General features: G+C 57.5%; 52 protein-coding genes and 1 tRNA gene (2 of these 53 running past the window's edge). 12 read left to right on the forward strand and 41 right to left on the reverse strand.

What is annotated here, in order from left to right; translation table 11 throughout:
• Positions 1-778, forward strand: the 3' portion of a protein-coding gene (gene gluQRS / locus DW913_RS03015) for a tRNA glutamyl-Q(34) synthetase GluQRS (RefSeq protein ID WP_255415051.1). 233 nt of this gene lie to the left of the window's left edge; the window shows 778 of its 1,011 coding nt (coding positions 234-1,011); its start codon lies beyond the left edge, outside the window; it ends in the stop codon at positions 776-778.
• A 15-nt stretch (positions 779-793) separates the two neighbouring features.
• Here gluQRS and DW913_RS03020 read toward each other — a convergent pair whose 3' ends face one another.
• The 11 genes from DW913_RS03020 to DW913_RS03065 all read right to left on the reverse strand — a co-directional run bounded on the left by DW913_RS03020 (position 794) and on the right by DW913_RS03065 (position 16,122).
• The gene (locus DW913_RS03020) at positions 794-1,519 is read right to left on the reverse strand and encodes a metallophosphoesterase (protein WP_117797530.1); all 726 of its coding nucleotides are present in this window, start codon (positions 1,517-1,519) and stop codon (positions 794-796) included.
• Complete coding sequence (locus DW913_RS03025) at positions 1,516-2,154, reverse strand: hypothetical protein (RefSeq protein WP_117635617.1); 639 nt, start codon at positions 2,152-2,154, stop codon at positions 1,516-1,518. The genes DW913_RS03020 and DW913_RS03025 overlap by 4 nt, the downstream gene beginning before the upstream one ends.
• A 48-nt stretch (positions 2,155-2,202) precedes the next feature.
• On the reverse strand, positions 2,203-2,919 hold the full coding sequence (locus tag DW913_RS03030; protein WP_117797531.1) for a metallophosphoesterase: 717 nt from the start codon (positions 2,917-2,919) through the stop codon (positions 2,203-2,205).
• Positions 2,920-3,048: 129 nt separating this feature from the next.
• The gene (locus DW913_RS09990) at positions 3,049-3,414 is read right to left on the reverse strand and encodes a hypothetical protein (RefSeq protein ID WP_147348638.1); all 366 of its coding nucleotides are present in this window, start codon (positions 3,412-3,414) and stop codon (positions 3,049-3,051) included.
• A gap of 98 nt (positions 3,415-3,512) precedes the next feature.
• Positions 3,513-6,863 carry a CAP domain-containing protein gene (locus DW913_RS03035; protein ID WP_117797532.1) on the reverse strand — a complete coding sequence of 1,117 codons (3,351 nt, stop codon included), beginning with the start codon at positions 6,861-6,863 and terminating at the stop codon, positions 3,513-3,515.
• Between the two features lie 87 nt (positions 6,864-6,950).
• A complete protein-coding gene (locus DW913_RS03040) occupies positions 6,951-7,181 on the reverse strand; it encodes a hypothetical protein (RefSeq protein WP_117797533.1) in 231 nt (76 codons plus the stop codon).
• Positions 7,182-7,339: 158 nt separating this feature from the next.
• Positions 7,340-9,235 (reverse strand): hypothetical protein, encoded by a 1,896-nt coding sequence (locus DW913_RS03045; protein ID WP_117778999.1) that lies wholly within the window; start codon positions 9,233-9,235, stop codon positions 7,340-7,342.
• Entirely contained in the window at positions 9,219-13,169 is a 3,951-nt protein-coding gene (locus tag DW913_RS03050) for a hypothetical protein (RefSeq protein WP_117797534.1), read from the reverse strand. Before DW913_RS03050 ends, DW913_RS03045 begins: the two co-directional genes overlap by 17 nt.
• A 134-nt stretch (positions 13,170-13,303) precedes the next feature.
• Positions 13,304-15,073: an AAA family ATPase gene (locus DW913_RS03055; protein WP_158566180.1), complete on the reverse strand. Its 1,770-nt coding sequence runs from the start codon at positions 15,071-15,073 to the stop codon at positions 13,304-13,306.
• 60 nt (positions 15,074-15,133) lie between these two features.
• Positions 15,134-15,340 carry a hypothetical protein gene (locus DW913_RS03060; RefSeq protein WP_117635625.1) on the reverse strand — a complete coding sequence of 69 codons (207 nt, stop codon included), beginning with the start codon at positions 15,338-15,340 and terminating at the stop codon, positions 15,134-15,136.
• 44 nt (positions 15,341-15,384) lie between these two features.
• Positions 15,385-16,122 carry a hypothetical protein gene (locus DW913_RS03065; protein WP_117797536.1) on the reverse strand — a complete coding sequence of 246 codons (738 nt, stop codon included), beginning with the start codon at positions 16,120-16,122 and terminating at the stop codon, positions 15,385-15,387.
• A 362-nt stretch (positions 16,123-16,484) separates the two neighbouring features.
• On the opposite strand from DW913_RS03065, the gene DW913_RS03070 reads away from it, so the two are divergent.
• Positions 16,485-18,035, forward strand: coding sequence for a hypothetical protein (locus DW913_RS03070; RefSeq protein ID WP_147349622.1), 1,551 nt, complete (start codon positions 16,485-16,487; stop codon positions 18,033-18,035).
• A gap of 71 nt (positions 18,036-18,106) precedes the next feature.
• On the opposite strand, the gene DW913_RS03075 is transcribed toward DW913_RS03070, so the two are convergent.
• The 5 genes from DW913_RS03075 to DW913_RS03095 form a co-directional block, all read right to left on the reverse strand.
• On the reverse strand, positions 18,107-18,724 hold the full coding sequence (locus DW913_RS03075; RefSeq protein WP_117797537.1) for a hypothetical protein: 618 nt from the start codon (positions 18,722-18,724) through the stop codon (positions 18,107-18,109).
• A 171-nt stretch (positions 18,725-18,895) separates the two neighbouring features.
• Positions 18,896-19,720 (reverse strand): hypothetical protein, encoded by an 825-nt coding sequence (locus DW913_RS03080; protein ID WP_117797538.1) that lies wholly within the window; start codon positions 19,718-19,720, stop codon positions 18,896-18,898.
• A gap of 102 nt (positions 19,721-19,822) precedes the next feature.
• Positions 19,823-20,128, reverse strand: coding sequence for a hypothetical protein (locus tag DW913_RS03085; RefSeq protein WP_117635630.1), 306 nt, complete (start codon positions 20,126-20,128; stop codon positions 19,823-19,825).
• A gap of 130 nt (positions 20,129-20,258) precedes the next feature.
• Entirely contained in the window at positions 20,259-24,884 is a 4,626-nt protein-coding gene (locus DW913_RS03090; protein ID WP_117797539.1) for an ATP-binding protein, read from the reverse strand.
• The gene (locus DW913_RS03095) at positions 24,871-26,055 is read right to left on the reverse strand and encodes a WYL domain-containing protein (RefSeq protein ID WP_117637095.1); all 1,185 of its coding nucleotides are present in this window, start codon (positions 26,053-26,055) and stop codon (positions 24,871-24,873) included. The genes DW913_RS03090 and DW913_RS03095 overlap by 14 nt, the downstream gene beginning before the upstream one ends.
• 316 nt (positions 26,056-26,371) lie before the next feature.
• Here DW913_RS03095 and DW913_RS03100 point away from each other — a divergent pair, with 316 nt between their 5' ends.
• Complete coding sequence (locus tag DW913_RS03100) at positions 26,372-27,205, forward strand: type II restriction endonuclease (protein ID WP_117797540.1); 834 nt, start codon at positions 26,372-26,374, stop codon at positions 27,203-27,205.
• Positions 27,206-27,329: 124 nt separating this feature from the next.
• Here DW913_RS03100 and DW913_RS03105 read toward each other — a convergent pair whose 3' ends face one another.
• From DW913_RS03105 to DW913_RS03130, 6 genes are all read right to left on the reverse strand, one after another.
• Positions 27,330-28,163 carry a Dam family site-specific DNA-(adenine-N6)-methyltransferase gene (locus DW913_RS03105; protein ID WP_117635635.1) on the reverse strand — a complete coding sequence of 278 codons (834 nt, stop codon included), beginning with the start codon at positions 28,161-28,163 and terminating at the stop codon, positions 27,330-27,332.
• Positions 28,164-28,458: 295 nt separating this feature from the next.
• The gene (locus DW913_RS03110; protein WP_117635636.1) at positions 28,459-29,235 is read right to left on the reverse strand and encodes an HNH endonuclease; all 777 of its coding nucleotides are present in this window, start codon (positions 29,233-29,235) and stop codon (positions 28,459-28,461) included.
• A 78-nt stretch (positions 29,236-29,313) separates the two neighbouring features.
• Positions 29,314-30,141 (reverse strand): hypothetical protein, encoded by an 828-nt coding sequence (locus DW913_RS03115; protein WP_117635637.1) that lies wholly within the window; start codon positions 30,139-30,141, stop codon positions 29,314-29,316.
• Between the two features lie 74 nt (positions 30,142-30,215).
• Entirely contained in the window at positions 30,216-30,818 is a 603-nt protein-coding gene (locus tag DW913_RS03120; RefSeq protein ID WP_117797541.1) for a ClpP family protease, read from the reverse strand.
• A gap of 114 nt (positions 30,819-30,932) precedes the next feature.
• On the reverse strand, positions 30,933-32,417 hold the full coding sequence (locus DW913_RS03125; RefSeq protein ID WP_117797542.1) for a VirD4-like conjugal transfer protein, CD1115 family: 1,485 nt from the start codon (positions 32,415-32,417) through the stop codon (positions 30,933-30,935).
• Between the two features lie 38 nt (positions 32,418-32,455).
• Entirely contained in the window at positions 32,456-33,373 is a 918-nt protein-coding gene (locus tag DW913_RS03130) for a hypothetical protein (RefSeq protein ID WP_117797543.1), read from the reverse strand.
• A 290-nt stretch (positions 33,374-33,663) separates the two neighbouring features.
• Here DW913_RS03130 and DW913_RS03135 point away from each other — a divergent pair, with 290 nt between their 5' ends.
• The gene (locus DW913_RS03135) at positions 33,664-35,100 is read left to right on the forward strand and encodes a hypothetical protein (RefSeq protein WP_117635641.1); all 1,437 of its coding nucleotides are present in this window, start codon (positions 33,664-33,666) and stop codon (positions 35,098-35,100) included.
• Between the two features lie 69 nt (positions 35,101-35,169).
• On the opposite strand, the gene DW913_RS03140 is transcribed toward DW913_RS03135, so the two are convergent.
• Positions 35,170-36,057, reverse strand: a complete 888-nt coding sequence (locus DW913_RS03140; protein ID WP_117797570.1) for a nucleotidyl transferase AbiEii/AbiGii toxin family protein — start codon at positions 36,055-36,057, stop codon at positions 35,170-35,172.
• Between the two features lie 18 nt (positions 36,058-36,075).
• On the reverse strand, positions 36,076-36,699 hold the full coding sequence (locus DW913_RS03145; RefSeq protein ID WP_158566181.1) for a type IV toxin-antitoxin system AbiEi family antitoxin domain-containing protein: 624 nt from the start codon (positions 36,697-36,699) through the stop codon (positions 36,076-36,078).
• A gap of 510 nt (positions 36,700-37,209) precedes the next feature.
• Between DW913_RS03145 and DW913_RS03150 the strand changes: the two genes are divergently transcribed.
• The 3 genes from DW913_RS03150 to DW913_RS03160 are packed head-to-tail and all read left to right on the forward strand — an operon-like array spanning position 37,210 to position 39,835.
• Positions 37,210-37,752 (forward strand): DUF4342 domain-containing protein, encoded by a 543-nt coding sequence (locus DW913_RS03150; RefSeq protein ID WP_117797545.1) that lies wholly within the window; start codon positions 37,210-37,212, stop codon positions 37,750-37,752.
• 18 nt (positions 37,753-37,770) lie between these two features.
• Positions 37,771-38,556, forward strand: a complete 786-nt coding sequence (locus DW913_RS03155; RefSeq protein WP_117797546.1) for a response regulator transcription factor — start codon at positions 37,771-37,773, stop codon at positions 38,554-38,556.
• On the forward strand, positions 38,540-39,835 hold the full coding sequence (locus DW913_RS03160; protein WP_117797547.1) for a cell wall metabolism sensor histidine kinase WalK: 1,296 nt from the start codon (positions 38,540-38,542) through the stop codon (positions 39,833-39,835). Before DW913_RS03155 ends, DW913_RS03160 begins: the two co-directional genes overlap by 17 nt.
• A gap of 74 nt (positions 39,836-39,909) precedes the next feature.
• Here DW913_RS03160 and DW913_RS03165 read toward each other — a convergent pair whose 3' ends face one another.
• Both DW913_RS03165 and DW913_RS03170 read right to left on the reverse strand, forming a co-directional pair.
• Entirely contained in the window at positions 39,910-40,284 is a 375-nt protein-coding gene (locus DW913_RS03165) for a VOC family protein (protein WP_117757630.1), read from the reverse strand.
• 11 nt (positions 40,285-40,295) lie between these two features.
• Positions 40,296-40,583: a PTS sugar transporter subunit IIB gene (locus tag DW913_RS03170; protein ID WP_117654890.1), complete on the reverse strand. Its 288-nt coding sequence runs from the start codon at positions 40,581-40,583 to the stop codon at positions 40,296-40,298.
• A gap of 163 nt (positions 40,584-40,746) precedes the next feature.
• On the opposite strand from DW913_RS03170, the gene DW913_RS03175 reads away from it, so the two are divergent.
• The 3 genes from DW913_RS03175 (at position 40,747) to DW913_RS03185 (ending at position 43,262) form a co-directional block, all read left to right on the forward strand.
• Complete coding sequence (locus DW913_RS03175; protein WP_117797548.1) at positions 40,747-41,370, forward strand: hypothetical protein; 624 nt, start codon at positions 40,747-40,749, stop codon at positions 41,368-41,370.
• Between the two features lie 31 nt (positions 41,371-41,401).
• A tRNA-Leu gene (locus DW913_RS03180) sits at positions 41,402-41,486 on the forward strand.
• 474 nt (positions 41,487-41,960) lie between these two features.
• A complete protein-coding gene (locus DW913_RS03185; protein WP_117790872.1) occupies positions 41,961-43,262 on the forward strand; it encodes an ATP-binding protein in 1,302 nt (433 codons plus the stop codon).
• A gap of 141 nt (positions 43,263-43,403) precedes the next feature.
• Here the strand turns inward: DW913_RS03185 and DW913_RS03190 are convergent, their stop codons facing one another.
• The 3 genes from DW913_RS03190 to eno form a co-directional block, all read right to left on the reverse strand.
• Positions 43,404-44,408: a hypothetical protein gene (locus tag DW913_RS03190; protein ID WP_117797549.1), complete on the reverse strand. Its 1,005-nt coding sequence runs from the start codon at positions 44,406-44,408 to the stop codon at positions 43,404-43,406.
• A gap of 20 nt (positions 44,409-44,428) precedes the next feature.
• Positions 44,429-45,190 (reverse strand): septum formation initiator family protein, encoded by a 762-nt coding sequence (locus DW913_RS10150; protein ID WP_233541981.1) that lies wholly within the window; start codon positions 45,188-45,190, stop codon positions 44,429-44,431.
• A 195-nt stretch (positions 45,191-45,385) separates the two neighbouring features.
• Positions 45,386-46,675 carry a phosphopyruvate hydratase gene (gene eno, locus DW913_RS03200; protein WP_117646214.1) on the reverse strand — a complete coding sequence of 430 codons (1,290 nt, stop codon included), beginning with the start codon at positions 46,673-46,675 and terminating at the stop codon, positions 45,386-45,388.
• Positions 46,676-47,000: 325 nt separating this feature from the next.
• Between eno and DW913_RS03205 the strand changes: the two genes are divergently transcribed.
• Positions 47,001-48,416: an ATP-binding protein gene (locus tag DW913_RS03205; RefSeq protein WP_233541982.1), complete on the forward strand. Its 1,416-nt coding sequence runs from the start codon at positions 47,001-47,003 to the stop codon at positions 48,414-48,416.
• Between the two features lie 39 nt (positions 48,417-48,455).
• On the opposite strand, the gene mazG is transcribed toward DW913_RS03205, so the two are convergent.
• The 3 genes from mazG to larC form a co-directional block, all read right to left on the reverse strand.
• Positions 48,456-49,316, reverse strand: coding sequence for a nucleoside triphosphate pyrophosphohydrolase (mazG, locus tag DW913_RS03210; RefSeq protein WP_117797551.1), 861 nt, complete (start codon positions 49,314-49,316; stop codon positions 48,456-48,458).
• Between the two features lie 2 nt (positions 49,317-49,318).
• Positions 49,319-49,867 carry a phosphodiesterase gene (gene yfcE / locus DW913_RS03215; RefSeq protein ID WP_117797552.1) on the reverse strand — a complete coding sequence of 183 codons (549 nt, stop codon included), beginning with the start codon at positions 49,865-49,867 and terminating at the stop codon, positions 49,319-49,321.
• Between the two features lie 73 nt (positions 49,868-49,940).
• Positions 49,941-50,426, reverse strand: coding sequence for a nickel insertion protein (gene larC, locus DW913_RS03220; RefSeq protein WP_117797553.1), 486 nt, complete (start codon positions 50,424-50,426; stop codon positions 49,941-49,943).
• Positions 50,427-50,765: 339 nt separating this feature from the next.
• Here larC and DW913_RS03225 point away from each other — a divergent pair, with 339 nt between their 5' ends.
• Positions 50,766-51,677, forward strand: coding sequence for a PHP domain-containing protein (locus DW913_RS03225; RefSeq protein ID WP_117797554.1), 912 nt, complete (start codon positions 50,766-50,768; stop codon positions 51,675-51,677).
• Between the two features lie 27 nt (positions 51,678-51,704).
• Here the strand turns inward: DW913_RS03225 and hisE are convergent, their stop codons facing one another.
• From hisE to hisD, 9 genes are all read right to left on the reverse strand, one after another.
• Positions 51,705-52,022 carry a phosphoribosyl-ATP diphosphatase gene (gene hisE / locus DW913_RS03230; RefSeq protein ID WP_117797555.1) on the reverse strand — a complete coding sequence of 106 codons (318 nt, stop codon included), beginning with the start codon at positions 52,020-52,022 and terminating at the stop codon, positions 51,705-51,707.
• 15 nt (positions 52,023-52,037) lie between these two features.
• Entirely contained in the window at positions 52,038-52,265 is a 228-nt protein-coding gene (locus DW913_RS03235) for a hypothetical protein (RefSeq protein ID WP_099432266.1), read from the reverse strand.
• Positions 52,262-52,603, reverse strand: coding sequence for a phosphoribosyl-AMP cyclohydrolase (hisI, locus tag DW913_RS03240; RefSeq protein WP_117797556.1), 342 nt, complete (start codon positions 52,601-52,603; stop codon positions 52,262-52,264). The genes DW913_RS03235 and hisI overlap by 4 nt, the downstream gene beginning before the upstream one ends.
• Before the next feature lie 143 nt (positions 52,604-52,746).
• A complete protein-coding gene (hisF, locus tag DW913_RS03245; protein ID WP_117797557.1) occupies positions 52,747-53,529 on the reverse strand; it encodes an imidazole glycerol phosphate synthase subunit HisF in 783 nt (260 codons plus the stop codon).
• Between the two features lie 3 nt (positions 53,530-53,532).
• Complete coding sequence (locus DW913_RS03250) at positions 53,533-54,276, reverse strand: HisA/HisF-related TIM barrel protein (RefSeq protein ID WP_117797558.1); 744 nt, start codon at positions 54,274-54,276, stop codon at positions 53,533-53,535.
• Positions 54,273-54,974: an imidazole glycerol phosphate synthase subunit HisH gene (locus tag DW913_RS03255; RefSeq protein ID WP_117797559.1), complete on the reverse strand. Its 702-nt coding sequence runs from the start codon at positions 54,972-54,974 to the stop codon at positions 54,273-54,275. The genes DW913_RS03250 and DW913_RS03255 overlap by 4 nt, the downstream gene beginning before the upstream one ends.
• A gap of 45 nt (positions 54,975-55,019) precedes the next feature.
• The gene (gene hisB / locus DW913_RS03260) at positions 55,020-55,607 is read right to left on the reverse strand and encodes an imidazoleglycerol-phosphate dehydratase HisB (protein WP_117797560.1); all 588 of its coding nucleotides are present in this window, start codon (positions 55,605-55,607) and stop codon (positions 55,020-55,022) included.
• Positions 55,608-56,723 carry a histidinol-phosphate transaminase gene (gene hisC, locus DW913_RS03265; RefSeq protein WP_117797561.1) on the reverse strand — a complete coding sequence of 372 codons (1,116 nt, stop codon included), beginning with the start codon at positions 56,721-56,723 and terminating at the stop codon, positions 55,608-55,610.
• Position 56,724: 1 nt separating this feature from the next.
• Positions 56,725-57,436, reverse strand: partial view of a histidinol dehydrogenase gene (gene hisD / locus DW913_RS03270; RefSeq protein WP_117797562.1) — the 3' portion only. 725 nt of this gene lie beyond the right edge of the window; the window shows 712 of its 1,437 coding nt (coding positions 726-1,437); its start codon lies beyond the right edge, outside the window; it ends in the stop codon at positions 56,725-56,727.

Below are 57,436 nucleotides of genomic sequence, written 5' to 3' on the forward strand. Positions count from 1 at the left end.
CGCTCAACTGATTGACGACCTGGCCTGGCTGGGACTCGAGTGGGACGAAGGCCCCTACTACCAGCACGACCGCCTCGACCTGTACGAGGACGCCCTGCATCGGCTGCAAGACGCCGGTCTCACCTATCCCTGCTTTTGCACGCGCGCCGAGCTCCACGCCGCGAGCGCGCCGCACGCCAGCGACGGCACGCCCATCTACCGCGGCGCCTGCCGAAACCTTTCTGCCAAAGAAATCGCCCGCCGCAGCGCTCTGCGCGCCCCAGCCACGCGTCTGCGCGTGCCCACCGTCGATGACCTCGCAAACGACGTGATCGAATTCGTGGACCGCACGTACGGCGCCCAATGCGAGGCACTCGCTACCGAGTGCGGCGACTTTTTGGTGCGCCGCAGCGACGGCGTGTTTGCCTATCAGCTAGCCGTGGTGGTCGACGACGCCGCCATGGGTGTTACCGAGGTCGTGCGCGGATGCGACCTGCTGGGCTCCACGCCCCGCCAAATCTACCTGCAGCATCTGCTGGGACTGCCCACGCCGCACTACGCGCACATTCCGCTGCTCATGTCGCCGGATGGCCGCCGCCTTTCCAAGCGCGACCGCGATCTGGACCTGGGCGAGCTACGCGCCCGCTTTGGCACGCCCGAGGCACTGCTGGGCTGGCTCGCCGGGCAAACAGCCATCGCGCCGGACACCACACCGCGCTCTGCCGAGCAGCTGGCCGAGCACTTTAGCTGGGACGTCATCCGCGCGCATCGAGAAAACATCACTGTAACGACCGAGTAGTCAGCCGTCCCACCCCTACGCAACATCCCAAGGCATAAGCTCGTCGCCCAGGCGAACGATGCAGTCGTAGAGCACGGTGTGGCGCTCGGCCGGGTTGGCATCCCGATGAAAATGCCCGTAGTACCAGCGCTTGTAGTCCAAGCGATCTTCCAGCTCGTCGAAAAATGCCGTAAGCCGATCGACAGCTGGATAATTCCAGCCAGGTGCCGGATAGAGCGTGGGCGAGAGCATGCGCGTGGAGCAGGTGTGGGTGATCACGTAGTCGACCTTCCAGCCCACGCTATCGAGCTTTGCCCGCGCCTCCTCAAAGTTGCGCTCGCCCGGCAGCTCCTGCGGCCACCAGCTGGAATACGGGATGCGGTATTCCTTGTCCACACTCGTGGCGCCGCCCATGGTAAAGATCGTCGACCCACCGAGCTCAAAAACCTCGCCGCGCGTCAGGCGCCGTATAGGCGAGGTGTCCGGCAGGCGTTGCGTCAGTCCACCGTGCCACAACTCCAGGGGGCGCTCCGCCCAATGGTCGTAGCGTTCGTGGTTGCCGTCGACGAACAGCACGGTATAGGGGCGCGACTCCAGCCAGGCGATATCGGCGCATTCCTCGGCAGAAAAATCCCACGGAAAGCCAAAGTCTCCCGCGATAATCAGATAGTCGTCGCTCGTCAGACTATCCCCAAGCTCCCAGTCGCGGAGCTTTTGCATGTCGATGCCACCGTGGACATCACCCGTCACATAAACCGTCATCGGATCACCACTTCCCTCTTATAGGCTTCGAGATCGTGCTCGATCTGCTCGTCGCCCGTGGCGTTGACCCACCACGGCCATTTAACGCAACACGCCGGCTCGTCGACCTGCGCAAACCACGACTTGAGCTCCTCCAGGCTCACCGGGGCGTAGCCGTTGGCGTCCACGCCCACGTCATAGCGCAGCAGCCCCTGCCTAAGGTTGAACGTGTTGTACGCGCCGCCGCAGCTGTGGATATGTCCGTGAAGATGCCAGCCGCCGTGCGACATGCCTTGCCAGTCGACCATGGGATAGTGGCTCAGCACGATTTTTTGGCGGTCGATCTTGAGCACACAAATGGGCGGCTCGACGATAAAAGCATCCGCCACCGCAGGCTGCGTCCAGTCTTTGTCGTGGTTGCCAGGCAGCAGATGGACGTGCTTGCATGCAATGCTCTTACGCAGCTCGTAGGCGTCTTGCACCGTCATCTTAAAGCTGAAGTCGCCCAGAATATAAAGCTCGTCGTCCAAAGCGACCTTGCTATTAATGTTGGCGACCATGGCGTCGTTCATCTGCGCACCAGTCGACCAAGGCCTGTCGGCGAGCCGCAGCATGTTCTCGTGTCCAAAGTGGGTATCGCTGGTAAACCAGATCATGGGAACCTCCTAACGCTGTTGCCCAGAATTTCCACTCGCCGCCCCACCCTACTCATCGGTGCATCGCGCCTCAATCGGCACGATATCTTGGTAGATCAGGCGATGCTTGTCGTCGCGCCATTCATCGTCATGGTAATGGCCAAAGAACCAGGTGCGGTAGTCGAGTCGCCCGTCGAGCTCGCCCAAAAAGGCCTGCAGCGAATCGTCGTAGAACTCGCGATTGCACTCCATGCACAGCTCGTCTGCCAAATCGACCGGCGCCTCGTGAGTCACAACATAGTCGACCTTCCAGCCCACACGATCGAGCGAGGCGCGACAGTATTCCATCTCGCTCTCACTCGGCATTTCCTCGGGCCACCACGTCTTTCCCTCCCGGCGCCACTGTTTGTCATGGCTCGCGGCGCCACCCATGGCGAGCACCGTGTTCCCCGCGATGTCGAACACCTCTCCGCGCATCAGGTGCAGCACATGCGGGCGAGCCTCGTGAACGAGGCCCCCGTTCCACTCTCGGATCGGCAGCCCCGCCAGCAGATGATAGTTCTCGTGATTGCCGTCGACAAAACACGTAGTCCAGGGCTTGGACTCAAACCAGTCGAGCCAGTATTTGTCGGTGTTTGAGCCACTCCATATAAAGCCAAAGTCGCCGGCAACGATCATCACGTCATCGCGCGTCAGCGTACGGCCCAATGGCCAAACGCGCGACGAGAAGCGGCTCGCCCCGTACTCGGCAACACCGTGAACGTCTCCGGTAACGAAAATGGACATTAAGCGGCACCTCCGTGCTGTGCGACTCTAGACAAATCGATGGCAGAAATTGCGGATCAGCCCCGGCATCCGCACCCCTTAGGGCTTACCCCTCGTTCTTCCATCCAAACGGATCAAACACCCAAAAAACTAGATCGAGCACACTGTTGGCGGGCAGCATGTTGGGCAGGGCGTCTTGCCTCGCTTGAGTGCGGTTGCCAATGGCACGCTCGTTTTAATGGCGTTTCGGGACAAGTTTTTGCATCCCGCAGAACGGTGGTAAATCTTGCCGTTCTTGGTGACGGTTACCTTGATTTTTGAGGTATCCACACTGCGGGGCTCGATGGGCGCGGCCACCTCTTGACGAGCTGGCGCTGTTTTCCAAGGCTTGCCTCTCGAAAAACCAAAATCGCAGAATCGATTGATATAGCTGTCGAAACATCCATCGAACAGCAACCCCGTTGCCAGGCCCGCCATGAACCCACAGGCAATCGCAGCTTCTCCTCTGATTTGCATATGTCCCTCCATAATCAATCTCGAAGATTAAAAACGGCGCGCGCCGCAGGGCCTATCCCTTGCGGCGCGCGCCGAAAATGATCCGTTTTCCTCCGTCCCTAACGGATCAGCTGGCGGCGCTTATCGGACAGGAATACGCCGGCGGCCACCAGGACCGTGCCGCCGATCACGAAGGTCTCACCCAGCAGCTCGGACGCATCGCCCGTGGCGGGCATCGCCGTCTGCCAAGTCGTGGCCTCGGTCTTTGCCTCCGCATGCTTGGCCTGGTACGTCACTTGCGTGACGGGCTGGGTCTGCTCGCCGTTTCCGCGGTCGGCGGCCTCTTGGCGAGCGATCTCGGCGTTAAGCTCGGCAATAGCCTGGTCGAGCTCGACCTTGGCGGCGGTGTAGTTGGCGAGCGCCTCCAAGTATGCCGGCGCCACGGCATCCGTCGCAGCCACGGCGTCATCGAGTTCGGCCTTGGCGGTCGCGGCACGCTCGGCGGCATCGTGGGCCGCAGCGATCTTGGCGTTAAGTACCTCGTCCGCATCGTCAGTGCTGCCGTTGACAATGGCTTCGGCAATATTGATTCTGCGCAGGCGGGCAACCGCGGCGGCAGAGGCGTCGCGCGCGACAGTCGCATCCACCACGGCATCGTCAGCCTCCACCACGTCATACTCGGCATCGCTCACGGCCATCGCCGCTGCATCGAGCGCGGCATCGGCAGTCGCTTTGTCCCCAGTGGCCTTGGCAAGTGCTGCGGCGGCATTCTTAAGCTGAGAGGCGCGGGCGGCAGCTGCATCAGATTTTGCCTGAGCCGTTGCCACGACGGCGTCGGCATCGCTTGCAGCCCGCTGCGCCATATCGAGCTCCACCTGAGTGGCAGCAACATCGATGCCTGCCTGATCGGCATCGCCTTGGGTGGCAAGAAGTTCGGCCTCCGCCTCGCGCTGATTGGCACGCGCGCTTTCGAGTGCAGACGACGCCGCATCAAACGCACGCTGAGCAGCGGCGATATCGGCTGAGTACGCCGCTAGCTCATCCTGGGCCGCGGCAAGTGCATCCCGTTTGTCGCCAACACCGGCACGAGCGGCGTCCAGTGCGCGCTTGGCAGCAGCCACCTTGCCCTTGGCAATGTCGAGCTCGCCAGACTTGGCGGCCACGGCGTCCTGCGCTGCCGCAACAGCGGCGTTGGCAGCGCTCAAATCGGCGCGGGCATCGCTGACGGCACGCGCGGCGGCGTCAGCTGCAGCCTGCTTTTGCGCCACGGCAGCCTGGGCCTCCGAGGCCTTGGTTGCCGCGACATCAACGTTAGCGGCAGCGCGCTCAACCTGGGTTTGCTTTGCTGCAACGGCCTGCGATGCTGCACTCACCTTGCTGCCGGCATCGTCGGCAACGCCCTGCGCCACAGCAAGCTCCTTGCGTGCCGCATCCACGCCCTGCTCGGGATTTGCCAACGAGTCACACCACGCATTCAACGCAGCCTCATACTCTGCAACCGTCATCGGATTGAGGTTATACGGCTTATACCATTGACCAGAATATACAAATGTTTGCGCCTGTGTACTCCCGTACAGCGTCCCTCGCGTGCAAACGCCCATGCCCGTCACGGTGTAATCGGGGTTGATCACGTTGATGTAATGTCCGACCGAAGGGTTTGGTCCACCGTGCAGTGCGGCGTAGTTATCAATCTGGGAGCTATGCGCTGCATAGAAATCGTAAGCGGCCTTTCCCGTAAGGCCCGACGCGCCCAGCGAGGCGGCGGCAGCATCAAAGATGGCCTTCTCCTGATCGACCCACTGCTTAAACGGATTGCTTCCGTAGTTCCACGCCACATTCTCGCCCACGTTAAACTGCTGAGCGTGCGCGACCTTCGTATCGGAGAAGTTCGCGTCGGCGATGGCGGTCGCCATCATGGCATATGTCACCTTGAGCTCGCCTAGGCCAACGCTTGCGCGATACTCGTTGCACGCTTTGAGCCACACAACCGCCTGCTTCATATTGGTCAGGCTCGTCGCGTCGACTTCCTCGCCCACCTTGTTGTAGCCAGCGAGTTTGCAGTTGAGGATGATATCCGCCGCATCGTCGGCACCCACACTCTTAAAGAATGCGATGGCACCCTGGCGGTAGTTCTCCGCCGATGCATTCGCCGTTGCCTGAGCGGCATCGAGCTTTGCCTGGGCCTGAGCCACAGCCTGGTCGGCCTGCTGCTTTTGGGCCTTCGCCTGATCGAGCGCCTTGTCGGCAGCGTCTTTCTCGTCCTTGGCCGCCGAAAGCTTGGCCTGGGCATCGGCCAGCTCCGTGAGCGCACTGGCATGATCGGTCTTGGCCTGGTCAAGAGCGGCGTCGGCAGCGGTCTTGGCAGCAGCGGCGGCATCCAGCTTTGACTGGTCATCGGCAGCGGCCTGCTGCTGATCGGCAACTGCCTGCTGAGCAGTCTGAACCTCGCCCTCGGCGGCGGCAACGTCCTGCTCAGCGGCAGCAAGCTCGCTCTCGCACTTCGACTGCGCGGCCTTGGCGGCCGTCAGCGCTTCGGACGCAGCAGCCACCTTTGCCTTGGCGGCCTCGTACTCCGGGCCCGCGGCGCCCTGCTCGGCTCGATCCAGATCGGCCTTGGCCGCGTCATAGCTCGTCTGCGCGGCATCCACGTCCGCATCTGCCGCGGCCTTTGCCTGCTGAGCTGCCGAAAGCTTGCCCTGCGCGTCCTGCTGCTTGGCAGCGGCGGCAGTGGCAGCGTCTTGAGCATCCGAGAGCTTGGCCTGCGCATCAACGACCTGCTGCTTCGCCTGTTCCAGGTCACTCGCAGCCTGCCCTGCGGCAGCCTGGGCGGCAGCTACAGCCTCGGGCGTAGCATCGGATGCAGCAGCCTGTGCGGCCTCAAGCGCAGACTGGGCATCACGGGATGCCCTCTGGGCAGCAGTCAGGGCTTCATCCTTGTCCGCCAGCTCCTTCTTGGCAGCATCGAGCGCAGCCTGAGCGTCCTCAAACGCCTTGACATCCTGATCGGCCTTGTCCTGCGCAGCGCCCAGCTGCTTTTCCAGCTCGGCCGAAGCAGCGGAGGCCGCGCTATCGCTCGCACCGCGGGCCGCGTCATAGGCGCCCCGCGCCTGCTGCTGGTTGACGGCGGCAGCATCGTAGGGAGCGGCAGCCGCTTCCAGATCGGCCTTGGCGGTAGCAGCTTTAGCGCGCGCCGCATCAACTGCAGCCTGCAGGTCGGCGACCTTTTGCGCTGCAGACACGGCACCCGCGCCAGTACCGGCGGCCGCAGTACTCGTCAGCGGCGACATCACCGCAGCCGTTGCACCCGTGGCGCCAACGCCATCCGCATCCTGTGCCACCGCGACCAGGGGCGACAGCATCGAGCCGCCCGTCATGGCAATCGTCGCCGCAGCAACCGTCACCACGCGTCCAGCCGCCTTGGCCTTACCCAAAGCCTTGCCGTCCATGTCCTTGTTCATATTCTTGCTCATTGTCGATTCCTTCCCACGGTGAGCCGTTGTTTGACACAGATAGTCGATCCAACTTGCCCCATTAAAAAAGAGGTGATAACGGGGTAATTAAATTGAGCGATTTGAATCGCGGCGAACCTGGCATTCGCAAAAGCCAAACTCATAGTTCCGCTCGCGCTCAATCTCATCCAAATACTCGAGATCTTCGCCACTTGGCGCCTCTTCACCTAGGCATACAGGCCAGTTCTCTGTGCGAGAACGGTCAGTACGGCCATAAATGGTCTCGAGATTAATGAAATCGATATTGCCGTTGTTAAAGGAGAAATTGCTGGTGCTCATGCTCAAGTCCCGTCCACATAAACTCAAATTGCTGTGCTTGGCCTCTTTTAGAGACCCCATCTCATACGCTATGACTGTAGTATATGCGCTCTGCTTGCATGTTGCAAGAACATTTTTATTTTTCTAGCGCTTATAGCTAATCTGTTTCCTCTGTTTCCTCACGAGCAAATACCAGGCTCCCCCGCCGCGCCCTCACGCGCGGCACATTCGTTGAGATACTTCACCGGAATCGGCCACCTGGAGGGAGCTCCGTGGCGCGAAAGCCCCACATTGACCAGCTGAACCAGCAGCTCGGACAGATCGTCGCCTTCGAGCACCTCAATCGAGCGCACATGAATCGCCGTCGCCAGGTCCTCCTTGGTGCCGTTGTTGACGCCCACAAAGTAGCAGGTCATCCCTGCACGTTCAAACGTTCCAATGCCGTAATAGGGCGAGTTGTAGCTTTCGAAAAACTCCTTCTTACGGCCCGCTTTGCCCGTAAGCTGGTAATCGCGCACCAAGGTCGCAAAGTTGTTAGAGAAGGTCGTCAAGCCCGTATCGCGCACGCGCGCGAGCATAGACTGTCCACCTGCCCGCACGTCAAAGATATAGGCATCCTTGTCGAGCTTGCCGTCGGCCGTCAACAGCTCAAGCTCTATCTCGTCCACGGGACCATCCTCGATGGAATGCGAGGTGTAGTCCATGGCCCCGTCAGCACCAATCGTTAGCGTTGCAAGGCGCGCATCCAGCTCAATCTTGTCTTCCTCTTTACGCGGAACATTGACCACGCCGCAGACCGTCACCGACTCAACGCCAAAAGAGCCAAGGTCAAACGCCTGCATCCGTCCGTCGACGACGTTCTGCTTTACCAGCAGCTCTTTGAGCATGGCTCCCAGGATTCCCTCCTGTGCGCCCCGTACCTTTGTATTCGGCATCGCCTTAACCAGCGGCTCGCACACATCCGGCGTCACATGCTGCTCCACCACGCCAGCGTGCAGAGCATAGCCATCGTCCTCGGCGACCTCGTTGGCTACCACAACGATATTCCACGCCAGCGGATCAACAGCCCTGCCGCCATACGACGCGCGCACGCCCCACGAGGAATCGTTGAGCCGATCGGCCAACTGGCGCGCTACCCTATCAAGCCCGTCACCCGCGAACGAAACCACAACCCGCCGCCCCAACGAACGCTCCGCAACCACATGGGCGTATCGGTCGCTTTTCAGAACCTCGTAGAAGCTCTTGCGCGGATACTCCCTGAGCGATATCTGGGCAAAATCGCTGTACCGACGCTCAAGAATCTGCAGCTCTCGGTACAGGATTCCCTTCTTGGTATAGGCGACCTTTTCCGCCTGGGCAGAAAACGTAAGGTCACGGCGTTTGGACGGCTTATCGCCCTTGGCACGGCGCAGGATATACTCATCGCTTTGTCCGTGAGCCAGCACCACCGTAGCCACAGGCGACAGCCTGTAACCCACCTGGCTGTTGATCTTCTCGAGTTCCAGCTTGTCGCCTGCCGCACGACCGATGAGCACCCGCCGCTTGGCAAACGTTCGGATCTTAAGTTCAAAGGTGCAGTCCTCGTTGATAACAGTCTCGACCGTCTCAATCTTGGCAGGGCCCGTTCCTGCTTCCTCAATGGCGTCGCGGCGGTCGCCCTTGGCACTAATGACATACAGGTGTCCCGTGTCATTGGGAATCTCGTCCTCGACCCCCTCAAACTGCGAGCAAGAGTTGAATAGCAGGCGCAACACGACGCAATCTTCCAGCTCGTCCCAATGAGTTTTAATCGGAACCATTTGCTCATGGGCGAGCGGGGCGTTAAGGTCGCCCGTCTGCGCGCCCGCCTTGACCATCAGAAAGACGCGGTTGTCCTCGAGCTGGGTGAGCGCCACGACCTTGCCCGTCTGGCACACATCGGCCATAAAGTCCGCCACGGCATGCTTGCCTGCATCGCCAACGTTGCACCAAAAGACCGAGTAGCGCTTCTCGGCAGCCGCGGCATCGAGCTGCAACACAAGCTCGGACACAGCGATGTCTCCCAGGCCACACGGCTGGTTATGCTTCGATTGCACGGCCGATCGCCTCCATCATCTCCAGACTGATTGCTCCATCAGCTGCCATATAGGGGAAGGAGTAGACCATTCCCACGTCATCGATTGGCTTTTGACGAAGCTCCAGCGCCGCCTCATCGGCCAAAACATTCACGATCAGCAGGCGCTTTGCCCCAACCTTTTGAGCCTTTGCCTTAAAGCACTCGGCATCCGTAGTCTCGCCGCCGCTGCGCCTGTAGGCCTCGTAGGTGCCGATGCGATAGTGCTTAAAATCGATCCACACCCCGGTCTTGTTGCCAGCGGCATCGAGCACCTCAAAATCGCCGCCCGTCTCGGCATGGGCCGCATCGCCACGAGCAAGCGAATAGCGGCCGTCATAATACGCCTCGAAGACGGCCCTACCAGCAGACTCTCCCAGTCCCCCCAGGTACACCGCCTGGAACATATAGGGCGTCATGTGCGCCGTCGCCGCCGGCTGCAGCGCCGCAGGCACCCCGTCGTGCGACCAACGCTCGCGCACCTCCCGAATCGACAGCAACTCGGGCACGCGGGCCGCCGCCTGGCTTACCTGGCGAACCTTCGCGCCCTCAAGGCCCTCGTTATAGCGGCAGCGCTCCTCCAGGCGGGCAGCAATCTGCTCGACAGGTTCACCCTCATAGCTGGGAAACTCAAAATGCGGCACCTTACACGCTCCGCCCTGCGCATACGCATAGCCACTCGCGGCAAACGGCATGTGCAGTGCGGTGCTTTTGCGCGCAGGATAGCTTGCGAGGTCCTCCCACGGCAGGCAAAAATGATGCAGATAAAAGTCGCGCTCGCCATCGAAGGCGGCCAGATCTTCCTCGCGCGCATCGAGGGAGGTAACCTTCCATGCCAGCTTTTCGTGCTTCTCTTTCGCCAGGTTGTTCCTAAAGGCAGCAAGGTTCTGCTGTTTGTTAGCAGCGTGCTGCTTCTTGTCCGCCATGTGATTGTTGACGGCCGCGCAGGCGCCAACCACCTGCTCCAGCTCGTAGCCCATCGGCAAATCGTGCAGGAACGAAAAGTCGCAATCGCCGGCGATTTTGCGATCGAGCATCACCTGCACGTGCGGCATCTTTACGCTCGTACGCATCAAGCGACCCACCGCCTGCGCCACAATGCGGGCACCTTCGACCTGATACGAGAGGGTGTCGCGAACTGGCAGACTCTGCTTGGCTCCGGACAGCAACAGTCGTACGTTGCGGCGCTTTTGAGTAAACGGGACCTCTCCGCGCGCCACCAGCTCCTCTTGCTCGATCACACCGAGCAGCGCCTGCTGGACAAACTTCGTTGAGTCAACCTCAACACCCCAGGTCAAGCGACTTGTGGGCGACTCAATGTACAGAAAGTCAAGATCCATCTTGGGACGGCAGTCGATGCTCTCAAAGCCGCAATCAACCTGTCGCACCATACGGCACAGGCTCTCCGGAACCTTGTATTTGAGATTTTTTGAAAAACCGCCCACCGACAAATTGATGAACATCAGGGTTGGTTGGCCCATCTCGAGGCGCTTTTGAGTATCGTCCCAGCCGGTATCCCATTCTGCAGCGTTAAAGCACGGCACCATATCCTTGGCCTCCGCGAGCGACTCCTCGTACGACGCCTCGGGACGCTTAACGTTCCGAATCACCAGTTCGGCAACGATTTCTCGGCCAAGATCCAGCGCCAAACTATTAAAGTCGCCATGGTTTCCCATGTGACGGGTGGTAAAAACGGCACCCGCCTGCTGTTCGTTGCGCGCGACGCCGCGCGCCCAGGCGCTCACGGCAACGAGCGCTTTACTCAGGCGTTCCAGCTCAAACTCGATGCTTTTGGCATCGCTCGTGCCCACCCTATCGGCAACCTTTCGGCGCAGACGCACCGCAAGACCTTCACTCACGCCAATTCCGCCAAAGAACTCCATCGCGCGCCCGTACGTCTCGTCGGGCGATACGATTGCGCCGCCAAAAGCGCCGCCGGCCAACGCAGCCATACCGGCAAGATTCTTGTCCTCGTCAACCCAAGCAACGTCAATGTCGTACGTCTTTGCCGCCCGTTTGTTAAACAGCTTGGTCTGTCGTACGATCTCTTGGTTGAGCTCGCCGATCCACATATCCTTGCGAACCACGCCGTGAACCTCATCGAGGTAATCCAGGTTAAAGTTCTTTACGGTCGGCGCGCTCCATGTTGCGCTCATGCACACACAGGGCGCTTTGGCAGCAATGGAGGCCAAGTATGCCTCGGGCATGCGCTCAATGCCATGACTGGTTAGGTACGTGGTTAACATATGGTCTAGTGTGGTTTCCATTACTAGGTAGTCAACGCCATGCGCATACATCGAGTCATCGGCTGCATCAATATCGTCGTTCTTACGGTTCTTAAAGAACAGCGCCATCATCAACGCATTCCAAAAGCATTTCTCACTGGTTTGGTCGTTCCTAATGCCCAGCGCATCGATGATGTTCTTGCGCGAAAGATCGTCCTTGTACGAAATGCTGCCGTAATACAGGCTATCCATAAGGCTGGCGCAGATGGCAAGGTGACCTACTACCATCCTAACGACGCCGCGCGCACGACGAACCGCCTTGTTAACGGTTTGCTGTCCATTCGCCCCATGAGCCGTAATCATATTGCGGGTACCGTCCTCATTGAGCTTGTAGCACAACGGGTTTACCGAGTTATCGCCCACCGAGACATCATCACTGCCAAACAGACGACGACCGGCAAGCTGCTCGTCTTTTGCCTCGTCAGACAGCGCAAAAGGCGGGCGCAGTTTCATTTCCTTAATGCAGGAGGCGAGTGCCTTTTGAATATTCTCGGCATCCTTGGCGATTCCTTCGGCAGCTTCCTCTACGCTCGCTCGCGAAACCCTGTTCCTCTCGGCATTCGACCCCTTGTGATCGCCCGACGTAGAAGCGTGTGTGTAGACCGCCATCCATTGATCTCGATTTCCCAACAGCAAGGGGTCCACCACGCCGCCGTTAAAATGACGATCAAGGATGCGCAGCGCCTCATCCGGCTGAAACGTCACGGGGTCGTCCGTCAGCGTCGACAGCATGTCAGCCTTCATGTGGTCGATTTCGTCAAAGATGAATAGGCACTTCTCTGCAGCCGCCGCGTTAAAGAGCACAACGCCCGGACCGGTCACCGTATCGATTCTGTTGACGAGCTTTTGGGGTGTAAGGGCAATCACATGTGGCATGCTCTCGTCGTTGAGCAGCGCAGATGGCCAAATCTGAGGGATTACCTCCATGCCTCGCGTAATGTTCTTGAGTTCACAACTCACTGCCCAACGCAGGCTCGCATCGGCTAACGACAGCTTGTCCCACAGGCTGGGGGTCAGACAATCGACAACGTTTCCCAGACTTTTCTTTGTATCAAGAATGTGCAGAAGGTTATCGGCAACCTCCATAGTGTTACGCCATGCTCGCTTAATGACGCGATGAGAGCTCTCGTCATCTGCTTCGATGGGACACGAGATTTCGCGCACGCCCACGGCACCCTTGCCGCGGGTGGCCTCAATCCAATTCAGAATGTTCTCGCCCGCGCGCGGAAGATCGAACACCATGCGTGCCGCTTCATCACAACTCATGCCCTGGCCAGCCAACAATTCACGCACGCTTGCAACATAGTTGTCGCGATTGTCTTTACCCGGAACAACAAACACCAAGGTACGGCGGCCGGGACACTTGTTAAAACAGCCCGACTCATCCCAGCCGCCGGCAATCAGGTCGGCCGTGACCTGCTCGGCCGTGTAGTTTTTGCCCGAGCCCGTCGTGGCGCCCAAAAAGTACAGGCCGTTGTTGTCCTGGTCCTTAGCGCCGTCCTGATCCTGGGGAACAAACAGCGCACGCTCAAAAAACTCGCGCATCGCCTTTTGACGTGCAAGATAGGGAGCAAGCTCCTTGTCGCCCGCAGACGACAGCATCGATTGACAGTTGAGTTCCCACGTAGCCATGGTCAAACCTCCGATTTAGTTGTTGCATGTGTTGAATACCATCCCGTGCGGACAAAAACTCACGCGAGGTGGTTGAGGTGGCGGCGTCTATGCCGCCGAGAAAGGGAAAGAAAAGAAAGAGAAACAGTCGGCGATTACTCGCACGAAGCGAGCAGCTTCTTAAGATCGCACTCCAATGCCTCACGCTCCTCAACGTCCATCACTGCAAGGGCGACACGCATCAGGGACACCTTGGCGGCAAGCTCCTTAACCTGGTCGGGGCGCTTGCTAAAGTGGTCGTAAATCCGCAGGGCCTCCCCGGCCGCCAGGTACTGCCACTTTTCCAACGAAGGCTTTTCGGACCTGCTCATGGCATCGACCCACTCGCCAAGACCCTGAAAACCGTTGCCCGTAGTCGTGCCGTTCATAACCACATCGAGCGGGCTCAGCAAGCAATCGGGCGATTTTTTGTACACCAATTTGGTGAGCATAAGCACCTGGGCAAGGTTGCGATACTTGTCCTGATCGGCATAGAGCACGTCGTTGTAGCAGGCGCACGCCTTAAGCAGCTCGTGGGCGGCAATGCGCTCCGGCCCATCAAACGGAACGCCGCGCAACAAGACCCCAGCAAGATCGAATGCTTTGCCGCCCTGCACGATCTTGTCGAGCGCCGAGCCGTCCATCAAATCCGCCAGCCAAGCAAGCTCGGGCTGATACGGCCTATGCTCGTCCTTGTCCTCATGCTCCATCCAGCTGTTCACCAGCGCCAGGGCTTCAATCTCCCTCCCGTTCAGAAAGGGCGAATTCTCCCCCATCTCTTCCTGCAAAAAACCCCGCGGCTCATGAGAGCGCTCGTACGCAACCGCAAGTTCCCCGTCGCTCACGACCAAGGTCGCACGGGAAATATAGGTATCTTCCCGCATGTCCCTCCAGGCGTACATCATAAGGGGACGCAGCTGACGGAGCATGCCGCGCGCGCCGGCACCTTCCTTAACCGCGCGCTTCGCCGCAAGGCGAGCAGCATCTGCCGTCAGCTCCATCTTGGCGCCATTTCCCATCATATTGTTGTGCTTGGGTAGGTACTGTTCATACGCAATCTGGACCAGATCGTCCACGCTCAAGGCGTTAAAGTTAATCACCGAGCCAATGCGCCCGCACAGCTCGGACATAATACCCCAAGTCTCAACATCCTCGATGGTCGCACTGTCTCGCAGCTCGTTTGCCGATTTTGCGGCGGTGCACACGGCGGCATACGAGGATCCGAAGCCGACCGTGGTGCCAGACTTGTCACTCAGGCGCTTGCGCACCAGAGCATCCAAGCCCATAAAGGCGCCGCCCAAAATGCAAACAACCTGATCGAGGTTGAGCGTCTTAATGGCCGCACTCTTGGAGGTATCGCATTCAAACGGCATCTCCCCGCCTTCCAAGAGCTTAAGGAACGACTGCGATGGACTAAAGCTTGATGCAACTTCGCCCCCATCGGGCTCGGCACGAACTGCCTTGTCAAACTCGTCAAAGAGCACCAAACAGATATCGCCGGGATTGGCAGCCTGATAGTCCGCGACCTGCGACAGGCAGTTGCTCATGCTGGCACCGCGCCAGCCCTCGCCCGTCATGGTGGAGACATCGAACACAAACAGCTTGAGCCCCGCGGCATCCGCCACGGCCTTGATGGTGTGGGTCTTTCCCGTGCCAGTGGAGCCCATCACCAAAATGGCAGCGGGCGAAAGAACGTCGCGCGGGTCGGCGCCGCGTGCCAACATCACGCAGCGGTTGACCTCAAAGCTCAGCGCCGTCACAAAGGCCTCCAAGCTTCCTTCGTGGCCAATAACACTCTGACGCGTCTGCTCCACCAGACGCGTAGGCGCAATTCGATTGAGCAAGTCCTGGTAGCGATCGATGTTTCGATACTGCTTCTGAGTCATGGGCGCCTTCCTTTCCATATTGGTTTTCTTTCCTTCGATGTGGGCCGAGCCCTTAAACCACTACAGTGCCAGCGATGTCGCCGACTCCAGATAGATCACGTTGCCCGGCTGGGTAAAGACCGGAATGTGGTAGAGCAGCTGCAAAATGCCCTGCTTGAGCAGCGGAAACAGTGTGGGATGCAACACTTCGTACATCAGGGCACCAGCCATAAGAGCGGTAAGTATGGCAAGCAGCAGAAGCTTTTGAGCGTTAGAGAATACCGACATGGTCGTTCCTTTCTTCATGCGAGATATTTGGATTGCGTTGTGGGTTAGCGACTCATAGCGATGGCAATGCCAATAACCGTGATAACCACGGGGATCGCAAGCGATGCAAACAGAATCCCGGCAAAAAGGCCCACCACCAGCGCGCACACGATGATGACCAGCGTGGTGGGTACAAGCGCAAGCAGAGGAGTAACCACGCAGGCGGATGCAAAGCGAAGCCCGTGGAACTTGTGCTCATCGGGAAATAGAGCGTTAAGGACCCCTTCGACAATTCGCCACTCGACAATCGTTCCGATGGTTAAGACAACCGCCCAAAGCAGGTAATCATTTGCACGAGAATCCGAAGCCATCTTTCCGGTGACGCCAGCCCAACAATCAAATGCCGCGGTATAGCCCAGCAAACAGACGATCGCGCAGACGACGGATACAAATGCGCCCGCGCTCTCGATTGCACCGAGCAGCTCGCACATGTCGGATTCGCGCCCTCCCGTTAACAGCACGATCCATTTGTGGGCAAGCGCCGCAACAAACGCCGCGCCCAGCACAACCCAGTACACCCTAAACGCCACCAGGCGCCATGAATGGAGCGGGATCACCGTGTTGCTCTCACTAATCTCGAACATAAACCCGCCGAGCCACGTCGTCAGCAAGCACATCATGTCGATGGCGACCACGTAGAGTACAACCGCAAAGACGGTTTGCAGAATCATGCCGAAAATATTCATCGCCGTTGGCTTCTTGGGGGCGTCCGGCTCGATTCTGTACATGTCGTATCCGTTCATTAGCTGTCCTTTCGTTGCTGAAACAACTAGTTGGTTTATCCACTGTAGCTTGATACAACTAGGAGATATGCAAATCTCTTAGTGTTAGTATCTAGCGAAATATTACCCAATGCGTACGGCCTCATACGCACCATTCGATTTTTTTCTTTTTCATTTGAGTGCCCCGTCTGAAAAACGCCGCAACTGCTCTTCTTGTAGACTGAAGGCAATTGAGCCGCGACGGGCCAGTCAGCGAACCGCGCAATATAGGGAATATGCAGGAGGTGCGCATGCTCAAAACTAAAGCAGAATTTGCAACTCTTCGCTTAAACGAAGATCTCAAGCCATATATGAGCCGATATCTATCGGATCTTGTGTCTCATATGGTCGAGAAATATCAGCCTTCGTCGAGAACGAAAAGGCTCATTGAACTGTGCTGTCGCGATTTTGAGTTTTCGAGCGAGCACGTCGATGGCCCCTCGTGGTCTGTTTTGGGGATTGACCTCAAGCGACCTTCGGCCGCCTCGTTTGAGTTTGAGGACCGCGTTTACAACGAAGCAACCGACGAATGGGATTATGTGCCCGCTTGCGTTTGCAAAAACCGAGTCAAAGTCCCGACGTCGACGTTTACTGCCATCGAGGAGAATATCTTTTTATACGACTACGAGCAGGACGCAGCCTCTCACACGTACGAATCAGCACTCATTTACTGCAGGCCCCCCGAGCTACGACCGCTATCCCAATTCCCGGCATCTATCGATGCGGCGAATGCGCGAGTCCTGGATTTCCTCAGAACGCGCTCGAAGCAGCTGCAACGCAGCGCAGGCATCCCCGATCTGCTTTCGGTCACTGAGTGGTACTACATCTTTCTTGCGGCATCCATTGCCTGCTCTCAGTCCCATGCCACGGCCGTCATTCAGATTTCGGACCGTCTGTTCAATCTGGCGCGAGCCGTAGATGGACGTCGCCTTCTTTGTGACCTCGGCCTGCTAAAGAGCATTGTGCTTCTTCCCAACACCATTGCCAAAAAGGCCGAGGGTCGCGCGCTGCTCTTTATTGGCGACGGCGAGCCCAATGATCCGTATTTCCTTTTTGACGGCAGGAGCTTTGACGACAAGCAAATGACCGATGAGATTCTGCACCAGCTCCTCGATTCCGTCGACCGAGCCTACGGCGATCAAAAGAATCCAGTCTATTGGCATCGGCTCGAGGATCAGGGCAACGGCATATATCCCCTATTACCCAATACAAAGAGCGGATCGTTCGACGAGAGAATGTTCATCCCCCTTGGGTCGCTAGCGCCAATCTACCGCGGCACCGCCCGCAGCGTTGTAACCAAACTGCCCGAATCAGATCCGACAGACAGTTACCAACAGCACGACTGCTACTACCTGTCGCTAAAGCATCTTCATGATGGCGCAATCATTGCCGCAGAAGATGTACTTGAGCGTGTCCCCGATACAGATATCTACGATGTAAGCCGTGTAGACTACGAAGATTTTCGGAAGGCCAAACCGATCGACGCCCGCGAGGCGAGCCTTCTCATATCACGCGTCGGGCCTCCATTCAAGCTTGCCCTCATCACGCCAGGCCACTTTTCTGTCGGTTCTGAGCGCCCCGTGGAGCGCGGTCTTTTGTTTGAGAGCATTGTCCCCTGCGACGCCATGTTCTGCGCTACCTTTGAGGACGAGCTGCTTGCCCAGTTTGTCCTGGCATACCTGTCGTCCGATGAGGGGCAGAAGAAACTGGCGGACACCTCGCACGGAGACGCGCTTGTGCAACTTGCCCCAATGGACCTGCGAAGCATGACCGTGCCTGTTCCCGGGCGAGCGGAGCAGGAGCGCTACGCGCTAGAGTACGAAGCAAAGCAGCGCGCCTACGAGGACGCCCTTAAGCAGGCGGAACATTACGCTGCGAGCAAGGGAACGATGTAGCGACCGAGATTGGCAGACTGTCCGGACTTTTCCGACGGCCTGTCAATCAGGCGCGCCATTCAGCGCGGCGGCTAGAAATTGTCATCGGACTTTGCGCTGACTTTGGCTGCCTCTTCGCCCGCGATCAGGTCCCTAACCGTTATATGCGCACCGTACGTAGCATCCTCAATCTTTTCCATAACATCAGGGTCGCAAGTTCCCCAAATATCTTTAAGGACTCGAGCCAATCCCCAAGCGGCGCTGAGCAGGACGTCAACATCCTTTAGATCTAAGTGGCTGACCGCAAAGGGACAGTACTCGCGCTCCAGCAGATAGGTGTCAACGGCGCCAATTGCCTCAGCCACGTACCGCTCAAGATCGGGATGGGGATGGAAGGCGCACAGCGCCTTGTGCGGATCGGTCGGCTCAATCCAATACAGCGTTGTCGCATCCTCGCATTTCTCGAGCGGATAACGCTCAACCGCCTTCTCCCAACTTTCATACCAAGGATCGGCATCGCCGTCCGTCATTGACTTGCAAAGATCAATCGCCGCAGAAACAGTCGCACACGAATATCTATAGCTGGCGTCTTTCTTAAACTCATCATTGAGCTCGACATCGCCAGACAGCTCCGCCTCCATGATCAGGAACGGACCATCCTCATCCGTAACGCTCATGGGGTAGTTGTTGCACTCATAGTCCGGATACATTTTGTCTCCAATCAATCGTTCGGACACATTAATGACCAATATCGAAACCGCGCTCGCGCGGAGGGACGTCGTCCTCGCGCCAATCTGCAAGTTTTTCTCATCGCGTGAAAAGAACTTGCGATTTCTGCAAGTTCTTCTCACGCTGCGATAAGAACTCGCATGATCGCCCCGCTACCTGCGCCACGAGGCAGCAAGGATAATGGGAATCCCGGCAAGGCACACCACCAAGGCTACGGCCGCGAACGCAAGCGCGATGGCCACGCTCGCGACGACATAGGCCACGGCAATGAAGGCCAGCGCCAGCAGGCAGGCAAGCAGCTCGGCCACGTAGCACAACACCAGGTTCGAGCTCGCGCGCTTCAGCAGGACGTCGGCAAGGCGGACAAGCTCGACGGCAAAGCCGCTGCCGAAATTACGGCCAGGGCCCTTGGCAAGGAACCACTTGAACAGGCACATCAGGGCGCAGCCCAGCATGATCATGATGGAAACGGTCCATACATTGTGCCCCGACTCAACAAGGTTCTGGTCACCCATCGCGCTGCCGTTGATGAGCCAACTCGTTCCATAGCCCATGAACAGCATCGCCAGCAGCAGGCAGGCGCTTACCGCGGCAAGAGAGCGCGACACGCGCCTGCTGAACACCGGAGCTTTGCAGCTGAGCCCAAACCCCTCGCGAACGCGCCAGACGGCATGGTAGGCAGGGTAGACCGCGATGAGCACGGCCACGAGCAGCGACGCCCAATCGGACCCGGGTGCCGCTGACGCGTACTCCGCGATCGCAGAAACTGAGCAGTTGGTGTGGAACGACTCGTTCAGAAACAGCGCGACCTCGCCCTTCCAAACACAAAACGGAGCGGCGACGGAGGCGATGCCGGCAACGGCAACCGCAGCAACGACAATAAGCGGTGCGCCCTGCACGAGCTTGACGACCTCGCCCTTGGCGGTGCGGGGTGAAGCTTCAACGGTGCTGGCCGAAATTTGGATAGAAGTGTTCATGATCTTCCTTTCAAAGAAGGCTACGTTCGCAAGCTAATGTAAGAAAACACTGTCTTCGAGGGATTGAACAAGACTGTTGCCCTCAGAGACAAACAAACGTTGCTATCGGCATATTGGCCGCTCGGGTACTTCATCATTACGCATCTGTAATTCATCAAATCGCAGGATCTCATTACGCTCAAGCAGAACAGATTGAATAAGCTCATGGACAGCGGCATTGCGGTAGCACAACGACTCCCACGTGGCCAACAAGCCGTCAACAACTCCCTTGTAAGCAACAGAGGAGTCCTCGAGCTCATAGGCAAGATCAATTGCCTCGTCAACTATCTGCCTCATCTGCAAAAGCGTGCACGTGAGATCCGCCTCACTCGACTCGTCGCAAATATAAATACAATCGGACTCAAGCATCTTTGAATCTCCCTTCGAACAACTGACACCTGCAGAATAGTGAAAAGAGATAAAAAGCAACCCGCAATCTACCGCTATATAGCGGTAGATTGCGGGTTAAACCATAAAGCGCACTTAGCCTTGGGCCAAATTACGACTTAGATTCAAATAGGTCGCATATCTCTTTGGCTTTCGCCAGGGGATACTGCGCGTAGTAGAATACGTCGCCGTTCTTTTCTCCGCACACAAAGACTGCGCCCAGCCCCAAGCCTTTAGCGGACGGAACTTTGCATTGTTGTACGCTCTCTTCGCCTTCATCGAAAAGTCGCAGATACCCTTGTTCCATCAGAATAGTGTTGGCATCTTCAGCCCTAATCCCTGAGCCACCCTCTCTCAGTATTTTCGAAATCGAGGCATAGCCCTTAGCGCTTGCCTGATCCATTGAGTAACAGACCGGCAAACGCTCGGCCCCCGCAAAAGCCGCTTCGTAAGCAATACCCTCTCGCATGATTTCCACACTCTTATGACCAGATTCATCAAGCTGAAAAGCAACGAAAAGGCATCGAAGCGCCAGCCAGACCTCGCCCGCGCTAACCATCTCTTTTCGGTCGGTGTGACAGGCGCTATTACGAAATTCAGTAAATCGACCCAGTGTTTCGCCGAGTGTCCTCCACCAGTCCCCCTTTGACGCCTGCGTCAATTCAGCATTTTCAACTCGAACAGAGGATGCCAGTAGCTCACTCTTTTTTTCAATTAACCTTTTGTATTGACCGAGGTTAAGGCCCTCAAGCTCCTTGAGTGGCTTTCTTGCAACAACATAATCGGGAGCAATGGCCTTCAAGGTCGGCAGCAATTTCAAACGCAAGTATCTCTCCGCCGCACGGCAGAACATTAGCAGGCAAAATGCGCAATCTGAATCGCTATCGGTGCCAACACTGCCAATGCCAAATATCTTGCACAGAAGAAGCCCCTGCTCGATATTCTCAAGCACCCTATTTTTGCCATTTTGGTCGCACTCGCAATCAGCGAATGCGCTTTGAAGAGCTTCGCGCGAAGAAAAGCCTATGATTCGACAGTCTTCTGCATCCAGATTAAAGCTTTTGAACGCTTCGCCCACGTTGTCCAAATAGGAATCGGTGTTTACATCAGGGCACCAAACATCTTTATTGTCATCTTTCTTGTCGTCTTCATTGATATGTTCCTCGTCCGCGCCAGCTGTCTCCCTTGGAAGAGATTCTCCTCGCGGCAGCATATCCTTGGCTGCATTGAGTTCCTCAATAGCGCCGGTTTTCTGGTAATTTTCCCAATGCACAACCCATGCCGTATCGAGAATGCGCTTCATCGTTGCAACGTTCTCGTTAATCTTCCACGCTGCATAGTCGGCAATTACGTAGAGGCGATACTTGGCTCGGCTTGCCGCAACATTCACGATATTTGGGTTTACAAACTTGATTGCGCCCTCACAACTGCGCCTTGTATCACACCCCAAGACAAATACCACTTGATGGGCTTCTTTACCTTGGAACGTATGAACCGTACCAATATTATGCTTTGCGAAATATTGCCATGCATCTTTGTCAGCCACTTCAGTCCTAGCACTTAACAGCCGGTCCTGAAGCCCCCTGACAACGGTTTTAAACGGAGAAATAATATAGAGACTTGGAATAACAATTCCCTCGGACTTGCCCGATTCGCAAGCTTTTTTCTCAGCCGTAGCTACGGCCTTATCAAAAGCGTCCTTGACAATCTCGAACACTCTATCGCCCTGGGCATCAACATAATGATCGCGATTGCCACGTTCAAATCCCGTAACATTGATCCACTGTGAGGACTTTAGATAAAAGCTGTCAGCGAGATCCTTTTTTGGGCTAGCCGTCTCGTTAAGCATGGAGCCCTGATACGAGATCTCATTTGAGATATCGAACATGGGTGATATGCAGCGACGGTGAACCACAAGCGGGCAGCCAATCCATTGATCATCCTCGCCGTTGCTGCGCAGGTGGCCATAGGGGTTAACGGCGTCGGCAAGTCGCTGGACCGAAGCCATATCCCCCTTATAAGGTAGTAATACTTTTTTACCGAGGACAGCGCGGAGCTCCTTAACATCCCCTGTGATCACAGGCTCAATCTGAGAGGGGTCACCGACAATCATTGCACGTCGACTGCGAGCAAGGGCGCCCAAAGCAGCATACGGCACCGCCTGTCCCGCCTCATCTATTATCAGCAGGCCAAATAAAGGGTCTTTCCCAATCTGAATGTCCTCAAACATGCGGCCAATCGACGCAAACGTGGAAGAAATCACTGGGGTAAGCAAACTGAGCGTCTGAAAGAGCGCAGGGGCCATACTCCTTCTATCGGCTTGCGTGAACTCTATTAACTCCTTTTTACCAGAATCGACGCCCTTGTCTTTGGCTCCCCAGTATGTTCGTAGAAGCGCAATGTTATTCCGCATACATTTTGATTCAAGGATGAACTCGCGTGTCACCTGCAATGCATAGAGAAATAGCAGGTTGCGGTCCTTTTTTAGGTCAGGGTCATCGGATGGATTATATAGATGAGTCTTTTTTCGGCTTTCGCTATCCCCCTTTGAGATGCACTCGACAAAATGCCCATTAATCGTCTCAACAGATTCAGCACCATCAACTCTGTTGCGCTTTTGACCTTGGATCTTCACCCACAAAGAGGATAGTTCCTTCTTTTCATTCTCTAGTTTTTCGTATTTGTTCTCGAATTTCGTACGCAGCGCAACAAGCCTCTGGTCCGGTGCGGTTTGCAGCATAAAGGAATCGAGCTTCTCGCGGCTATCGGACAAACGGCCCCTATTGAAGATGCTCCCGATCAGCCCACTGGCCTTTTCTTCCGCATCGCGCAATTCTGCTTCAAGCCTATTCCTTCTCGCCTCATAATCAGCAGTATCCTTCGCAATGTCATCAAGATATTTCCGGACATCACCTGCGGAACTGCCTTCAAAAGGACGAGACAGACATACCGTTTCGGTTGTCAGTTCTTCAACTATCTCTCGCTCGTCCTTTTGACACCTACAATTCAATTGGGACAAATGCTTCTTGCGGTTCAGAAGTTCGCGCTCCCCGGCTGCTTGCTCCTCCATTCTGTTGAATCGATCGGTTATCTTTTTGTATTGAGCAAGAAACAGCTTCTTCGCCTCAGAAAACCGTCCGCCCTTTCCCAGCCCGCCGTTAAACTGCAGCGAAGAAAGCTCGCAATCTCTGAAGTTATTAATATTCCTACGGTTTCCCAGACATGCCGCAACCATAAGCCCAGGATGCGCAGGGTCGCGAAGATTGCCTTTATTGTCAACGAGCGCCGAAGAGAAATAGAGATCATCCACCGGTTTCTGCTCGTTTTTCTTTCCCCAAACAATGTTGGACAAATCTGACTCTAGAAACTCCTTTTTCTCAGATTCGTCAATACCCTCCAAAAAGGCCTTCCCATCAGGAAGCTCTTTGGCGATGTTCTCAACTGCTGCATTGTTTGTCGAGCAGACCAAGATGCTGAGACTTTTTATCGCATCTCCCGTTCTGCCCTCTTTGAAGCGATAAGGATTCTTGGCGTACTTGAGATACCGTTTGCTAAGTTCTACCTCTTCGAAGGCGTCATCGGGCTTGTCATATTCGCACAGCAGACGGGCTTTTTCGACAACGTTAGCCGCAACGATATCCTTGAGCAGGGTTGTTTTTCCCGTGCCCGGAGGACCGTTAACCGACATAACGTCGTTTGCCGGGTATTTGCGTGTCGAACCGCCACGACCAACCGCAAGATTTACCGCCACTTGTTGCATCAAACTCAAGGAGTATTTACTCGGCCAGCGACCGATAGGTGTAGCGCCGGCTCCCAACACTTCAGAAAAGAAGTCTGCACGATCAGCCAGATCTTCATCGTCTTCGCCGTCCAGAAGATCGATCTCTCCGCAGGCAGATTCATTCCTCAAGCCACCTTCAAGGTATGCGGCGACAAGAGACAGCGATCCCTCACGAAGATCGTCGAAAGACCCTGACTTGTTGCACAGCTCATTTATCATGGAAATGTCTTTTGCGAAAAATGAGTGACAGAGTGATTGGTCGAACGTTGGACACGCATCGTCCCCGCTGTCCTTTGGCTTCATTGCTCTATATTCGACAAGCAGCCTTGAACACCACTCGCTGATACGTTTAGCCCCGTCACCGTCGGGAAGGCAGCTGGCTATCCCCTTAATCATTGGCCGGACGCAACTATTGACAATGCCCCTAATGACACCATATGTCAGCTTTGTTCCAACGAGTTCTTGATTGAGCTTCTTGCAAATATCGTCCTGCTCTTTCTCAAAGCTACCGATGGCATTTAGGCTATTCCCGACGTTCCTCTTCAACCACCAAAATAAGGAGGACAACTCGAAGCTGACAAATTGACCATCAGGACTCACACCTAATAGTGCAACCGTCATGCACTCATCCTCTTTTTCGATTTCATTCCCCGGTTTTTCTGCAAGATAAGTCATGACCGCTTCGCGTGGAACGGAGCCCAGGTGACAATAAATCGTTGAGATCGGCCAGTTTTCGCCGTTTGTGACACTATCCGTACGCTCTCTCGCTTCTTCAGAAGGCGTCCTTAGCTCCTGGTCGTCCCGCTCTTCAGGGACAAAGCAGTCATCAAGCATTCCTTTTCTGGGCCTAGGCGGGTCCTTTTTCTCTTCGGGTTGGTCGCCTTGGCTCAAAAAATCAAGCAAATACCAGTAATCTAACGCATCGCCAATTGCTTGCTTTTTCTCAGCAGGGGTCATTTGAATCAGTCCTCGCACTCACATAGATACATTTATGTCCAATAATGTCCACAACGTCATCGCGCAATTTCTTTGGTTGAAGTATCTCAAACACATCGAGCCACTTCATTGCCCATGTTTTCATGCCATCATACGACGCCATAAACGAATACTCTGGATTTGGATGCCCGTCCTGTGTCTCGCGCCGAAACCCATCGTTTCCGGCAAATTCGGCTAAAAGATACTTCTCCTTTGCTTGGTTATGACACCTTACGTGAACCGTAACGATGTCGTCACTAAACATCCTGTTCACGCCAGCACAAGAGAACCTTTTTGCTTCTTCGGCCATCGCCTCAAAATGACCTTTTGCATCGTCCGATGGTCCAGCAATGGTTATATCCCGCAGGCTATCAACTCGAATTGCGTCAAAAGACCTCGCGGCACCCTTGTGGCCCACAAACAGGTAGTAGTAGCCATCGTGCATACATAGATGATATGGCGTATGACTATGCAATCGCCCCTTATCAGAAGTTCGAAAGCGGACTCTCTGCCTTTGGCTAATGGCCTTTTCCAATAACTTCAAATTTGCAAGCGTTGCTTCCATATTTGCAATTCTGCCGCTTTTGAGCAGAGCATTTTCTTGAGCCAAACGATCTTCGATCTGCCGTCTTTCTTCGCCGCACAGTAGGCGAAGAACTGCATGCTCAAGTACGTCGGCTCCACCCACGCCCGTAGAGGCTTCAATGAGACGGCACAGATGCTCAATTTGCGCACTATCAATTTGACGCTCTATGCTGTACAGGCGCTTCGCATTTTTAGGTGCAGATTCCCCATCGCCATTCGTCAGCCGCTCGCCCTTACAAGCCAATCGACTTGCAATCACCGTGTAGAACGGATTCAGACAACTGTTGTCGAGATCGATACTATTCATCTCGGTTAACGGACTGGCGCCCGCATTATTGCAGAGCGAAGGCTTTTTTGATCCAGAATCAACAAGTGCGTTCAATACGCCCTGCACTGTGTCGCGCTTAACTTCATAGCCATAACGGGCTTTAAGCTCCGCCATTATGTCAGAAACGCTCAACCCTTTGCCAAGCCCAGCATCAGTTTCCTCCAATAGGATACGCTCGACATATATCGCCAGCTCCTTTGGATATGCTCGGTGATTTCCCTGGATTTTCGGTTGAACCATAGCCGCCTCCAATCTGAACAATCAACATTTTACTCAGTCGATATGACCAAGAGATTGAAAGTGCCGCTATTTAACGGTGAACGGCGAAGCCATCCATAAAGGGCTCCGCCGTTCACAAATAGATTAGCACAACTCGTATACGACGTAATGACTGTTAGGGCGCACTCGCAGCAAACTTGAATCACCTTGATTGGCACCTCGAGCAGAGCCGAAGGCGACCGAATGCATCCTTGTTTTTATTCATTGGCGAGCTACAATCAACGCAAACCGACCCATCGATATTTCTCTGCAGGCATCGATTGAAATAGAGACAACAATGTTTGATTTAATTAGCGAATTCAATAAAACTGTAGCCGAGCATAATGTCGATTGGGTTGCTAAGGGATTTGCTTTTCGCGACGAAACCATCTATCCAATCGGATATGACACGAAACTGCTCGGAAGAATTTTCGAGATGCTTACCGAGCCGTTGCTCAAGGAGATTGCCGACGACTTCGGGTTTACGCTAACGACCCCAGACAAACAAAACTACTATCCGGACTTTGCACTAACCCCTCAAAACGAAGAGGGGAATCGAATTGCTGTCGATGTCAAATCAACTTATCGAAAGCACCTAAAGAGAGGAGGCATTGCTCCATATAAATTTACACTTGGATCATATGCATCTTTTCTGCGCGATGGGAGGAAGAACATCCTCTATCCCTATAATCAGTTCTGCAAACACTACGTAATCGGATTCGTCTACGACCGAAACGACGAAATAGAGAGCGCACGTCCCTGCTACCCCCTTAACCAATTAAAAGAAATACCCGAACCCTACAGCAATGTTGAATTCTTTATTCAAGAGAAATACCGCATTTCAGACTTCACCACCGGTAGCGGCAATACCGAAAATATCGGAACTATTTCCTCGAATTCAATCAGCCCATTCACTCAGGGTTCAGGGCCTTTTTCAAAGATGGGGAACGATGCATTCGAACTTTATTGGCGAAACTATCCAAAATATACAGCGAAAGAAAAGAGTTACACCGACTTTCAGGGATTCAGAAGATGGGTCGAAACAAACGTTATTGAAATTGATTCAAGCCTACGCGATCGAATTCTCTCCTATGGCGATGTCGTCAACGACAGCCGGGGCGACAGAAAGTAACGGCTATTAGGAGAAAAGTGGACGAAGGAAAGGGAAACACGAGATTAAAGGTGGACTAGGGGACGTTATTCCATCTACTTCTATATCATCATTTCCAGCACATGAACCAAGTAAGAGTTATTTCTTAGGCCTTCACGAGAAGCGCTTCGATCATTGAATTGCGTAAGCTCTGCTTCGAGCCGACGTGATAAAAATGGGAGAATTCAAAGCACTCAAAATCACTCCAACAGTTTTCAATATGCTCATTCACCCTGTACTTATTCTCTTTCCACATGGAAAGATAGACATCCGCCTGAGTCGCATGAGCAGCATCAGCCAGAGCAACAGCTTCAGACTCTGGCCATTCACCCACATAATTTGTATCGCGGCCGATATAAGGAGGGTCGAGATAAACACAGTCGCCTTTTCTTGGCGCCCGCATAATCTCTTTCCAATCGCAAGATTTGAACTCCCAGTCTTTGCCTTCCATGGCAGCCTGCACCCTATCAATCTGATTGCATATCTTAGTTATATACGACCTGGAAAAACGCTCGGGCTTCTTGCAAAATGGAACGTTAAACATCCCGCTCCTATTGAAACGCATAACGCCGTTAAAACAGGACCTATTTAAGAAGATAAAGTCATACGGTGAATGACTTGTATTGAATCTGTCCCTTACCTCGTAGTAGTATTCCGCTCCACCAGTACGCAACATCACAGATTCGCGTTCAAGGTATTCCCGCATAGACTCTGATGTTATTTCATGCCGCTGCACGCTTCTATAAAAATCAATAATGTGTTGATTGCGATCACCGACCACCGCTCTCTGTGGACAAACGTTAAATAGCACAACCCCGCTCCCCAAAAACGGCTCGTACCATATCCCCTGCTGCTTATCCCAGTTTATTGTCTCCTCAATGAAGGGGACTAGCTTCGTTTTAATTCCCTGGCATTTAATGGGGGGAACAATTACCGACATCAAACCTCCGATGCGCCGTCCATGTTCAGACTCAAGGATTTTAGTTTAGACGCTAGCTGGGACACAACACACGTTGCGCACATCAATATCCCTTTCCTCAACCCAAGAATCGGCAGCGAAGCATGGCACGCACCCCCATATCCATCGTTAAGCCAAATAAAGCCAATACTCTTCGAAAATCATTCCTAATAATTAATAACGACCCTCAAATACTAAAAATGTCTCCGGATAACGAGGACGCTTAAGCAACGTCTTAACAACAATCGCTTTCAACTCGGGCTTTCCATACGGACCCCTACCCCTTAAACACCATATCGTTGTGATATTCAATAAACTCAGCTCTTGGGGCGAATCGTTTCGGAAGCGTAATCGGCTCTCCGTTGTAGCGCCACAAGTACTCGTCCTCAGGAGTTTCGTGCTCGACCACGCTAGACACCACTATCTTTAGGTCCTTCGTAATGGTGATTAGTCCCCGGTCGAACGCTTTATCGTGCAATGCGTTCAAAAGCAAGCCGTTGTCGGGCGCGAGTCGCTCCGTCTTTGGATCAGAGACTTTCCAGGGCTTGATATGGCTAGCAACCAACAGAGCCTTGTTCGTTAGCCCCGTCAAGCAGCATCTTGAATCGTAATTGACGAGCAGGGTATTTCGAAAGAACTCCTGGTTCACCCGCATCGAAACAATTGCCTCGCGCTCCTTGCCCTCTGGCAAATCAAAGCCGATCGTCTCTTTCAGCTCATCACTTAGCGGTTCTTTAAAATCGAAACGGTTGAGGAAAACCTCAGTCGCCTCCTCGACAAGCTCATCACCAGCAGAGGAATACTCAGCCCAAACCATCTTGTCCATTTTGCTTGCATGGGTCATTCCAACCTTGCCGCGAGCACGTCGACGCTCATCGAATGATGCAAGGTTCCAGATTTTTAGAGCAACCGCGCCCGGCGTTCTGCCAATGGCCTTAGCTAGCGCCTGGACATCCTCGTTTGTATCATCAACCTTTTTCGATGGTAGGGCGAGGTACAGAAACAGAGCCGCAAGGGTTTCTTCCCTCGACCATTTGCTTCCACGACCAGCCATGATTGCTCCTCGCCCGCGCACCGCTCACGTAATAGGTCCAGGATAATCCCGCGGGGGACCGCGGCCGCCGCCTTTTTCTCATTCGTCGGTGAATGATTGAAACAACGGCACCTCCCTGCGCTCCTCATACCCTCGCTCAAGTTTCTTCCCAAGCTCGGCAGCGCAGCGCTTCGTTTCCTTAGAAAACAGGTCATCGATAGCCCTGTCGATTCGCGTGCAAGTCTGCCGGTGCTCGTTCTTCCAGGGCAGGTTGAGTCCCAAACTCGCATCCCAATAGCCGCCGAGTTTGGCGTTGATCACTTCCTCGGGATACAGCACGTCGCGGCGAATCCCTTCGATCGCCTCGTCCTCGTCCATATCACAGGCTGTCTCGCCCTGCACGAGGCACTTGCGCAGCTCCTTTTGCGCCCGGATGCTGTTCAGCATGCGAACGCACACCACGGCCAAAAAGCGGTAGCGCTCGCACAGGTCCCACTCGCCGCCGAGCCATACGCGATAGCCCAGCATTTCGCTCGCGGACTCATCATCCATCAAGATCAATTCCCACGGACGTACTTTGGCGAGCACATCCTCACCTAGCATTTGAACGCCGCCGCGTGTAAAGATGCACGGCTCCACGTCGTAATAGCCAAAGCCGTGGCCTGCACCACGACGATTGATGACGTGCTTGGGCAGCAGGACGATATTGTCGCTGGGCTCGGGGTCAACCTTGCGCAGCTTTTTGACCTTGCGGCGGGCGCGCTTTAAGCTGCGCTCGTTATCGACACGGCCGCGGCCGTCCGGCTTGCCGCCGTATCGCAGGGCAACCTCGCGCGCCAGGATCTTTGTGTCCGCAGCGCACAGCAGGTCGCTCACGGTGGGCAGGTCTTCCCACTCAATGCCGTCGACATCCCAAATCCTGCTCATGTTCAACCTCTTTCTGGCCGTTAAACTACGCGATCGTTCGCCCCGCTCTATATGCCCACAAGACATGAGCCCCGCTAGAGCGCCTTCTTACTCGGAGCAATCGCCTCGTCCACCAGACCCAACTCCAGAGCGCGCCTGGCGTTGCACCAGCAGTCGCGCTCGGTGAGCTCGTGGAACTCCTGGGCGCTCAGGTTGCCATGCTCGGCCAGCAGCTCGTCCAGCTCGGCGCGCATGGCCGCCGTGTGCTGGGCCACGATCTCGATATCGGTCTGCTGCGCCATGCCCGTGCCGCCCATCAACTGGTGGATGAGCACTTGCGTGTGGCGGTATACCTGGCGGTGGTCGCCGCAGGCCAAGATCACCGCGGCCATCGAGGCCACGACGCCCTCGCCCACCGTGATCACGGGGCAGTCGAGCGACTGCATGGTGTCGATGAGCGCCAGCCCCGCCGTAACGCTACCGCCCGGGCTGTTGATGATGAGGGTGATGGGCTCGGTGGCGCTCTGATGCTCCAACACCAGCATGGACTTAATAAGGCCATTGCAGGTCACATCGTTGACCTCGCCTTCCAGCAGCAGCACGCGGCTGTTAAGCAGCTCACTTGCCATATCGACGGCGGCAACGCGACCGTCCTTGGACTTCTTGATAATGCTAGGCTCACGATACATAACGGACATGGTAATTCCCTTCTAAACGGAATCGGTAAGGAAGTAAAACGAGGCCGCACGGCTAGCGGCCAATGGAAGCCGTGCGGTCAAATAGGCAAGATGGAGCGCGCGAAGCTGCAAGGACTAATCCCTCAGCCACTTGGCCGCATTGGGATGGTCGCCGCAAAAATACTTCTTGGCACGGAAGGGGCGCATGCCGGTTACTTTGACCAGGCAGTCGGTACGCGGCATAAGCCCCACCTCGCCCGGGGTTATCACGCAACCGCGCACATCGACGGCAGTACGCTCGGCGCCCACGTAATTGGTGCCCAGAACCGACTCGCCGCACAGATTGCTTATGTACTCCTGTGTCGCGATGTTGCTGCCGCCGCCCATATAGATCAAGCTGTCGCAGTTATCGAGGATGGTAAGCGCTGCGGATTTGCCGTACGCACCATCGAGCTGACTCAGCGATTGCGCGCACATCAAAAAGCTAATGCCACGGCTGCGCACGGTCGCAATACTCCGCTCAAAATCGGGAATGCGGCCCACGTTGGGAAACTCATCCAGAATAAACTGCACGTGGCGCTGCAAATGCCCGCTGGGGTTGGAATCAGCGCGGCGCTGGGCCAGGTTAAACAGCTGCTTAAGGGCAACGTTCGCAAGCCATGCATTGGTCGAGTCGTTGTCGCTCACCTTAAGATCGATTACGCGCTTGCCCTCGTCGATACGGTCGAGGCGCATCTCGTCTTTCTCAAAGACGCGCATGAGCTGGGGGGTCTTAAGCCGCGAGATGGTCGCGTTAAGCGTGATCAGAATGCTCTTAAGCGTTCTATCGGCTGCCCCGCGAAAATCACGATACTGTTCAACGCCATACAGGTCCGCGTTCGCAGAATCATACTTGCCAAGAAATTCCTTGGACTCCACCTGCTCCACAAGGTGATCCAGCGGAAATCGTCCCTCGCCATCTCCCGTAACCTTGATGAGTGCCGCCAGCTTAAAGACGTTGTTCATCTTAAGATAGCGTCGCGGAGCTGCGGGATCCCCGTCCGGCGCAAATGTGCCGGCAAGGCACTCTAAGAGGAACAGGATTCCAATAATCGCTCGAAGTAGCAGATCGCTCGCATTGTCCCAAAACGGATCGTCCCTAAAGCTACGCCTGTCAGGATCGACCCCCTCCATGATTGACGCCACTGTGGTGGGGATATCCTCGACATCCATCACGTAGCGCAAAGGATCGTACCCGGACGACTGCTCGGGATTGATGGTGTCGAGAACCGTTACCTCGTAGCCGTCCTCCTCGAAGCCCTTCCCCGTACGGCGCAGCAGCTCGCCCTTGGTGTCCGTGACCACATAGCAGCACTCGTGGTGATTGAGCAGGTTGGGCAAAATGAAACTCGCCGTTTTGCCGCTGCCGGTACCGCCAAAGGCAAACACATTGTTGGACACGCTCGTCTCCCAGTGCTTGTCGCCCTCGTAGAAAGCCACCGTGGCACCTTGCGCCAAGATCACATCGCGCTGCTCATCGCCGGATGACAGCGTCTGCATTTCCTCCTTGGTCGCCCACTTCTTGGTCTGATACTCCGTTTGCTGCGCGGCCTCGTAGCCGTACATCTTAATGACCGACATTGCACGGCCCCTTTCTTGTCGATAGTTCTGCGTGATTGCTAGGAAATACGGTCGACGTCTGCGCCCTCCTTGGGGCTCGTCGCACACGGCAACTTGACCGCACCGTCAATCAGACGCTCGGTTTGCGCCACATAGCTCTCGCGCGCCGCGATTGAGACTGACCCGTCGCGCAGATATGCAAGCAATGCATCAATCATCAGCTTGTCGAGCAGGTCATACTCTTTGGCCTGAGCGAAGTTGAGGGTGTAGCGGTCCTGGAGCTCCCGTACCTTAGTTGCCAAATCGATTTCCATCTTTTCCTCCATGCAATAAAAGTTCTCCCGATTGTCCGAAAGAGCCTCAAACGGGCGTTTGACGCATAGCTCAAAGTTGAAACGCGGACTGGTATCGAATACGTGTCTCTGCACCTTGAGATAGCGCTTATAAAACATGACGGCATCGTCCTCGTCCGCCGTAAAACCGCGCGACCCATCGCGATGCACGTGGTCGCAGGGTCTTTTGTAGTCAATGCTTCGCACAAAGCGAGACAGAATATATCCACCTTGTTCAGACGAGTACTTCATACCTGTCGTAACCTGCTCGAACATGCGCACACCGCTCGACTTAAAGCGCGGATTGCTTCCGTGCTCAAACATGCCAATTAAGATGGCCATGCAGTGCGCGCAGTTATCGCGCTGGGGAAAATACAGCGACAACAAAGCGAGCGACGCTGCGGCCAAAAGCTCGCGGGCCTCGTGCACATCGTCTCGATACTGCTCGGGCACCAGCCCGGGAATATCGGGCGAGTGCTTTTCCAGCACGTCAACGAGTGCCTTGGCCAAGCGCTCGGTATCCTGCTCGCCGCAGTACGGATACGGAAACGGCATCTCTGCCTTCCCGTTCTTTTTGCACATGCTGCGGAGATCTTCGTCGATCGTGTTGAGGAACACCTCGTAAATGCTGTCTTCATTCTTCATGAATGCTTCTTCCTATCCGGTTGCGGATGTTTGTCGATAAGTCTGTTCTATGTTTTAGAATGGTCTGAGGCATGGACGATGACAATCGACCTAACCTGTAGCTTCGTTAGTGAAATCACCCTGCTTGATAGCGCAGTTTACCTAAAGGCTGTGTAGCGATTGCATCAAGCAGTTTGTATTGAGTTGGTTTTGGATTACTTCGAGAATAGCACAGTGCTCTGTTCTCGTCATTAGAAATTATCAAAATTTTCTGCTAATATATAACCCACTAAGAAGAAAGGGCTCTATACATGCGTGAAACAACATCATTGCCACGTCTCACCGCCGCCGCCCTCTCACGCGCGCTTAATCTGGAGCAGGGCAGCCGTCTACTCACCGTCCGTCTGCCTGGCGCCATCGACTGTAAGGCGCTTCGTGAATGTTTCAGCCTGAACAGCAACGGCGTACCCGATATTTGCGAGCTTGAACCCGGCAGGCAGGGCGCGGGCAATGGCGATGCGGCTCCGGTGTTTATCGACGCATCGGGGTATTACCGTACGGGCAAACACGACATCGAAAAAGAATGTATCGCCTTGATCGATTACTTAGAGCCCGGCTACCTCGATTTCTGTGACTGGGGTCCCTTTATTTGGTGTCTGTATGCGCTCGCCCTTTCGAATCGCACTCGCGCAGCCGTAGTGCTGCCCGCCGACCTACTCGATAAAGCCGAGCAGGCGCGCACGATCCTGATACGCGAAGGACTCATCGAGAGCGTCGTGTATTTGCCACTTTCTGAACCCAGGCCCTACATGACAAGCGCGCTTCTCATATTGTCTTCAGGAAATCGCAGCGTTGCATTTCGCAGCGCAATCGAATCCGGGCCGCGTTTTCGATATGTGACAGAAACATCGTATTACTCAGATATCACCTTTTCCATCTCCCCCGACTGGGCCCGCATTGATACCAATACGCCCAGATCAACGCCTATCGAAACGTCCACTTTTGCCACGCGTGAATTGCTGCTGCATCGCGCAGCCCTCTCAAAAGGCAAAATCAGCCTTATCAGCCTCACCCGAAACTACAGGGCTACGCTCGGTGACGCTTTTACGCGAGTAGCTCCATTTATGCCCCGCGAGAGCACCACATCAAACGACATTGATGCAATCGAGGTACGCCGCATCTCATCTCAGGATTTTCAAGATGGCAACCTTCTACCCGCATATGCTGTAGAGAGTGCAAATAGCTCGGATTCCAAAATCGTAAAGGTGAACCCCAGCGTTCTCGATCGATATGAGCTCCGCGCTGGAGATATCGTCATGCCACGCATGCTGGGTCGCTACGGCGCGTCCAACCTGCTCGTCGTCAGCGCCGATGACGCGAAGCAACACCTAGTTGCTTCGCATAACACCACCGTCATTCGCCCGTCGTTCCAAACGATGACCGAAGAGGAGCGCGTAGTGTTTTCGGAGATAATCGTTGGATACCTTACCGAAGGCCATGGGGCACAGCTGATTCAAGCATTAACCGAAGCAGCCAGCATCCGCGCCATCCGCCCTAACGACCTGTTCGAGATCGAAGTCCCGCCAGCGCTCGACCCGCGCACGCGCGAGTACAGCGAATCCATCAATCGCTTTGCCGAGGTCGTAGAAACAAAGAAACAAGCCGAGGCTGCCGTCGCCCAAGCCCAGCGCAACCTCGAAGTCGCAAAAAAGACCATCACCGAAGTGCTCGACCAAATCTGCGAGTAACACATAGGCAGCAGTAACGCCCCAAGCCGGCGGCGGGACCAGCTCCTGCCGCCGGCTTAACTGTCTGGGCTACTCCCATCCCGTAGTCTGGGGATTCCATTTGCGCACATTCTCCGAACGATCGAAGCACGGAGCATACAACCGATTGACGACCTCTTCTGCTCCAGTGATACTCCCCGCGAGATCAAGTACCCCCGCCTGCCTAGCCATCTTTACATACTGCGCAGAACCATTTTGTTTCCACCAGAGAGGCGCCACGAACTCTTCCGGCATTGCCACCTTGCGGACAGACGCTTCTTTCTCGACTCTCTCGATAAGTGTAGCCCCATCGATGAAGCAAGTTTTCGCGTACACCAAGATGTCGACTATATCCTTGATTCGCGAAGAGGCACGGCCCTCATGCATCTCTATCATTGCGAGCAATTTATCTGCAAGGGCGCTCTCCACTCGGCATACTCGATAGTCGCAGACTGGGAGCCCCTCGATATTCAAACGATCGATCGGCGCGAGAACCTCAGGCTCAAGTCCCCGCACTTCATCAATTACCAAGTCAATTGAAATTGGCTGTAGCTTCTTGGTTCCCATAAAGGGGGTGAACCATACCTCAGCACCGCACCGATACTCATCTTCTTCTTTGATCTGCTCTGCACGATCAAAGACAAACGAAACGAAATCCTCCAGATCAATCGAAGCCGCCCGCACCAGATCGGCAACAGCCTCTTCGAGGCTCTCCTCTTGAGCAACCAAGTCAATATCTCTTGTGACACGCGCATCGAGCGTTCGCGCCAGGACGCTTTGACCACCTTTAAGCACAAAACGGCAGTCATCTTCTGAAAAAACGCGACATAGGAAGCAATGAAAGTAGAAACCAACGATTGCCCGATTAGTATCCATTGGTGATTCTCTTGCGGCATTCCTAACAGCCATCTCCAATGCGGCAGGCGTTTTGTACTTCACCATGTCCTCCGTTTCGCATTACCCGTTCAGTACCATCAGCAAAGGCGCCATCAGCTCGCGTCGTTTGGCGGTTTTAGAGTTCTCTTCTACAAGACCTCTCAGCCGCTGTATATCGAGCCCTCGCCCAAGCGCATCGTGATAGGCATCGATGATTAATGAGGGGTCCTCGCAATCGAGGCAAAGATCGACAAGCGTGCGCTCGGGTTTAGTTACCGGCAGGCCGTCGAGCCAGACGATGTCCTGCTCAGCAATCTCGCGCTTTGCAAAAGAAAGGGATTCGTTTCTTGTATTGATGCGCATGGGCGCGGTCATCCTGTAGGGGGACAGATAGAAATCACCCATTTGCTGAAGGTTCGCCGCAGTCGTACCACTCACGGCGATGCCATCCCACTGGCGTTTTCTTTCCCATGCGCAAAGGGAGGGATTGGTGAGCTTCCATAGAGCGTTGAGCTCGTCGGTGTCTCGGCGCTGCGTTCCGGACATCCGGTAGGCGCCGTGGCATATCCGTTCAAGACGCCCCACACGGCATGAATGTGCCAGCGCATCTCGAGAGATGTCCATGCGAGCCGCCTGGGCTGTGGTAAACACGCCCTCGCTCTCGGAAAGCTCGCTTATCGCCGTTATGTTGCTAAAGTACTTCATGTTGCAATTGTAGGATATTTTCATACTTTTGCAACATGTTTTGATTCCATATGATCGGCGCGCCTTACTTATCTCATTTTTGCCGCCGGCTTGTTACCGGATCAACATCAGCCGCTATCGAGGTCTAATACTTTTCCCGAGAAGTGAACGCCCCTTTTTGGACCCCTGGAGCATCCGCATTTTTCGCCGGCAAAATCGCAGGATTCCAGTATCGAAACCGCAGGAAACGATGCCCTTAATGAGTCAATGCTTCGGGGGTCCGATTTAGCTCGTTCACTTCTCGGAAAAGTATTAGACCTCGCTGCTAGCTACCCAGAAGGAAACCTCTCCCTTTCCCATTGCCACCCAAAAACTCATCCAACATTAATCTTGGCTCAAGAATCGCTTAATCTATAACCTGCACTATAGAGTTCGACCAAGGGCGGGGCGGCACCACGCAGGCCGCCGAACGCAACGCTCGCGCCCGGGCAAATCGCCCGGCGTCGCGCCCATCGAACGAAAGGACAGGTCATGGACGACCTCGAAAAAGTTGAAACCATCCGCACCAAGTGCAACGTGAGCTACACCGATGCCAAGGCCGCGCTCGACGCCGCCGACGGCAACGTGCTGGATGCCATCATTTGGCTCGAGTCGCATGGCAAGACCCAGACCACGTCGGCGTACGCCGCCACCGAGTCCGCGCCAGTCGATGAGCCCTCGGCCGAGATGGTCGCCGCGCAGGCCGCCTACGAAAAGTCGAGCGAAAAGACCGACTTCTCCAAGAAGATGGACAGCGTGTGGGAGTACCTCAAAAAGCTCTTCCGCCTGAGCCTGGACACCAAGTTTATCGCCACGCGCCGCGATGCGATCATCCTCAACATCCCCATCCTGATCCCCATCGTCGCGCTGTTTGCCTGGGGCGCCACGATTTGGCTGATGCTCATTGGCCTGTTCTTTGGCATGCGCTACCGCATCGATAGCGACGGCGACGTGCCCGGCAGCATCAACAACCTGATGGACAGCGCTGCCAATGCCGCGGACGACATCAAGCAAAATCTCAACGACGACAAGTAATCGCAGACGGGGGCACGTATGGCACGGATCCTGATTGTAGAGGACGAGGAGAAAATCGCCCGCTTTGTGACGCTCGAGCTGGAGCACGAGGGCTACCAGGTGGAGCACGCCGCCGATGGCCGCACCGCCGTTGACCTGGCGCTGGAGCGCGACTACGATCTGATTCTGCTCGACGTGCTGCTGCCGCAGCTCAACGGTATGGAGGTGCTGCGGCGTGTCCGCAAGCACAAGGATGTGCCGGTGATCATGGTCACCGCGCGCGATGCCGTGATGGACAAGGTGGCCGGGCTCGACGCCGGCGCCGACGATTACCTGACCAAGCCATTTGCGATTGAGGAGCTGTTCGCACGGATCCGCGTGGCGCTGAAGCGCTCGGAGGCCGTGCGGGCGGCTTCGGGCGTTGGCGGCGCCAGCGCCGGGGTTGGCGTAGCGAGCGACACGGCCGCCGGTATCGCCACAATGTCCCCGGCAACCGACACGGTCCAGACCGCTGCCACGCCCTCCCCCGCCACACTCACCGTGGGCTTAGTTGCGCTCGACCCCGACCGCCGCGAAGTCACGGTCGGCGGCTCGCCCATCGCACTCACGGCTCGCGAGTTCGACGTCCTCGCCCTGCTTATGGCGCATGCCGAGACCGTGCTCACGCGCGAGCGCATCGCGCACGAGGCGCTGGGCTACGAATACGTGGGCGACACCAACAACGTCGACGTGCACATCGCGCACCTGCGCGCCAAAATCGAAGACGCCGGCGGCGCCCGCATCATCCAAACCGTGCGCGGGGTGGGCTATGTCTGCCGCGCGTAACGCCGAGGCCAAGCGCGTCACCTCCATCGCCCGCGCCATCAACTGGGGCTATATGTGGCGCCGCCTGATGAGCTACGTCTGGCTCGATCTGCTGCTGATGGTGATTGCGGCGGCGATCCTCGTCTATGGATACAACCAGACGCTGCCCGACGACGCGTTTACCGCAGGATGGATTCCCGGCGCCACCGTTCATGGCATGTCGCTGACGCCCGCGCGCGGCTGGAACCTGGCAACGCTCACTTATACCGTCGAGCTTGCGCGTACCACCAAGACCTTCCCCCTCGCGCAGGACCTCGTCGCGCTATGGCCTCTCTACCTTGTCGTTGTGGGTTGGCAGGTCATCAGCGTGCTCAACATGCTCGGCGGCGCCCGCCGCGTGCGCCGTACCATGGCGCCGCTCAACGACCTGGCCTTGCGCGTGGACGAGCTCGGCCGCATGCAGCTCTCCGGCGGCAAGATGGAAACGTTGGAGCAGGCCATCGAGCGCGCAAGCGTCGACTCGCCGAGCGTCACCACCGGCGACGCTGACCTGGCAAGCATCGAGGTCGCACTCAACCGCCTGCTGCGCCAGATGCAAGAGGCCAAGCTGCAGCAGATGCGCTTTGTCAACGACGCGAGTCACGAGCTGCGCACGCCCATCGCGGTGATTCAGGGCTACGTAAACATGCTCGACCGCTGGGGCAAAAACGATCCGGACGTGCTGGCGGAATCCATCGCATCCCTCAAGGCCGAAAGCGAGCACATGCAGGAGCTCGTGGAGCAGCTGCTGTTTTTGGCGCGCGGCGATGCCGGGCGCACGGTCCTACGGCGTGCGCATACCAACCTGGCCGCACTGGTCGGCGAGGTATGCGAGGAATCACAGATGATCGATACCGAGCACACGTATCGACTGGCGTACGACGCTGCGCTTGTCAGCGACCCGCGCTGCGACGCGCCCGTCGACGTGGCGCTCGTGAAGCAGGCTCTGCGCGTAATCGTGCAGAATGCCGCCAAGTATTCGGACGCGGGCACGCCCATCACGTTTGGCGTAGCGCCGGATGCGGGCGCGGGCACGATCGACATAAGCGTTGAGGACGAGGGCATCGGCATGAACCAGGAATCCGCAGCTCACGCGTTTGAACGGTTCTACCGCGCCGACAACGCACGCGATGCCGGCGCGCAGGGCTCGGGTCTGGGACTTGCCATTGCCAAGTGGATCGTCGATAGCCATGGCGGTGTCATTGGCGTGACCTCAGTCGAGGGCGTCGGCAGCCGCTTTACGATTCGCCTGCCGCGGTAGGAAGCCCCTCGGCATAAAAAAGGGATAGGGCCAGGCGGCTCTATCCCTTTTTGCTAGCTATAGCAGCTTGTGCGCTACTCGCGGCACAGGTGCACGGCGAAGCCGGCAAACTCGCGCTTAAAGTACACGAGCTTGGTGCCGCCGTCGGGCAGCAGCACGCGCGACTCCTCGTTGACCTCGAGCCCGCGCTCGGCAAACCACTTCTCGGCCGCATCGATGTCGTTGACAGCGAAGCCAATGTGGCCCTTGGCGCCACGACCGTTCTGCTTCATGATCTCGACCAGCGAATCGTTAAAGTACGAAACCGGGGTCTCGATAACGGGCAGGCCCATCATCGTCGAGAACAGCTCCGCGATCTCCAGGGCATCTGCCGGGTCGGTGGCGTTAATGCCCACATGGGCAACGCGCATGCCAAAGAGCTCGACCGGATTGGCGTTCTGCTCACTCATACAGTCAGCGCCTACTGAGCCATGACGTCGAGAACGGCCTTCTCGGCAGCGACGCGGTTCATGCCGGTCATGAAGGGCACGCCGCTCACGTACGGGCAGGTGAGGCCCTCGGGAGCAACGGTGGTGGCGATCAGCAGGTCGGCGCCCTCGTCGCAGTAGTCCTTGGCCTCGGAGATGGCACACTGCACGATCTCATACTTGCCGGCATAACCATTGGCGTCGAGCATGGTGGCGACCTTCTGGGCAACAAGCGTGGAAGTAGCAGCGCCAGCACCGCAAGCCAAAACGATCTTCTTCATAGGTAATGTCTCCCTTCATGGTTTACTTTAGGTAAGTGTACCGCAGCGAGCGATGGCACTCAGCCTCGATGAGCTTTTATGCCAGTTTGCTTGCGCGCTGCGTATAATACATCTAGTACGTGTTGTCATACCGCTCGCTTTATGAGCGACTAAGGATCCCACTATGCCCGATTCCCGCACACTCTGGACCGCCGTCGTTATCATCTGCATCGCCGTGTCGGTGTTCTTTAGCGTCAAAAAACGCACAACGTTCAAGCGCCTGCAGCAGTTGATGGCCGCCAAGCAGTGGGACGAGTTCGATCGTTTGCTCGACGGCAAAATCACCAGCATGCTGTACCCGCGCTACAACCGCGACTACCTGCGCCTGAACTCCTATCTGCTGCGCGAGGACCACAAGCGCGCCGATGAGATGTTCGATTTGCTGCTGGGGCTCAATCTGCCCAAGATGCAGCGCGTCGACCTGGTGATCAAAGCCTTTAACTACTACGTTGGCCAGGAGGACCGCAAAAAGTCCAAGGAGCTCCTGCACGAGATCAAGGGCTTTGAGGGCGGTCAGGCCGAGGCGGTCGCACACGAATGCCAACTGATGTACGACACGATGATCCTCAAGCGCCACAACGACATTCCCGAGCTGGAGCGCATGCTCAAGGAAGCCGGTGACGACAAGGTCAAGCGCTGCCGCTTGGAGTACCTGCTGGCCCTGCAGTACCAAAACAAGGGCGACGAGGCAAAGTTTGCCGAGTACCTGGAGAAGTCGGGCCAACACTCGATGGCCGTCAACGCGTAACGGACGGCTTGTGCTAGACTTCTAGTCTCACGGGGGCGTGGCGGAATTGGCATACGCAGGAGACTTAAAATCTCTCGCCGCAAGGATTGTGGGTTCGAGTCCCACCGCCCCTACCACGTATTGTTTACGAGCCCGTGTCCCCCAGGGATGCGGGCTCGTTTCTTTTGCACGCCGGTGGGGCTCGAACCCGCGAGGGGGCGAGCGTTAAGCAAACGCGGAGCGTTTGTAGCGAGCCGGCGAGGGCGCCGGCAGGCGACCGAGGCCGGTGCGTATTTGCTGCGCAAATTCGCAGACGTCCCACCGCCCCTACCACGCATTGTTTACGAGCCCGTGTCCCCCGGAGACGCGGGCTCGTTTCTTGTGGATGCCGACACGGATGATAAGTTGCGGTGGAATAGTTCTTGTTTATGCTGTTTACCAGCCTATTTAAGAACTATTTCACCGCAGCTTAGGTTGATACTCCCACATTTTTCGATGGAAGAACGTGGTTGTCTCGCACATTTTTCGATGGAAAAATGTGGTTGTCTCGCACATTTTCCAAGGGAAACGCGCATATGGCCTTATACTAGCCGAGAGGGTTGGGAGGCAATATGCAACGACAGCTTATGAGTGAACTTATCGCTTGGAAATCAAGGGCGAATCGCAAACCTCTCTTGCTTAAGGGAGCCCGCCAGACAGGAAAGACGTGGCTTCTTAACAAATTCGCAAGCCAGCAGTATCGAAACGTCATTCGTTTTGACTTTATGCTCGAGCCGAGCGCACGTTCGCTGTTCGATGGGGACCTCGACCCCAAGCGCATCATCTCCCAGATAGAACTCCTAAGTGGCCAAACCATAACGCCGGCAGACACGCTCATCATCTTCGACGAGATCCAAGAGGCGCCACACGGGATCACCTCGCTCAAGTACTTCAACGAACTTGCACCCGAATACCACATCGTAGCAGCCGGCTCCTATATGGGTCTCGCGCTCCGACGCGAAAACGAGTCATTTCCCGTCGGCAAAATCGACCAGCTCACCATGCGTCCCATGGGGTTTGCCGAGTTCGTTCGTGCCGTCGACGGCAACCCGCTCGCCGACGCCATCCTTGCCGCAGACATGAACCTTCTAGCAAACGTTACCGAAAAGCTCGAGCACTTGCTCAAGGAATACCTTGTTGTCGGTGGTATGCCCGAAGTTGTCTCCGCTTTCGCCGAGACACGCGACTTCATCGAAGCCCGAAGGCTTCAGCAGCAAATCATCGAGGCTTACGAATCCGATTTTGGCAAACATGCACCCGCCCGCATCGTCGAGCGCATGAGGTTGGTTTGGAAATCCCTTCCCGGCCAGCTTGCCAAGGAGAACAAGAAGTTTGTCTATGGCGCCCTTCGCCCCGGAGCGCGCGCACGCGATTTTGAGGAAAGCCTCCAGTGGCTCGCGGACTACGGAATCGTTCATAAGGTTCCGCGCGTTTCTGCCCTCAGAGCACCGCTCTTGAGCTATGAGGATCTCTCGGGCTTCAAACTGTTTTGCATTGACACCGGCATCCTTGGAGCGCTCTCCAGCCTCCCCCCGACCATCGTCCTAAACGGATCCGCTGTTTTCACTGAGTTTAAGGGCTCGCTCACCGAGCAATATGTCGCACAGGAACTCTTGCTGCAAGGCAAAAGTCCTGCGTACTGGTCCTCTACCTCCGGCAATGCCGAAACCGACTTTGCCATCGACCATGCGGGAACCGTGCTTCCGCTTGAGGTCAAGGCGGCGGAGAACCTCAAAGCAAAGAGCCTGAAAATAGCCTGCGAAAAATTCAAGCTCATGCGTTGTGTGAGGACCTCCCTGGCGGCATATAGAGATGAAGGCATGCTCGTCAATATTCCGCTTTGGGAGATTGGGCAAATCGACAAGCTGGCATAGGCGCTGTGGGGACGCCCCGCAAGGACTGTCCCCAGGTGCCGGCAGAAAAGGAACGTCCCTAAGTGCCGGCTGTTGAGTTGCGGTGGAATAGGGACTGTTTGGGGCCCGAAAGGGCGATTTTAGTCCATATTTCACCGCAACTTATTGGAGGGCGCTGAGGCTGGGGGTCCAGCCGATGGTGGGTAGCTCACCGTCGAGAACCTCGTTAATGGTGGCGGCCATGCCGGCAAGCAGGCTGTTCTCGCTTACGGTGAGCGTGTCGTAGCCGCCGGCTCGCATAAGCTCGCGAATCACCACGGCACCAGCCAAGATCACGCCCGCGCGTTTGGGCTGTACACCCGGTAGCGCGGCGATGCCTTCCGCGTCCAACACAGACATGCGCTCGATAGCGGCCGAGACCTGCTCCAGCGACAGCTCGCGTAGGTGCACAAAGCTCGAATCGTACGGTTCCAGCTCGTGGACCAGAACCACCAGCGTAGTCACCGTGCCGCCCACCGCGACTAAGCGTTCGGCGCGCTCAAAGTCGACAGGCAGGCCCTCAAAATAGGCGGCGAACTGCTCGCCTGCCCACGCGGCAGCGGCAGCAAGCTCGCCATCCGCGGGCGGCAACGCAGAGAAAAAGCGCTCCGTCACGCGACGGCAACCGATGTCCAGCGAGCGCGTTCCCTCCAGCGCAAAGACGCCGCGCTCCGGAGCGTATACGCCCGTCGCGAGTTCCGTGGACCCGCCGCCCGAATCCGCGACGATGATGCGCTCGCCGGCAAAGTCGTGCGCCACGCCAAAAAACGTCAGGCGCGCCTCGACCTCGCCCGGAATCACCTGTGGTTTGAGCCCCAACTCGCGCAGGCCGTCCAGCAGCAGCGCGGCATTGGACGCATCGCGCGCGGCACTCGTGCACGTGGTGCAGACGCACACGGCCCCAAAGGCACGGGCCTCGTCCACAAACATGCGGCACGCAGCGAGCACACGCTCGACAGCCGCCTCGCAGAAGCGCCCCGTCGCGTCCACGCCCTCGCCCAGGTCGGTAATCTCGGTATGCTTGGACGATTCCACAATCGCTCCGCCCTCGACCTGGGCCAACACCAGTCGCGACGACACCGTTCCCAGGTCGATCGCGGCCACCTTATAGCGTTTGCAATTTGTCATTGCGGGCTCCCCTCCGGGCGCTATTTGCCGTTGGACACGACCGTCTGACCCTCGACGCCGTTAAACCCAAACAGCATGTCGAGCGCCTGGATGTACCACGGCGCGTCCTTGCCGACTTCTTCGATTTCCTTGGCCACTTCGCTGGCCTTCTTGGCGTTTGAGGACTTTTTGCTCGACGACGAGTCCGAATCGTCGTCCAAGCCTAGCACGTCAATCTTCTTCTCGCCGGGCATCACCAGGCCCAGGTCCTCGGACGCCGCGTCCTTGATACCCTCCTCCGAGAGCAGCTTGTCGACGCTTTTTTGCAGCTCATCATTGTATTGCTGGCGAATCTCGACCTGCTTGGCCAAGATATCGCTCGAACGCTTTGCCACGTACAGATCGCGCACGGGAAAATACAGGCTCACGAGCACCAGCGCCACCACGATACCGATAAACAGCGGACGCAGAGAGCCATGCGTAAAGTCATAGATCGCCTTGACCACCGCGTTGTCGTTGGCGTAATGCATAAAGTCCGAGCCCGAAAGACGACTCGAGGGTCTGCTCGATTTGTCGTGTGCCTGAGTCGAGAGACGCGATGCATGCGACGAACGCGCCGGGCGCACTGGTCCATCTGCCAAAGTATTTGATTGGGCATTGGGGCGCGAGGTACTTGTCGGGCGCTGCGCGGGGCGGCCGACGCCGGCGTAGGCGGACCCACCGAGCTGCACCGTGCGCGCAGGGCGAGGCGACGGCTCGCGCGAACCGGCGGAATAGTACCTGTTGTCGTAAATCTGATCCATGTGCGCCTTGTGCGGTTGAGGTTTGTTTGCGCTAAGTCCTTTAGTTATAGCACGAGCATGCGCACCGCCTTCGCCAGCCTTTGCTCGACATAAAAAAGGCGCTGAGCCATACGGCCCAGCGCCCGATAGCGCTCTGTAGCATCTAACTGAAGCGGGGCAAAGCCGAGTCTGTCCCTCCCCACCAAGCTCGTCTGTTTATCGAATGTTGTAGAACGCGGCCTTGCCGGCGTAGTGCGCGCTGCCCTCAAGCTCGTCCTCGATGCGGATGAGCTGGTTGTACTTGGCGATACGGTCGCTGCGGCACGGGGCGCCCGACTTGATCTGGCCGGCGTTGACGCCCACGACCAGGTCGGCGATCGTGGAGTCCTCGGTCTCGCCGGAGCGGTGGCTCACGATGCAGGCGTAACCGGCCTCCTTGGCGGTCTCGATGGCCTCGAGCGACTCGGTGAGCGTACCGATCTGGTTGACCTTGACCAGGATCGCGTTGGCGGCGCCCAGCTCAATGCCCTTCTTAAGGCGCTCGGTGTTGGTGACGAACAGGTCGTCGCCCACCAGCTGCACCTTGTTGCCAATGCGACGGGTGAGCTCAACCCAGCCGTCCCAGTCCTCCTCGGCCATGCCGTCCTCGATGGAGATGATGGGATAGGTGTCGACGAGCTTCTCCCAGTAATCAACCATCTGGGCGCTCGTGTACTCCACGCCCTCGCCCTTGAGCTCGTACATGCCGGTCTCGGCGTTGTAGAACTCGGTCGAGGCCGGGTCCATGGCGTACATGAAGTCGACGCCGGGCTTAAAGCCGGCCTTCTCCACGGCCTTGGTGATGTACTCGAACGGCTCGGCATTGGTCTTGAGGTTGGGCGCAAAGCCGCCCTCGTCGCCCACGCCGCCGCCCAGGCCGGCCTCGTGCAGCACGCCCTTGAGGGTGTGGTAGACCTCGGCGCACCAACGCAGGCCCTCGGCAAAGCTCGGGGCGCCCACCGGCATGATCATGAACTCCTGGAAGTCAACGTTATTGTCGGCATGGACGCCACCGTTGAGGATATTCATCATAGGCGTGGGCAGCAGGTGGGCGTTGACGCCGCCCAGGTACTGGTACAGCGACAGGCCCGCCGACTCGGCAGCGGCGCGGGCGACGGCCAGCGACACGCCCAGGATGGCGTTGGCACCGAGCTTGGTCTTGTTGGGGGTACCGTCCGCGGCAATCAGCGCGGCATCGACGGCGCGCTGGTCGAAGGCGTCGAGGCCCACGACGGCGTTAGCGCACTCGTTATTGACGTGCTCGACGGCCTGCGAAACGCCCTTGCCCAGATAGCGGCCCTTGTCGCCGTCGCGCAGCTCACATGCCTCAAAGGCGCCGGTCGAAGCACCCGAAGGCACCATTGCGCGGCCAAAGCTGCCGTCCTCGAGCACGACCTCGACCTCGACGGTGGGATTGCCGCGGCTGTCGAGCACCTCGCGACCGTAGACGTCCAAAATATCGCTCATGTTGTCTCCCTCTCACTTGGAAACGTAGTTGATGCAAGCGACTGGCCGACTGTGCACCATCGGTGCGCCTCCGTAAGTTAGCCATGTCGCACTTTTTGCATTATGCCCTAAGTTAGCCAAGGGATACATATGAATTGGAGAAATCATTCTTTGGGGCGCTTGTTTTTGCACCGAGCATTCATCTCTAGAGGTCGCCCCCCATTAAATTCTTCTATCGGCATACCGTCTTTACCTGGCTTGCGAATGAAAGAGCCAATAATGTGCTTTTACATCGTGCAAAGTTCTGGATATCGTGCAATTCTAAGGGTCTAAAGTTCTGGATATCGTGCATAATCAGGTTATAAAAGTTCTGGATATCGTGTACGAGGTAGCCATGCTTAAACGAAAAGCCTATGACAAACTACTAAAATGGAAGCATGAAAGCGCTGGTAAAACAGCACTTCTTATTGAAGGAGCCCGCCGCGTCGGCAAGAGCACGCTTGCCCACACGTTTGGAGAAACCGAATACAAGTCCTGCCTTGTCATTGATTTCTTTCAAGCACCTGCCGAAGTTAAGCAATATTTTGAGGACTATCGCACTGACTTCGACTCGCTCTTCCTCTATCTCTCGGTTTTCTATAACGTCAAACTCTATGAACACGAGACGCTTATCGTCTTTGACGAGGTCCAGATGTACCCGCAAGCACGCGGACTCATCAAGTATCTCGTTGCAGACGGACGTTACGACTACATCGAAACTGGATCCCTGCTCAGCATCAAGCAGAACATTAAAGATATCGTCATCCCATCCGAGGAAGAGTCTCTGGAACTTGAGCCCCTCGACTTTGAGGAGTTTCTTTGGGGCATGGACGAAAAGGGGCTGGCCGATCTCATTCGCATGAGTTTTAACAAGATGAAGCCGCTCCCCGATGCCCTACATCGCAGAGCGCTCTCCCTTATGCGCGAATACATGCTCGTAGGCGGCATGCCTGAGCCGGTATCCATCTATGTTGAGCAGCGCGCTTTTGCGCCCGTCGACGCTTCGAAGCGCCGAATCGTCCAGCTCTATCGCAACGATATCTCTCGTTTTGCAACCGGTTACGAATTCAAAGTCGTCTCCGTACTCGATGGCATCCCGGGTCAGCTCTCTAGGCACGAAAAACGATTCAAGCTTTCCTCACTTGATAAAAACGCACGCATGCGCACCTACGAAGAAGCCTTCTTTTGGCTGGCAGACGCGCGAATTGCCAATATCTGCTATGCCGCAAGCGAACCGAGCGTGGGCCTTTCACTCAGCATGGAGCAAACGGCCCTCAAGTGTTACATGGCAGACACCGGCCTGCTTGTAACGCTTGCCTTCTCTGACAACAACGATGCCGATGAAGACGTTTACAGGGCCGTGCTTCGCGGTGACATCGGATTGAACGAAGGAATGCTTACCGAAAACTACGTTGCCCAATCTCTAAAGGCCAATGGACACAGGCTCTTCTTTTATTCCCAAAGTGGAAAGAAGGAGGGGGAGGAGCGCATGGAAATCGACTTCCTCGTTACCCGACCCTATGTCAATGCCGCCGGAAAGCCGCGCATCAGCCCCATCGAAGTTAAGTCGCCACGCAGATACGGAACCATCTCCCTCGACCGATTCCGCGCGCGCTTTAACAAGAAGATTGGGATGGCTTACGTGTTGCACCCTAAACAACTCGAGTGGGATGCCGAAGCACAGCTGGCACATCTTCCGTTGTATATGGCTTTTTGCTTGTAGAGACCTCTCTACGAATGGATGCCGTGAGAGACGCAGGCCTCACTCGCTTGCTTTTGCTTGGTCCCACAGGTCGTTGAGCTGAGCGGTTGAGCAGGCGGCGAGGTCATCGTCCGCCTCGTGCACGACGGCCTCCATCGCGGCCCAGCGACGGCGGAACTTTGCCGTGCTGGCGCGCAGAGCGCTCTCGGCGTCGATCCCCTCCTTGCGCGCAACGTTGACCAGGGCAAAGAGCAGGTCGCCAAACTCCATCTCGCGCTCGGGCGAGCCGGGAGCCTCGGCCTCAAACTCGGCACGCTCCTCGGCAACCTCGTCCCACACATCCTGGACTGTCTCCCACTCAAAGCCCACGGCAGCCGCCTTGCGCGACACCTTCTGGGCCTGCATCAGCGCCGGCAGATGTGTGGGTACGCCGTCAAGCAGGCCCTCGGGCGCAGCCTCGCCTGCCGCCACGGCCTTGTCCTTGGCAGCCTTCTCGGCAAGCTTGACCTCGTCCCAAATCTTGAGCACCTCGTCGGAGTTATCGGCATCCACATCGCCAAACACGTGCGGGTGACGACGAATGAGCTTGGCGTCGATATCGCGCGCCACATCGGCCAGCGTAAACTCACCGGCGTCCGCCGCAATCTGCGCATGCAGTACCACCTGCATGAGCACGTCGCCGAGCTCCTCGCGCAGATGCGCCGCGTCGTCGGTCTCGATGCAATCGAGTGCCTCGTAGGCTTCCTCGATCATGTTCTTGCCAATGCTCTGATGCGTCTGTTCGCGGTCCCACGGGCAGCCATCGGGCTGGCGCAGGCGCCAGATGGTCTGCACCAGATGCTGCAGCTCGGCCGACGCGTCTACCAGCGTGGACAGGTCGCGCGAACCCTCGTCATTTTGCTGAGCCATATGCTCGGCCATGGTTAGTCCTCCCCCATGATCACATGGCGGAACGCGCCGCCCTCGTAGACGCCGTAGCTATGTGTGCCGTCCTTGGGGATGCTCACGCTGCCGGGATTGAAGAGCCACAGACCCGGGTGCGCGGCGCTTTCCTCGTTAACCTTGATGTGCGTATGGCCGTAGACGAGCGCGGAGCCCTCGGGCAGCGCGGGCGCGTGGTCAACGCTGTTATGCATGCCAGCGCCAAAGACGTGGCCATGCGTCAGGAACAGTTCACGGCCGGTCTCGTCAAACAACGTGGCGTAGTCGGCCATGACGGGGAAGTCGAGGACCATCTGGTCGACCTCGGCGTCGCAGTTGCCGCGGACGGCGATAATGCGGTCAGCCAGGGCGTTGAGCAGCGGAATCACGCGCTTGGGGGCGTAGTCGCGCGGCAGGTCGTTACGCGGGCCGTGGTAGAGCAGGTCGCCCAACAGCACAATGCGGTCGGGCTGCTCGAATTCGATAGCAGTGCAGAGGCGCTCGGCCCAGTATGCCGAGCCGTGGATGTCGGAGGCGATGAGGTATTTCATGGGGAGTCCTTTCGAAGTGGAGTTGATGGGGGCTGAATACGGGGTCTGGCGGATATGGAGCCCATCTACCGTGTTACTCGAATCGCAGCGCAGCGCTCTGAGCCGCCTGCATCACGCGTTGGAGCGGCACGTCATGTTCGCGGGCAAGACGGGCGCAATTCTCGTACTCGGGAGCCGCGCGCTCGCTGCCGTCGGGCAGGGTCGCCACCTTAACGGATACCTCGCCCCAAGGCGTTGTCACCTGCTCGAATCGGCGCGGCAGGCAAACGCGTTCCATCACCTGACGACGAACGGCGTTGGTCGTGGTCTCCGAAAAGATAATCGTCTGCAGGCGCTCGATATCCTCGTGCGAGCAGATCACCTGCAGCTGCCATCCGGGGCGGCCCTTTTTGCAGTAAAGCGGCAACCAATGCACCTCGCGAGCGCCGGCCTTGCGCAGACAATCGGCAGCGTAGGCAAGCACCTCGGGCGACGCGTCGTCGATGTCGCACTCCAGCTTGACGATAGTTTCGGGCGCATCGGTCTCGCGAGACAGCGGGGATGTGCTATCGCATTGCATACGGTCTGGATCCTTTCCGCGCGGGCTCGTTTTGTTCACTCAAACGCTAGCACATCGCGGGCTGCACGAGTGTGACGGCGCGTGATGAGCGCGATTTTCCTTGTCCGCAAGAAACCGACACTCCACCGCCTCAGCCGAACATGTACATCAGCCTTCAAACATGTCATTACTTGCAGCTTTTAGAGGCTGATGTACATGTATTGGAGCAAGACCGATGTCGCGAGCTCGCCCTTATGCGCTGCCCGTCCTTTCCAGTCGATTTCGGCCCCCAGTGCGCTCATCGCAGCGGGGACCGCGCCGTTACAATAGGGCGGATTCGCTTGACGCAAAGGAGTCGCCATGTCTGCTTGCCCGCTGGTCGATTGCCATACCCACACCTCGTTCTCGGACGGGCACGCCTCGTTTGAGGACAACGTCCGCGCCGCTGCTGCGGCCGGTTGCCGCGTTATGGTCTCGACTGACCACCTCACCCTGCCCGCCAGCATGGACGCCAATTGCGAGGTACAGGTTACCGAGGGCGACCTGCCGGCACATCGTCTGGCTTTTGAGGATGCCCGCAAGCTTGCCGCGCAGATCGCGCCGAAACTCGAGCTTATCTATGGCTTTGAGTGCGATTGGTACGAAGGCTGCGAGCCTTTGGTCGAGCGCTGGTCCCGGGGCGCCGTCGTGCGCCTGGGCAGCGTACATTGGATTGGCAACCCGGGCGATATTGCGGCAGGCGCTGCGGGCACGACGGGGACAGAGGACGTCGCTCGTCCCGATACACCCGATTCGCGCTGCGGTTGGATCGACGATGACACCGACCTGCATGTTTGGGAAAACTTAGGCGTGCGCGGCGTGTGGGAGCGCTACGTCGACGACTGGTGCCGCGCCTGCGAGAGCCCGCTTAACTTTGACGTGATGGCCCACCCCGACCTGGTCATGCGCTTTTCGAAGGAAGGCTTTGCGCCCGATTTTGACCCGGCGCCGTTTTGGGAGCAGATGGCCGAATGCGCCCACGATACGGGTCGCCGTGTCGAAGTCTCGACCGCCGCGCCGCGCAAGGGCCTCGACGACTATTACCCCTCGACGGGACTGTTGCGTTGCTTTGCCCATGCCGAGGTGCCCATCACCTTTGGCTCGGACGCGCACCGCGCCTGTGACATCTGCTGGAATATCCGCGATGCACAAGCCCACGCCTACGACTGCGGCTATCGAGCCTTCGACATCCCCCACCCCACCGGAGAATGGCAACCCACGCCCCTCGCCTAACTAGTCATTGGGGACGTTCTTAAACGACTAGTGGCGGCGGGCGTTGAGTTCGCCGGCCAGCTCGTCAAGGGTGATGCCGTAGCGCTCAAGCGTCACGAGCAGGTGGTAGACCAGGTCGCCGGCCTCGTAGCGGATGTGGTCGTGATCGTTATCCTTGCAGGCCATGATGACCTCGCTCGCCTCCTCGGCAAGCTTCTTGAGCAGCTCATCCTCCACGTCGGTCAGCAGACGCGCGGTATAGCTCTCCTGCGGCGACGCGTCGCGACGGCCATGAATCACCTCGGCCAGCCCCGTCAGCGTCTCACCGATATTTCCCGGCTGCACGTTAGCTGTTCTGACTCCCATGGTTATTTCCTCTCGTTACTGCAGCGTAAAGTAGGTACCGGTCTCATCGAACCGAGGCTTTGCGCCCTTTTTCTCAAAGAACTCGACGATGACGGCATGGGCCTCATCGAGCCTTTCCTTCTCGGCCTCGAGCCAAAGCGACTGCGCCCCGCAGGCATCAGTCAGGTGCACGCGGCATGGCACGCCCGCGCGGAGGAGCTCGGTGTTGCAGTCGGCGACCTCGAACGGCGTCACGACTTTCATCGCACTCCCCCTTCCACGCGCTTAAAGAAGCAGGTACGGTTGCCGGTGTGGCAGGCCGGACCCGGCGAGTCGACCTTGACCAGTAGCGTATCGCTATCGCAGTCGGCCCAGAGCTCCTTGACCTCCTGCATATTGCCGCTCGTCGCGCCCTTATTCCAGAGCTCTTGGCGGCTGCGGCTCCAAAACCACGTGGTACCGGTCTTGAGCGTCAACCCCACCGATTCCTCGTTCATCCAAGCAACCATAAGCACCTCGCCGGTGTCATACTGCTGAACCACACAAGGAATCAGCCCGCGGGCGTCGTACGTAAGTTTTGAAGGATCGGTTATCTCTTCCATTTCTCTCCCCAAATTCAAACTTCGCAGGTCGGCGAGGGTTGTCCAGGTGCCCGAGATTCCGAGCGACAAGCCCGACGACGCGTACTTAAAGTACGCGAGGAGGGTTGGAGCCGGAAGGTCGGGCGCCTGGGCAAGCCGCAGCGCTAGAAGTCCAACCTGACAGGGATGCCTTGAGAGGCCATATATTCTTTGACTTCGCGAATGCTGAAGGTTCCAAAGTGAAAGACGCTGGCCGCCAGCACGGCGTCGGCTTCGCCCTCGATCACGCCCTCGGCAAAATGCTCGAGCGTGCCCACGCCACCGCTCGCGATGACGGGAATCGGCACCGCACGCGCCACGGCGCGGGTGAGTGCCAGGTCAAAGCCGGCCTTGGTGCCGTCGCGGTCCATGCTGGTCAGCAAGATCTCGCCGGCGCCGCGGCGAGCCGCCTCCTCGGCCCACGCCACCGCGTCGATACCCGTGGCATTGCGGCCTCCCGCGGTAAAGACCTCCCACTTGTCGGCATCCGGCTGCCCAGGCAGGCCGACGCGCTTGGCATCGATCGCCACGACCACGGCCTGGCTGCCAAACGCCGCGGCAGCTTGGCTGATCAGCGACGGGTCGCGCACGGCGGCAGAGTTGAGCGATACCTTGTCGGCACCGGCCGCCACCATCGTTCGCATGCCCGCAAGGTCGCGAAAGCCACCGCCCACGGTGTAGGGAATGGCGAGCTCCTCGGCCGCATGCGCCGCCATCTCGATGGTCGTCGCACGGTTGTCGCTCGTGGCAGTGATGTCCAGGAACACGACCTCGTCCGCACCCTCGCGATCGTAGGCACGGGCAAGCTCCACCGGATCGCCCGCATCGCGCAGGCTCACAAAGTTGACGCCCTTGACCACGCGGCCGTCCTTAACGTCCAGGCAGGGAATGACGCGTTTGGTAAGCATGGGCTACTCCTCCCCTCGCGCGGCGGCCAACGCCTGTACCAGCGTAAAGTTGCCCTCGTAGAGCGCACGACCGGTAATGGCACCCTCGATGGCATCCTCGCCCACCGCGGCCAGTGCGCGGATATCGTCGAGCGTCGAGATACCGCCCGACGCCACAACGGGAAAGCCCGCGACCTCGGCCACGTGGCGATATGCTGCCACGTCGATGCCCGTCTGCATACCGTCGCGCGCGATATCGGTATACACCAGATGTTTAAAGCCCAGCTCGGTGAGCTGCGCCACGGCGTCGTCGAGCGCCACACCCGCGCCGTCGCGCCAACCATTCACCTTGACCTGGCCGTCACGGGCGGCAATGTCTGCCACCAGTAACTCGCCAAAGCCTTGCGCCGCCACCTCGGCAAATCCCGGCTCGGTCACGAGCACCGTGCCTAGCGCGATGCGACGCGCGCCGTAGCCAGCCAACTCGTCGATGCGCACGAGCGAGCGGACGCCGCCGCCTACGTCCACGGACAGACCGTCGACGCCGCAGATGGCCTTAATCGCCGCCGAGTTGGCAGCGCACGCGCCCTCGTCCTCGCCAAAGGCAGCGGACAGGTCGACGACGTGCACCCAGCTTGCGCCCTGCTCGGCAAACGAGCGAGCAACGGCCACGGGGTCGTCGGAATATACCTTGCAGCGGCTGCGGTCGCCACGCTCAAGGCGCACGACCTTGCCGCCGATCAGATCGATTGCGGGAAACAGGATCATCGGCCAACCTCCTCGACGATGTTGACGAAGTTCTTAAGGATGCGCTGCCCCAGCGCCGAGGACTTCTCGGGATGGAACTGACAACCCCACACGTTGCCGTGACGCACGATGCACGGGAAGCTCCGCGTATAGTGCGTGCGCGCCAGCACATCGGCGGCATCGGCGTCGTCGGCCACCGCGTAGCTGTGGGTGAAATACATGTTGGCACCCTCGGCAAAACCGGCAAGCAGCGGATCGGGCGCACCGGCGGGCGTCATGTGTACCTGGTCCCAGCCCACGTGCGGCACCTTCAGGCGACTCGATTCCAAGCGCGTGCACGAACCGCGCATAATGCCCAGGCCATCGACCCAGGGGCCACCGGCCTGCTCGGAGGCGTCGCCGTCCGCCGGCACGCCCTCGTCCGCAGGCACGCCCTCGTTGCCGCGCTCAAAAAACAGCTGAAGGCCCAGGCAGATGCCGAGCAACGGAGTTCCGGCGGCAACGGCGTCGAGCACCGCGTCCGCCTCGCCGCTCTCGCGCATAAAGGCAATCGCGTCGTAGAACGCACCCACGCCCGGGATGACCAAGCCGTCGGCGTTGCGGATCTGCTCCGGATCGTCCGACGTGCAGGCGGCGGCACCGGCGCGCGCAAGCCCGCGCGCAACGCTCGACAAGTTGCCCTTGTGGTAGTCGACCACCACGATCTTCGGTTCGCCCACGCGACCCTCCTTTTCCCCATTCAAAACCTGCCAAAATGGGACAGGTTACAGTGAACCCTTGGTGCTGGGGATGCCCTGCACGCGGGGATCCAGCTCACAGGCATGGCGCATCGTGCGGCCCACGGCCTTAAAGGCGGCCTCGATAATGTGATGCGAGTTGCTGCCCGCCAGCTCGCGCACGTGCAGCGTGAGCTTGGCGTCGCGCGCAAAGGCGTAGAAGAACTCGACGGCCAGCTCGGTATCGAAGCTGCCCACGCGCTCGGTCGGCACGGGCAGCTCGCAGTAGGCCTGCCCGCGGCCCGAAATATCAACAGCAGCCATCACAAGCGTCTCGTCCATGGCGATCGCCGCGTCGGCAAAGCGCGTAATGCCCGCCTTGTCTCCCAGCGCCTGGCAAAACGCCTCGCCCAGCACAATACCCGTGTCCTCGACGGTGTGGTGCGCATCGACCTCCACGTCGCCCACCGCGTGCACCGTCAGATCGAACAGACCATGGCGACCAAAAGCGTTGAGTATGTGGTCGAAAAACGGCACGCCGGTCGAGATATCGCACACGCCAGATCCGTCCAAGTCGAGCTTTACGACAATGTCGGTCTCGCTCGTCTTGCGGGTTACCTCGGCATAGCGGTCCATCTACATCTCCTCCTTCACCAGCGCGGCAAACGCAGCCAGCACCTCGTCGTTTTCCTGCGGGGTGCCCACGGTAATGCGCAGACAGTCCGCGAGCCCCGGCGCATAGCTAAAGTCGCGCACCAAAATCGAATACTCGTCGCGCAGACGCTCACGCACGCGCGTGGCATGCGGCGTGCGTGCGAGCACAAAGTTCGCCGCGCTCGGCCATGCCTCCACGGGCAGGCCCTCGGCAGCCATCGCGCGCAGGGCGCACAGCTCGCGCTCGCGCTCGGATGCGACCTGCGCCACCACGGGTGCATAGGCATCACGGGCACGCACGCAGGCAAGTGCTGCCGCCTGGCTCAGCACGTTGACCGAATAGATCTGGCGAATCGCCGCGAACACATCGATGACCTCGGGCGCCGCGATCACATAGCCCAGACGCGTGCCGGCGGCGCCGAACGCCTTGGACAGCGTGTGCAGAATCACCAGGTTGGGATGCTCGGCGATAAGGCCTTGCGCCGTGGTGGCCGCGCCAAACGAATCGTCCGCAAACTCAACGTAGGCCTCGTCGACCATGACCATGCCGGGGCACGCATCGCACAGGGCCGCGACAAAGTCGAGCGGTGCCACGTCGCCCGTGGGGTTGTTGGGCGAAGTCACGATGGCCAGGCTGCACTCCGGCGCCGCGGCAAGCACGGCTGCCTGGTCGAGCTCAAAGCTCGCCGGGTCGCGCCACACGTCGCGCACCTCGGTCTGACAGAGCGATGCAAAGAACGCATACTCGCTAAAGCACGGCGGGCAGTTGAGCAGGGTCCGCCCCGCGCCGCCAAACGCCAGCAGGTAGTTATAGAGCAGCTCATCGCCGCCGTTTCCCACGCAAATATTCTCACGTGCCACGCCATGCCAGGCAGCAAGCTCATCGCGCAGGTCGTTGGACATGGGATCGGGATAGCGGTTGAGCGGTGTGGCAGCCAAGGCCGCATCGATTGTCTCGCGCACGCCGACCGGCACGGGATAGGTGTTCTCGTTGGCCGAAAGATTGATGCGCGTAGGCGTAAAGTTGGGATCATAGGGCTCAATGCCGGCCAGGTAGGGCTGGACGAGTTCCTTCATGCGCGGCGTAAGTTCGGCCATGTTAGGCCTCCTCGCCGGTCGCGCCAGCGCCACCCGAGCCTGCAGCCGCCAGGTCCACACCCTCGGCGACCGTCGCCACAGCGTCGCCCGGCCAGGCGACCTTGGTCAGGTCGGCCGCAGCCAGCGACTCGGCACTCACGGCATCCTCGCCCTGCTCCAGCACGCGACGACGCAGGGCGGCAGAGAGCGCGTGCGCCCACAGGCCCTCGGCCTCGGCCAGGCGCTGCGTAGCGGGAGCGTCGGAGAGCAGGCCCTCAGGTGTATAGCAAATGACGCTCGAGCGCTTAACGAACTCTTCGACCGAAAGCGGGTTGGAGAACATGGCCGTGCCGCCGGTCGGCAGCGTGTGGTTGGGGCCGGCAACATAATCGCCGAGCGGCTCAGAGCTCCAAGCGCCCACAAAGATGGCGCCGGCGTTGCGAATGCCGCCGAGCAGGCCCATCGCGTCCTTGCAGTGCAGCTCAAGGTGCTCGGGCGCCACGGTGTTCACGGCCTCGACGGCGGCAGCCATGTCGGCGGCCACCACGATGGTGCCCTCATTGTCGAGCGAAGCACGCGTGATTTCGGCGCGTGGCGACTGCGCTACCAGAATGTCGATACCAGCCTCGACCTCGCGCGCAAACTGCTCGTCGCAGGTCACCAGATAGCAGGCTGCAAGCGGATCGTGCTCGGCCTGGGCCATAAGGTCGGCCGCGACCACCATGGGCTTGGCC

Source organism: Collinsella sp. AM42-18AC (genome assembly GCF_003467965.1).
Taxonomy (GTDB): Bacteria; Actinomycetota; Coriobacteriia; order Coriobacteriales; family Coriobacteriaceae; genus Collinsella.

Bases quoted from the DNA above. Each gene is read 5' to 3' on its own strand.
- DW913_RS03020 (WP_117797530.1), bottom strand. From the start codon at position 1,519: ATGACGGTTTATGTGACGGGTGATGTCCACGGTGGCATCGACATGCAA.
- DW913_RS03025 (WP_117635617.1), bottom strand. From the start codon at position 2,154: ATGATCTGGTTTACCAGCGATACCCACTTTGGACACGAGAACATGCTG.
- DW913_RS03030 (WP_117797531.1), bottom strand. From the start codon at position 2,919: ATGTCCATTTTCGTTACCGGAGACGTTCACGGTGTTGCCGAGTACGGG.
- DW913_RS09990 (WP_147348638.1), bottom strand. From the start codon at position 3,414: ATGCAAATCAGAGGAGAAGCTGCGATTGCCTGTGGGTTCATGGCGGGC.
- DW913_RS03035 (WP_117797532.1), bottom strand. From the start codon at position 6,863: ATGAGCAAGAATATGAACAAGGACATGGACGGCAAGGCTTTGGGTAAG.
- DW913_RS03040 (WP_117797533.1), bottom strand. From the start codon at position 7,181: ATGAGCACCAGCAATTTCTCCTTTAACAACGGCAATATCGATTTCATT.
- DW913_RS03050 (WP_117797534.1), bottom strand. From the start codon at position 13,169: ATGGCTACGTGGGAACTCAACTGTCAATCGATGCTGTCGTCTGCGGGC.
- DW913_RS03055 (WP_158566180.1), bottom strand. From the start codon at position 15,073: ATGACTCAGAAGCAGTATCGAAACATCGATCGCTACCAGGACTTGCTC.
- DW913_RS03060 (WP_117635625.1), bottom strand. From the start codon at position 15,340: ATGTCGGTATTCTCTAACGCTCAAAAGCTTCTGCTGCTTGCCATACTT.
- DW913_RS03065 (WP_117797536.1), bottom strand. From the start codon at position 16,122: ATGAACGGATACGACATGTACAGAATCGAGCCGGACGCCCCCAAGAAG.
- DW913_RS03070 (WP_147349622.1), top strand. From the start codon at position 16,485: ATGGTCGAGAAATATCAGCCTTCGTCGAGAACGAAAAGGCTCATTGAA.
- DW913_RS03075 (WP_117797537.1), bottom strand. From the start codon at position 18,724: ATGTATCCGGACTATGAGTGCAACAACTACCCCATGAGCGTTACGGAT.
- DW913_RS03080 (WP_117797538.1), bottom strand. From the start codon at position 19,720: ATGAACACTTCTATCCAAATTTCGGCCAGCACCGTTGAAGCTTCACCC.
- DW913_RS03085 (WP_117635630.1), bottom strand. From the start codon at position 20,128: ATGCTTGAGTCCGATTGTATTTATATTTGCGACGAGTCGAGTGAGGCG.
- DW913_RS03090 (WP_117797539.1), bottom strand. From the start codon at position 24,884: ATGACCCCTGCTGAGAAAAAGCAAGCAATTGGCGATGCGTTAGATTAC.
- DW913_RS03095 (WP_117637095.1), bottom strand. From the start codon at position 26,055: ATGGTTCAACCGAAAATCCAGGGAAATCACCGAGCATATCCAAAGGAG.
- DW913_RS03100 (WP_117797540.1), top strand. From the start codon at position 26,372: ATGTTTGATTTAATTAGCGAATTCAATAAAACTGTAGCCGAGCATAAT.
- DW913_RS03105 (WP_117635635.1), bottom strand. From the start codon at position 28,163: ATGTCGGTAATTGTTCCCCCCATTAAATGCCAGGGAATTAAAACGAAG.
- DW913_RS03110 (WP_117635636.1), bottom strand. From the start codon at position 29,235: ATGGCTGGTCGTGGAAGCAAATGGTCGAGGGAAGAAACCCTTGCGGCT.
- DW913_RS03115 (WP_117635637.1), bottom strand. From the start codon at position 30,141: ATGAGCAGGATTTGGGATGTCGACGGCATTGAGTGGGAAGACCTGCCC.
- DW913_RS03120 (WP_117797541.1), bottom strand. From the start codon at position 30,818: ATGTCCGTTATGTATCGTGAGCCTAGCATTATCAAGAAGTCCAAGGAC.
- DW913_RS03125 (WP_117797542.1), bottom strand. From the start codon at position 32,417: ATGTCGGTCATTAAGATGTACGGCTACGAGGCCGCGCAGCAAACGGAG.
- DW913_RS03130 (WP_117797543.1), bottom strand. From the start codon at position 33,373: ATGAAGAATGAAGACAGCATTTACGAGGTGTTCCTCAACACGATCGAC.
- DW913_RS03135 (WP_117635641.1), top strand. From the start codon at position 33,664: ATGCGTGAAACAACATCATTGCCACGTCTCACCGCCGCCGCCCTCTCA.
- DW913_RS03145 (WP_158566181.1), bottom strand. From the start codon at position 36,699: ATGAAGTACTTTAGCAACATAACGGCGATAAGCGAGCTTTCCGAGAGC.
- DW913_RS03150 (WP_117797545.1), top strand. From the start codon at position 37,210: ATGGACGACCTCGAAAAAGTTGAAACCATCCGCACCAAGTGCAACGTG.
- DW913_RS03155 (WP_117797546.1), top strand. From the start codon at position 37,771: ATGGCACGGATCCTGATTGTAGAGGACGAGGAGAAAATCGCCCGCTTT.
- DW913_RS03160 (WP_117797547.1), top strand. From the start codon at position 38,540: ATGTCTGCCGCGCGTAACGCCGAGGCCAAGCGCGTCACCTCCATCGCC.
- DW913_RS03165 (WP_117757630.1), bottom strand. From the start codon at position 40,284: ATGAGTGAGCAGAACGCCAATCCGGTCGAGCTCTTTGGCATGCGCGTT.
- DW913_RS03170 (WP_117654890.1), bottom strand. From the start codon at position 40,583: ATGAAGAAGATCGTTTTGGCTTGCGGTGCTGGCGCTGCTACTTCCACG.
- DW913_RS03175 (WP_117797548.1), top strand. From the start codon at position 40,747: ATGCCCGATTCCCGCACACTCTGGACCGCCGTCGTTATCATCTGCATC.
- DW913_RS03185 (WP_117790872.1), top strand. From the start codon at position 41,961: ATGCAACGACAGCTTATGAGTGAACTTATCGCTTGGAAATCAAGGGCG.
- DW913_RS03190 (WP_117797549.1), bottom strand. From the start codon at position 44,408: ATGACAAATTGCAAACGCTATAAGGTGGCCGCGATCGACCTGGGAACG.
- DW913_RS10150 (WP_233541981.1), bottom strand. From the start codon at position 45,190: ATGGATCAGATTTACGACAACAGGTACTATTCCGCCGGTTCGCGCGAG.
- eno (WP_117646214.1), bottom strand. From the start codon at position 46,675: ATGAGCGATATTTTGGACGTCTACGGTCGCGAGGTGCTCGACAGCCGC.
- mazG (WP_117797551.1), bottom strand. From the start codon at position 49,316: ATGGCCGAGCATATGGCTCAGCAAAATGACGAGGGTTCGCGCGACCTG.
- yfcE (WP_117797552.1), bottom strand. From the start codon at position 49,867: ATGAAATACCTCATCGCCTCCGACATCCACGGCTCGGCATACTGGGCC.
- larC (WP_117797553.1), bottom strand. From the start codon at position 50,426: ATGCAATGCGATAGCACATCCCCGCTGTCTCGCGAGACCGATGCGCCC.
- DW913_RS03225 (WP_117797554.1), top strand. From the start codon at position 50,766: ATGTCTGCTTGCCCGCTGGTCGATTGCCATACCCACACCTCGTTCTCG.
- hisE (WP_117797555.1), bottom strand. From the start codon at position 52,022: ATGGGAGTCAGAACAGCTAACGTGCAGCCGGGAAATATCGGTGAGACG.
- DW913_RS03235 (WP_099432266.1), bottom strand. From the start codon at position 52,265: ATGAAAGTCGTGACGCCGTTCGAGGTCGCCGACTGCAACACCGAGCTC.
- hisI (WP_117797556.1), bottom strand. From the start codon at position 52,603: ATGGAAGAGATAACCGATCCTTCAAAACTTACGTACGACGCCCGCGGG.
- hisF (WP_117797557.1), bottom strand. From the start codon at position 53,529: ATGCTTACCAAACGCGTCATTCCCTGCCTGGACGTTAAGGACGGCCGC.
- DW913_RS03250 (WP_117797558.1), bottom strand. From the start codon at position 54,276: ATGATCCTGTTTCCCGCAATCGATCTGATCGGCGGCAAGGTCGTGCGC.
- hisB (WP_117797560.1), bottom strand. From the start codon at position 55,607: ATGGACCGCTATGCCGAGGTAACCCGCAAGACGAGCGAGACCGACATT.
- hisC (WP_117797561.1), bottom strand. From the start codon at position 56,723: ATGGCCGAACTTACGCCGCGCATGAAGGAACTCGTCCAGCCCTACCTG.